General features: G+C 64.5%; 57 protein-coding genes (2 of these 57 running past the window's edge). 29 read left to right on the top strand and 28 right to left on the bottom strand.

Annotated features, from left to right (window positions below; translation table 11 throughout):
• From mutL to V4R08_RS08050, 8 genes are all read right to left on the bottom strand, one after another.
• On the bottom strand, nt 1-1243 hold the 5' portion of the coding sequence (mutL, locus tag V4R08_RS08085; protein ID WP_335578879.1) for a DNA mismatch repair endonuclease MutL. 569 nt of this gene lie to the left of the window's left edge; only the first 1243 of its 1812 coding nucleotides appear in the window; the start codon lies at nt 1241-1243; its stop codon lies off the left edge, out of view.
• A gap of 87 nt (nt 1244-1330) precedes the next feature.
• Entirely contained in the window at nt 1331-1750 is a 420-nt protein-coding gene (arfB, locus tag V4R08_RS08080) for an alternative ribosome rescue aminoacyl-tRNA hydrolase ArfB (protein ID WP_335578878.1), read from the bottom strand.
• A gap of 215 nt (nt 1751-1965) precedes the next feature.
• Nucleotides 1966-3363 carry a M16 family metallopeptidase gene (locus tag V4R08_RS08075; RefSeq protein WP_335578877.1) on the bottom strand — a complete coding sequence of 466 codons (1398 nt, stop codon included), beginning with the start codon at nt 3361-3363 and terminating at the stop codon, nt 1966-1968.
• Nucleotides 3360-4748 carry a M16 family metallopeptidase gene (locus V4R08_RS08070; RefSeq protein WP_335578876.1) on the bottom strand — a complete coding sequence of 463 codons (1389 nt, stop codon included), beginning with the start codon at nt 4746-4748 and terminating at the stop codon, nt 3360-3362. The genes V4R08_RS08075 and V4R08_RS08070 overlap by 4 nt, the downstream gene beginning before the upstream one ends.
• Before the next feature lie 193 nt (nt 4749-4941).
• A complete protein-coding gene (locus tag V4R08_RS08065; protein ID WP_335578875.1) occupies nt 4942-5661 on the bottom strand; it encodes a hypothetical protein in 720 nt (239 codons plus the stop codon).
• A 66-nt stretch (nt 5662-5727) separates the two neighbouring features.
• Nucleotides 5728-6237 carry a signal peptidase II gene (gene lspA, locus V4R08_RS08060; protein WP_335578874.1) on the bottom strand — a complete coding sequence of 170 codons (510 nt, stop codon included), beginning with the start codon at nt 6235-6237 and terminating at the stop codon, nt 5728-5730.
• Between the two features lie 175 nt (nt 6238-6412).
• On the bottom strand, nt 6413-9412 hold the full coding sequence (gene ileS / locus V4R08_RS08055) for an isoleucine--tRNA ligase (RefSeq protein ID WP_335578873.1): 3000 nt from the start codon (nt 9410-9412) through the stop codon (nt 6413-6415).
• Between the two features lie 91 nt (nt 9413-9503).
• Nucleotides 9504-10487, bottom strand: coding sequence for a bifunctional riboflavin kinase/FAD synthetase (locus V4R08_RS08050; RefSeq protein ID WP_335578872.1), 984 nt, complete (start codon nt 10485-10487; stop codon nt 9504-9506).
• Nucleotides 10488-10732: 245 nt separating this feature from the next.
• Here V4R08_RS08050 and V4R08_RS08045 point away from each other — a divergent pair, with 245 nt between their 5' ends.
• Nucleotides 10733-11128 carry a response regulator gene (locus V4R08_RS08045; RefSeq protein WP_011511552.1) on the top strand — a complete coding sequence of 132 codons (396 nt, stop codon included), beginning with the start codon at nt 10733-10735 and terminating at the stop codon, nt 11126-11128.
• A gap of 56 nt (nt 11129-11184) precedes the next feature.
• Here the strand turns inward: V4R08_RS08045 and V4R08_RS08040 are convergent, their stop codons facing one another.
• From V4R08_RS08040 to aptA, 3 genes are all read right to left on the bottom strand, one after another.
• On the bottom strand, nt 11185-12039 hold the full coding sequence (locus V4R08_RS08040; RefSeq protein ID WP_335578871.1) for a TIGR01459 family HAD-type hydrolase: 855 nt from the start codon (nt 12037-12039) through the stop codon (nt 11185-11187).
• Between the two features lie 15 nt (nt 12040-12054).
• Nucleotides 12055-13521 carry an EAL domain-containing protein gene (locus V4R08_RS08035; protein WP_335578870.1) on the bottom strand — a complete coding sequence of 489 codons (1467 nt, stop codon included), beginning with the start codon at nt 13519-13521 and terminating at the stop codon, nt 12055-12057.
• A 118-nt stretch (nt 13522-13639) separates the two neighbouring features.
• The gene (aptA, locus tag V4R08_RS08030) at nt 13640-14977 is read right to left on the bottom strand and encodes an omega-aminotransferase AptA (RefSeq protein WP_335578869.1); all 1338 of its coding nucleotides are present in this window, start codon (nt 14975-14977) and stop codon (nt 13640-13642) included.
• Nucleotides 14978-15251: 274 nt separating this feature from the next.
• Here aptA and V4R08_RS08025 point away from each other — a divergent pair, with 274 nt between their 5' ends.
• The 3 genes from V4R08_RS08025 (at nt 15252) to hisS (ending at nt 19140) form a co-directional block, all read left to right on the top strand.
• On the top strand, nt 15252-15695 hold the full coding sequence (locus tag V4R08_RS08025; RefSeq protein ID WP_335578868.1) for a TadE/TadG family type IV pilus assembly protein: 444 nt from the start codon (nt 15252-15254) through the stop codon (nt 15693-15695).
• A 12-nt stretch (nt 15696-15707) separates the two neighbouring features.
• Nucleotides 15708-17372: a pilus assembly protein TadG-related protein gene (locus V4R08_RS08020; RefSeq protein WP_335578867.1), complete on the top strand. Its 1665-nt coding sequence runs from the start codon at nt 15708-15710 to the stop codon at nt 17370-17372.
• 277 nt (nt 17373-17649) lie between these two features.
• Nucleotides 17650-19140 carry a histidine--tRNA ligase gene (gene hisS / locus V4R08_RS08015; protein ID WP_335578866.1) on the top strand — a complete coding sequence of 497 codons (1491 nt, stop codon included), beginning with the start codon at nt 17650-17652 and terminating at the stop codon, nt 19138-19140.
• Nucleotides 19141-19212: 72 nt separating this feature from the next.
• Here the strand turns inward: hisS and V4R08_RS08010 are convergent, their stop codons facing one another.
• Together V4R08_RS08010 and V4R08_RS08005 are read right to left on the bottom strand one after the other, a co-directional pair.
• Nucleotides 19213-19743: a DUF3617 domain-containing protein gene (locus V4R08_RS08010; protein ID WP_335578865.1), complete on the bottom strand. Its 531-nt coding sequence runs from the start codon at nt 19741-19743 to the stop codon at nt 19213-19215.
• Between the two features lie 33 nt (nt 19744-19776).
• On the bottom strand, nt 19777-20067 hold the full coding sequence (locus V4R08_RS08005) for a hypothetical protein (RefSeq protein ID WP_335578864.1): 291 nt from the start codon (nt 20065-20067) through the stop codon (nt 19777-19779).
• A gap of 164 nt (nt 20068-20231) precedes the next feature.
• On the opposite strand from V4R08_RS08005, the gene V4R08_RS08000 reads away from it, so the two are divergent.
• The 3 genes from V4R08_RS08000 (at nt 20232) to V4R08_RS07990 (ending at nt 21945) form a co-directional block, all read left to right on the top strand.
• A complete protein-coding gene (locus tag V4R08_RS08000) occupies nt 20232-20687 on the top strand; it encodes a hypothetical protein (protein WP_335578863.1) in 456 nt (151 codons plus the stop codon).
• A gap of 108 nt (nt 20688-20795) precedes the next feature.
• Nucleotides 20796-21488 carry a ribonuclease T2 family protein gene (locus V4R08_RS07995; protein WP_335578862.1) on the top strand — a complete coding sequence of 231 codons (693 nt, stop codon included), beginning with the start codon at nt 20796-20798 and terminating at the stop codon, nt 21486-21488.
• A 46-nt stretch (nt 21489-21534) separates the two neighbouring features.
• Nucleotides 21535-21945 carry a hypothetical protein gene (locus V4R08_RS07990; RefSeq protein ID WP_335578861.1) on the top strand — a complete coding sequence of 137 codons (411 nt, stop codon included), beginning with the start codon at nt 21535-21537 and terminating at the stop codon, nt 21943-21945.
• A 247-nt stretch (nt 21946-22192) separates the two neighbouring features.
• On the opposite strand, the gene V4R08_RS07985 is transcribed toward V4R08_RS07990, so the two are convergent.
• Nucleotides 22193-22714 (bottom strand): DUF6101 family protein, encoded by a 522-nt coding sequence (locus V4R08_RS07985; RefSeq protein WP_335578860.1) that lies wholly within the window; start codon nt 22712-22714, stop codon nt 22193-22195.
• Between the two features lie 284 nt (nt 22715-22998).
• Between V4R08_RS07985 and V4R08_RS07980 the strand changes: the two genes are divergently transcribed.
• The 6 genes from V4R08_RS07980 to lpxK all read left to right on the top strand — a co-directional run bounded on the left by V4R08_RS07980 (nt 22999) and on the right by lpxK (nt 28536).
• Complete coding sequence (locus V4R08_RS07980; protein WP_335578859.1) at nt 22999-24390, top strand: TldD/PmbA family protein; 1392 nt, start codon at nt 22999-23001, stop codon at nt 24388-24390.
• Nucleotides 24377-25192 (top strand): 3'(2'),5'-bisphosphate nucleotidase CysQ, encoded by an 816-nt coding sequence (locus V4R08_RS07975; RefSeq protein WP_335578858.1) that lies wholly within the window; start codon nt 24377-24379, stop codon nt 25190-25192. Before V4R08_RS07980 ends, V4R08_RS07975 begins: the two co-directional genes overlap by 14 nt.
• A gap of 64 nt (nt 25193-25256) precedes the next feature.
• Nucleotides 25257-25508 (top strand): DUF4170 domain-containing protein, encoded by a 252-nt coding sequence (locus V4R08_RS07970; RefSeq protein WP_335578857.1) that lies wholly within the window; start codon nt 25257-25259, stop codon nt 25506-25508.
• Nucleotides 25505-26239, top strand: a complete 735-nt coding sequence (locus V4R08_RS07965; RefSeq protein ID WP_335578856.1) for a lysophospholipid acyltransferase family protein — start codon at nt 25505-25507, stop codon at nt 26237-26239. Before V4R08_RS07970 ends, V4R08_RS07965 begins: the two co-directional genes overlap by 4 nt.
• A complete protein-coding gene (locus V4R08_RS07960; protein ID WP_335578855.1) occupies nt 26232-27536 on the top strand; it encodes a 3-deoxy-D-manno-octulosonic acid transferase in 1305 nt (434 codons plus the stop codon). The genes V4R08_RS07965 and V4R08_RS07960 overlap by 8 nt, the downstream gene beginning before the upstream one ends.
• Nucleotides 27529-28536, top strand: coding sequence for a tetraacyldisaccharide 4'-kinase (gene lpxK, locus V4R08_RS07955; RefSeq protein WP_335578854.1), 1008 nt, complete (start codon nt 27529-27531; stop codon nt 28534-28536). Before V4R08_RS07960 ends, lpxK begins: the two co-directional genes overlap by 8 nt.
• Before the next feature lie 2 nt (nt 28537-28538).
• Here the strand turns inward: lpxK and V4R08_RS07950 are convergent, their stop codons facing one another.
• Nucleotides 28539-28766, bottom strand: a complete 228-nt coding sequence (locus V4R08_RS07950) for a DUF2093 domain-containing protein (RefSeq protein ID WP_335578853.1) — start codon at nt 28764-28766, stop codon at nt 28539-28541.
• A gap of 281 nt (nt 28767-29047) precedes the next feature.
• Between V4R08_RS07950 and V4R08_RS07945 the strand changes: the two genes are divergently transcribed.
• Nucleotides 29048-29866, top strand: a complete 819-nt coding sequence (locus tag V4R08_RS07945) for a dienelactone hydrolase family protein (RefSeq protein ID WP_335578852.1) — start codon at nt 29048-29050, stop codon at nt 29864-29866.
• 200 nt (nt 29867-30066) lie between these two features.
• On the top strand, nt 30067-31284 hold the full coding sequence (rocD, locus tag V4R08_RS07940) for an ornithine--oxo-acid transaminase (RefSeq protein WP_335578851.1): 1218 nt from the start codon (nt 30067-30069) through the stop codon (nt 31282-31284).
• 20 nt (nt 31285-31304) lie between these two features.
• Here rocD and amaB read toward each other — a convergent pair whose 3' ends face one another.
• Entirely contained in the window at nt 31305-32864 is a 1560-nt protein-coding gene (gene amaB, locus V4R08_RS07935; protein WP_442935638.1) for an L-piperidine-6-carboxylate dehydrogenase, read from the bottom strand.
• Nucleotides 32865-33022: 158 nt separating this feature from the next.
• Here amaB and pdhA point away from each other — a divergent pair, with 158 nt between their 5' ends.
• The 3 genes from pdhA to V4R08_RS07920 are packed head-to-tail and all read left to right on the top strand — an operon-like array spanning nt 33023 to nt 36215.
• Nucleotides 33023-34114, top strand: a complete 1092-nt coding sequence (gene pdhA, locus V4R08_RS07930) for a pyruvate dehydrogenase (acetyl-transferring) E1 component subunit alpha (protein WP_335578849.1) — start codon at nt 33023-33025, stop codon at nt 34112-34114.
• The gene (locus tag V4R08_RS07925) at nt 34114-35094 is read left to right on the top strand and encodes an alpha-ketoacid dehydrogenase subunit beta (RefSeq protein WP_335578848.1); all 981 of its coding nucleotides are present in this window, start codon (nt 34114-34116) and stop codon (nt 35092-35094) included. Before pdhA ends, V4R08_RS07925 begins: the two co-directional genes overlap by 1 nt.
• A 20-nt stretch (nt 35095-35114) precedes the next feature.
• Nucleotides 35115-36215, top strand: a complete 1101-nt coding sequence (locus tag V4R08_RS07920; protein ID WP_335578847.1) for a dihydrolipoamide acetyltransferase family protein — start codon at nt 35115-35117, stop codon at nt 36213-36215.
• Nucleotides 36216-36228: 13 nt separating this feature from the next.
• Here V4R08_RS07920 and proC read toward each other — a convergent pair whose 3' ends face one another.
• Nucleotides 36229-37059, bottom strand: coding sequence for a pyrroline-5-carboxylate reductase (gene proC, locus V4R08_RS07915; RefSeq protein WP_335578846.1), 831 nt, complete (start codon nt 37057-37059; stop codon nt 36229-36231).
• Between the two features lie 167 nt (nt 37060-37226).
• Complete coding sequence (locus V4R08_RS07910) at nt 37227-37727, bottom strand: type III secretion system chaperone family protein (protein WP_335578845.1); 501 nt, start codon at nt 37725-37727, stop codon at nt 37227-37229.
• Between the two features lie 732 nt (nt 37728-38459).
• Between V4R08_RS07910 and V4R08_RS07905 the strand changes: the two genes are divergently transcribed.
• The 3 genes from V4R08_RS07905 to ychF all read left to right on the top strand — a co-directional run bounded on the left by V4R08_RS07905 (nt 38460) and on the right by ychF (nt 41035).
• Nucleotides 38460-39167 (top strand): 50S ribosomal protein L25/general stress protein Ctc, encoded by a 708-nt coding sequence (locus V4R08_RS07905; RefSeq protein WP_335578844.1) that lies wholly within the window; start codon nt 38460-38462, stop codon nt 39165-39167.
• A gap of 15 nt (nt 39168-39182) precedes the next feature.
• Complete coding sequence (pth, locus tag V4R08_RS07900; RefSeq protein ID WP_335578843.1) at nt 39183-39794, top strand: aminoacyl-tRNA hydrolase; 612 nt, start codon at nt 39183-39185, stop codon at nt 39792-39794.
• Between the two features lie 143 nt (nt 39795-39937).
• Nucleotides 39938-41035, top strand: coding sequence for a redox-regulated ATPase YchF (gene ychF / locus V4R08_RS07895; protein ID WP_335578842.1), 1098 nt, complete (start codon nt 39938-39940; stop codon nt 41033-41035).
• 49 nt (nt 41036-41084) lie between these two features.
• On the opposite strand, the gene V4R08_RS07890 is transcribed toward ychF, so the two are convergent.
• Nucleotides 41085-41378 carry a DUF4282 domain-containing protein gene (locus tag V4R08_RS07890; protein WP_335578841.1) on the bottom strand — a complete coding sequence of 98 codons (294 nt, stop codon included), beginning with the start codon at nt 41376-41378 and terminating at the stop codon, nt 41085-41087.
• 160 nt (nt 41379-41538) lie between these two features.
• Between V4R08_RS07890 and V4R08_RS07885 the strand changes: the two genes are divergently transcribed.
• The 3 genes from V4R08_RS07885 (at nt 41539) to V4R08_RS07875 (ending at nt 42760) form a co-directional block, all read left to right on the top strand.
• Nucleotides 41539-42000 (top strand): MaoC family dehydratase, encoded by a 462-nt coding sequence (locus V4R08_RS07885; RefSeq protein ID WP_335578840.1) that lies wholly within the window; start codon nt 41539-41541, stop codon nt 41998-42000.
• A 3-nt stretch (nt 42001-42003) separates the two neighbouring features.
• Nucleotides 42004-42486 (top strand): MaoC family dehydratase, encoded by a 483-nt coding sequence (locus V4R08_RS07880; RefSeq protein WP_335578839.1) that lies wholly within the window; start codon nt 42004-42006, stop codon nt 42484-42486.
• Between the two features lie 121 nt (nt 42487-42607).
• Nucleotides 42608-42760 carry a hypothetical protein gene (locus V4R08_RS07875; protein WP_335578838.1) on the top strand — a complete coding sequence of 51 codons (153 nt, stop codon included), beginning with the start codon at nt 42608-42610 and terminating at the stop codon, nt 42758-42760.
• 23 nt (nt 42761-42783) lie between these two features.
• Here V4R08_RS07875 and V4R08_RS07870 read toward each other — a convergent pair whose 3' ends face one another.
• Nucleotides 42784-43041: an accessory factor UbiK family protein gene (locus V4R08_RS07870; RefSeq protein ID WP_335578837.1), complete on the bottom strand. Its 258-nt coding sequence runs from the start codon at nt 43039-43041 to the stop codon at nt 42784-42786.
• Between the two features lie 210 nt (nt 43042-43251).
• On the opposite strand from V4R08_RS07870, the gene lgt reads away from it, so the two are divergent.
• From lgt to V4R08_RS07845, 5 genes are all read left to right on the top strand, one after another.
• On the top strand, nt 43252-44127 hold the full coding sequence (lgt, locus tag V4R08_RS07865) for a prolipoprotein diacylglyceryl transferase (RefSeq protein ID WP_335578836.1): 876 nt from the start codon (nt 43252-43254) through the stop codon (nt 44125-44127).
• Nucleotides 44120-45247 (top strand): class I SAM-dependent methyltransferase, encoded by a 1128-nt coding sequence (locus tag V4R08_RS07860; protein ID WP_335578835.1) that lies wholly within the window; start codon nt 44120-44122, stop codon nt 45245-45247. The genes lgt and V4R08_RS07860 overlap by 8 nt, the downstream gene beginning before the upstream one ends.
• Nucleotides 45244-46014, top strand: a complete 771-nt coding sequence (pgeF, locus tag V4R08_RS07855; protein ID WP_335578834.1) for a peptidoglycan editing factor PgeF — start codon at nt 45244-45246, stop codon at nt 46012-46014. Before V4R08_RS07860 ends, pgeF begins: the two co-directional genes overlap by 4 nt.
• Before the next feature lie 132 nt (nt 46015-46146).
• Complete coding sequence (locus V4R08_RS07850; protein WP_335578833.1) at nt 46147-46740, top strand: hypothetical protein; 594 nt, start codon at nt 46147-46149, stop codon at nt 46738-46740.
• Nucleotides 46741-46903: 163 nt separating this feature from the next.
• Nucleotides 46904-47857: a ribose-phosphate pyrophosphokinase gene (locus tag V4R08_RS07845; protein WP_335578832.1), complete on the top strand. Its 954-nt coding sequence runs from the start codon at nt 46904-46906 to the stop codon at nt 47855-47857.
• Nucleotides 47858-47969: 112 nt separating this feature from the next.
• Here the strand turns inward: V4R08_RS07845 and V4R08_RS07840 are convergent, their stop codons facing one another.
• The 8 genes from V4R08_RS07840 to V4R08_RS07805 form a co-directional block, all read right to left on the bottom strand.
• Nucleotides 47970-48392, bottom strand: a complete 423-nt coding sequence (locus V4R08_RS07840) for a hypothetical protein (protein ID WP_335578831.1) — start codon at nt 48390-48392, stop codon at nt 47970-47972.
• A gap of 165 nt (nt 48393-48557) precedes the next feature.
• On the bottom strand, nt 48558-49397 hold the full coding sequence (locus V4R08_RS07835) for a hypothetical protein (protein ID WP_335578830.1): 840 nt from the start codon (nt 49395-49397) through the stop codon (nt 48558-48560).
• Nucleotides 49398-49550: 153 nt separating this feature from the next.
• Nucleotides 49551-49889, bottom strand: coding sequence for a hypothetical protein (locus V4R08_RS07830; RefSeq protein ID WP_335578829.1), 339 nt, complete (start codon nt 49887-49889; stop codon nt 49551-49553).
• A gap of 214 nt (nt 49890-50103) precedes the next feature.
• On the bottom strand, nt 50104-51336 hold the full coding sequence (locus V4R08_RS07825) for an HlyD family secretion protein (RefSeq protein WP_335578828.1): 1233 nt from the start codon (nt 51334-51336) through the stop codon (nt 50104-50106).
• Nucleotides 51329-51844 carry a hypothetical protein gene (locus V4R08_RS07820; protein ID WP_335578827.1) on the bottom strand — a complete coding sequence of 172 codons (516 nt, stop codon included), beginning with the start codon at nt 51842-51844 and terminating at the stop codon, nt 51329-51331. Before V4R08_RS07820 ends, V4R08_RS07825 begins: the two co-directional genes overlap by 8 nt.
• 194 nt (nt 51845-52038) lie before the next feature.
• Entirely contained in the window at nt 52039-55110 is a 3072-nt protein-coding gene (uvrB, locus tag V4R08_RS07815) for an excinuclease ABC subunit UvrB (protein ID WP_335578826.1), read from the bottom strand.
• A gap of 70 nt (nt 55111-55180) precedes the next feature.
• Nucleotides 55181-55405: a hypothetical protein gene (locus V4R08_RS07810; protein ID WP_442935637.1), complete on the bottom strand. Its 225-nt coding sequence runs from the start codon at nt 55403-55405 to the stop codon at nt 55181-55183.
• Nucleotides 55406-55482: 77 nt separating this feature from the next.
• Nucleotides 55483-55952, bottom strand: the 3' portion of a protein-coding gene (locus V4R08_RS07805) for a PAS-domain containing protein (protein ID WP_335578825.1). It continues 331 nt past the right edge of the window; the window shows 470 of its 801 coding nt (coding positions 332-801); its start codon lies off the right edge, out of view; it ends in the stop codon at nt 55483-55485.

Here is a 55952-nt window from a genome sequence, read left to right as displayed (position 1 = left end):
CGAGCGGCCGGTCGATCAGATCGGTCACGGGATTGGGATCGGATCGCACATCCGCGCTGGGCGCGCCGACGTCGAACGCGGTTTGTCCGGACTCGGCGAATACGGTCGCGGCGCCGCCGCCGGACCATGGCCGCGCGCCGACAGGCGAGGCGGGCGATTGCCGCCAGTCCCAGTTGGCCGGGCGCGGGGTTACCGCGGGACGGAATGCCGTGAGCACCGCGCCGTCGCTGTTTGCCGCCGTGCGCTTGCCCTCGCGCGCCAGACCTTCCTTCAGCGCGTGCACGATCAGCGCCCGCACCAGCCCGGCGTTACGGAAGCGCACTTCCGTCTTGGCGGGGTGCACGTTGGCATCGACCTCCTGCGGAGCCGTTGTGACAAACAACGCCACCACCGGATGACGGTCGCGCGGCAGATAATCGGAATAGGCCGCGCGCACCGCGCCGAGAATAAGCTTGTCGCGCACCGGGCGGCCGTTGACGAACAGGTACTGACCGAGCGCGTTGGCACGGGTCAGCGACGGCGCGGCGGCAAAGCCCTCCACGATCACGCCGTCGCGTTCGGCGCGCACCGCGATGGCGCTGCCGCGAAAGTCCGCGCCGAGAATATCGCCGAGCCGCGTCAATCGTCCCGCAGCGCCGGGCAGGGCGGCCGTCCACGTCACGGGCGCGCGTTCTTCACCGGCGAGCGTGAAAGCGATATCGGGTCGCGCCATCGCCAGCCGCCGCACCACCTCGCGGATCGCCTCGGCCTCGGTGCGGTCGGTCTTGAGAAATTTCAGGCGCGCGGGCGTCGCATAAAAGAGATCGCTGACCTCGACGCGCGTGCCTTGCGTTAATGCCGCCGGCACGATCGCGGACTTCTGTCCGCCCTCGACGTTGAGCGACCACGCATGCGGCTCGCCAACGTGGCGCGTGGTGATGCCAAGTTTAGCCACCGCGCCGATCGACGGCAGCGCTTCGCCGCGAAAGCCAAGCGTGCGGATGCGCAGCAAATCCTCGTCGTCGAGTTTCGAGGTGGCGTGGCGATCCACCGCGAGCGCGAGGTCGTCCTTTGTCATGCCGCCGCCGTCGTCGGTGATGCCGATCCGCCGCCGTCCCCCGCCGTCGGTGAAGATGTCGATGCGGCCCGCGCCGGCATCGATGGCATTCTCCACCAGTTCCTTGACGACGCTCGCCGGACGCTCGACCACTTCGCCGGCGGCGATGCGGTTGACGACGGTCTCGGGAAGCTGGCGGACGGGCATGCGCGTTTGGCCGTTATTCGAGTCGATTCGAGCCTTGGCGCAGTCTATTTGGCGTGGTGGCAAAACGGTATCCGCTTTTGCTGAATTCTAGTCCTCGAATCCGGTCGATCCGCGCTTTGCCTTGACGTTGGCGCGGCGCTTCTTGGTCTCAAGGCGGCGCTGTTTCGAGCCGAACGTTGGTTTCGTCGCGCGGCGTGGCGTTGGCCGGATCGCGGCCTCGCGCAGCAATTCGATCAGGCGGTCGGTGGCGTCGGCGCGGTTGCGCTCCTGGGTGCGGAAGCGCTGGGCATGGATCACGATCACGCCGTCCTTGGTCAGGCGCTGCCCGGCGAGCCGGGCGAGCCGCGCCGCGACGTCAGGGGCGAGCGTCAGGCGGCGGGTGTCGAAGCGCAATTGCGCCGCGGTCGAGAGCTTGTTGACGTTCTGGCCGCCCGGTCCGGAGGCGCGAATGAAGCTGATCTCGATGTCGTCTTCGTCGATCACGATATCGCGCGTAATCCGCACCATGGCAGTCACCGGGGGTTCGCCTGTCCCGCAGCGGGAATCAGGCCACGCACCATAACCGGTTCGCGCGATTGTGCCTGCCCCCCGCCGTCAGAGCGCTTTCGGGTGAAGCATGCCCTCGGGCTTGACCCTGGGGTCGAGACCGGTTCGCGTGAAGAAAACGCGTCAAATCAAAATCACAGAGGCCCGCTTCTGATTCCATCAGAAGCGGAAAGGTTCTAATGCGCGGCGGGTTGAGGAGGCACGGGCGGGGCCGCCGCTGGCTGGACCGCCGCCGGTTGCGCTGCCGCCTGCGGCGTGCGTCCCACGATCACGGTCAGAAGCCCCTGTCCCCACAGCCGCTTCGCGACCTGCCTGGCTTGGTCGAGGGTGACGGCATCGACAATGGAATTGCGTTTCTCGATGTAGTCGATGGGTAGATCGTCGGTCTGATACTGCAACAGGCCGGTGGCGAGCTTCGAGGAGGTGTCGAGTTCCAGCATCTGCGATCCCTTCAGGTAGGACTTGGCGTCATCAAGCTCCTTCTGGGTCGGACCGCTTTCGGCAAAGCGCTGGATTTCCTTATTGATGGCATCGATGCTCTCGCTGACCCGGTCGGCGCGGGTTCCGGTGGTGCCGGCAAACAGCGCCGAGTGATCCATCCACAACAGCGATTCCGAGATGGAATAGGCGAGGCCGCGCTTTTCGCGAACATCCCTATAGAGCCGGGACGACAGCGAGCCGCCGCCGAGAATGTGATTGTCGATGTAGGCCGCCATGAAATCCGGATCGTGACGCTTGATGCCGGGGCCGCCGAACATGACCACGGTTTGCGGCACGTCGAGCGGAACCAACACGCGTTTCGGCGGCTTCGTAGCGACGACGTCGGCAACGGGTGTGAGGTCGCCCTTCGCGGGCAGGTCTCCAAAAGTCTGATCCAGCAGTTTTGCGAGAGCCGCCGGCTCGATGTCGCCCACGACCGCGATCTTCAACTTGTCCCGCGCCAGCACGTGGCGCACGTAAGTCCTGAGGTCGTCGGTCTTGATCGTCGGAATGCTTTCGAGCGTGCCGTGCGACGGGCGGCCGTAGGGATGATCGCCGAATGCGAGCTTGAGGAAATTGCGGCCGGCGAGCGCGTTGGGATTGGTCGAGTTGCGACGCAGGTTGGACATGATCTGCGAACGGATGCGCTCGACGTCGCTGCTGTCGAAGCGCGGCGCAGTCAGGGCGAGCCGCAGCAGGCCGAACGCTTCGTCGCTATGCTCCTTGAGCATCCGCAACGAGCCGCGAAGCCGGTCGCGTTGGATCGTAAAGCTCAGCTCGATGGCGCGGCGGTCGAGCCGCTCATGGAAGGTCCTGGAGTCGAGATCGGCGGCGCCTTCGTCGAGCAGGCTGGCGACCATGTAGCCGACGCCCGGCTTGTCGGCCGGGTCCTGTGCCGCGCCGCCCGCGAACGCATATTCCATCGCCACCAGCGGCACTGTCGCATCCTGAACGAACCAGGCCTCGATCCCTCCCGGCGTCACCAGATGCTGGATTTTTGTCGCCGCGAACGACGGAACAGCAGTGAGGGAGGTCAAAGCGAAGCATACGGCGGCGAGCAGGCGGCGCGCCGCGCCGGTCCGGGTGCATCTCACGACCGCTTCTCCCCGTGCGCCGGCGTAGTGTCCTTGATCAGATATCCCGTGACCGATCGCGTCTTGACCAGCCACTTTTGCGCGGCCTCGCGAACCTGCTCGGCGGTCACTGCGCGGATGCGGTCCGGCCAGCTTCTGATCTCGTCGACGCTCAATCCGACCGTCATGCCCGCGCCGTACCAGCGCGCCAGCGTCGTCTGACTATCCTGGGCGTAGATCGCCTGCGCAATCAACTGCGTCTTCACGCGTTCGAGGTCTTCCGCGGGGATCGGGTTTTTGGCGAGATTTGCGATCACAGCGTCGATGGCCTGCTCGATCTCGGGAAAACCGACGCCCGGCTTCGGCGCCACCGCGATCGAAAACTGGCTCGGATCGACCGCGGTGCCTTGATAGGTTGCGTTGGTGTTGACGGCGAGCGGCTTGTCGACGACCAGCGCACGATAGAGATAGGCGTTGCTGCCGTCGCCCATCAATTGCGCAAGCACATCCAGCGCGGCGCTTTCGCCGGCGGCGGCAGTGGTTGCGGAGGGTACGAGATAATAGCGCCGCAGCATCGGCTGCTCGACGCGGGGGTCCGCGAGCGTGACCGTCCGCGATGCGATCGGCCGCGGTTCCTGCGGACGGATGCGGACGGCCGGAATGGCGGGCTGCGGCGGCACCTGGCCGAAGGTTTTTTCGATCTCGGGACGTATCGTCTGCGCGTCGACGTCGCCTGCGATCACCAGCGTTGCATTGTTGGGCGCATAAAACCGTTTGTAGAAGGCAAGCGCATCCTCGCGGGTGAGCTTCTCGATCTCATGGTGCCAGCCGATCACCGGCCGGCCGTAGGGATGGTTGAGATACAGCGCGGCCATGATCTGTTCGGTCAGCCGGGCGTCGGGATTGTTGGCGACCCGCATGTTGTATTCCTCGAGCACCACGTCGCGCTCGGGCAGCACGTTTTCGTCCTTCAGCACCAGGCCGGTCATGCGGTCGGCCTCGAATGCCATCATCGTCGCGAGTTGATCGCGCGGCACGCGCTGGTAGTAGCCGGTGTAGTCGAAGTTGGTGAAGGCATTCTCCTCGCCGCCGACGCGCAGCACGGTCTGGGAAAACTCGCCGGCAGGATGCTTGGCGGTACCCTTGAACATCAGATGCTCAAGAAAATGCGCCAGTCCCGATTTGCCCGGCGTTTCGTCCGCCGAGCCGACCTTGTACCAGATCATCTGCGTGACCACGGGCGTCCGGTGATCGGGGATGATCACGACCGCGAGCCCGTTGGCCAGGGTAAACGTGGCGGGAGGCTGAGAGGTGACGGTCTGCGCCTGGGCTGCCGGGAAGGCAAGTAGGAGCGCAAGGCACAGGGCCAGCGCCGCGAGGGCGCTCAATCGTCGCACTGCTGTCATGGCGTGCACCGGCGGCAATTTGTCTGAGTCGTTACGGATTGCCGTCAGTCCTCTGCTGGAGCGAATTCAGTCATTCCGGGATGTCGTCGTCTGCTCCCTGACGAGCACCGAAGGCAACCCGCATCATATTGCGGATCCGGGCAAGAAAGATGGTGGCCGCCCGGTCGCGTGGTCCCGATGGCCGCCGCGACCGTTAGTTAGTACGCTCTTTACCGCTGTTGATATCGATATAGGTGTTGCCGAGGGCTTCCTTCGGTCCGGTGCCATAAGCGAAGTTCGGTGACGGGGTCTGATAGCCAGCCGGGGGTTGCGTCAGTGTTTCCCGTTCCGGCTCACCCGTGAACGGCGCGGTCTGGGTCTTGTTGCCGCCGAACAGATTGCCGAGTTTTCCGGTGAAGCCGAGTTGCGAGGGGCTGAGCGACGGATTATCGTTTTGCGGTTTGCCCGGCTCTTCCGTCTCGGCCCGTCGTGAGGTGGTGCCGGAACCGTGCACCGCGAGCTTGCTCGGCAAAATCGAGCGGCCGTTTTCCTCGGACGTCGGTTTCCTTTGCTTGCGGGCGGCGACCGCTTCCCTGTGGCGCTCAACGTCGGGATCCTTCGGCCAGTTCGGGTCCCTGATTTCGGCCGCGGCCGAGCCCGGCGGCGGCAACTCGATCTTGGGGGGAATCACCAGCGGCGACCGCTCGCGATACTCGATGCCCTTGCTTTCCATGTTGGTGGCGCCGATGCCGCTCATGAGGTTCTTGATGATTTTCTCCTCGAAGGAGGAGTCATCATCGTCGTCCTGGGCGCGAGCCGCGCCGGACGACAGCACGACGGCGATACCGGCGGCAACCGCGGCGAGGCGAGCGCCGCGCAGGAGCATTTCCGAAGCCTTGAGTACCTCCCAACCGTTCCGTCCGGTCTTGCGCATCGCGTTCATCCTGTTCATTTTTTCAAAGGATCGCGGCCGGAAAGCCGCACGCATTCCGAGCAGCCCCTATCGTCCGGGATCAGGGCGCTTTTGCGGCGGATGCCCGAGGAAGGAATCATACAACAGGGCTATCACCCCGGCAACGATCGCCACATCGGCAAGGTTGAACACGTACCAGCTATAGGTTTTGCCCGCGAACTGGGCGTGAAACAGCGCGAAATCCACCACCGCGCCATATGCGAAGCGGTCGATGGCGTTGCCGATAGCGCCGCCGATGATGAGGCCGAGGCCGATGGTCGCCATGCGGGTATGCGACCGCGCCATCCAGATCGCAAGCAGGACCACCGCGGCGGCCTTGATCGCGAGCAGAATCGTGGCGCCCGCCTGGCTGTCGGTCTGGAACCAGCCGTAGCTGATGCCGGTGTTCCAGGCCAGCACCAGGTCGAAAAACGGCGTAACCCTGACGGCGCCGCGATGACCGATGTCGAACACGAACAATAGCCAGAGCTTGGAGGCCTGGTCGGCAATCAGCGCCGCCAGTGCGGCCAATAGTCCAGAGCGCCAGAGAGGGGTCATGGCAGGATCTGGCGCTCGAGACGTTTTACCGGGCCTAATCGATAACGAGGCGTCGTCCCCGCGCAGGCGGGGATCCATACGCCGTGTCCTTTGAGTTTGGCCGAAGACTCGGTCATCGGATCCTTCAATTCTCGAACGCCAGGGGCTATGAGTCCCCGCCTGCGCGGGGACGACGTTAGATGGAAACTCCCAGCGCCTTCCATTCCCGCAGGGCCTGCGCGTCGCGCGGCGACACGTCGGGATACTCCTTGTCGCTGCCGACGGTCGGCAGGATCTTCCACGATCGGGCGCACTTGGTGCCCGCGGCTTTCTCGACCACCACGGCCACGCCTGGGACGTTCGGCAAACGGAACGCGTCGGCCGGCGCCTCGCCCTCGCGAACTTCGTAGTTCGAGGTGATGCAGACCTCGGCAAGATCGACGTCGAACAACGTTGCGAGCATCGCGCGGTCGGCGACATAGACGATCGGCGAGGCTTCGAGCGAGGAGCCGATCCGCTTGGCGGCGCGCTCGCGTTCCAGCGCGCCGGTGACGACGCTGCGCACGGCGCGGATGATCTCCCACTTCGCGGCCAAGGCGTCGTCGCGAAACATTTCGATACTCTCCGGAAACAGCGTCAGATGCACCGACGGCTCCGCATCCGGCCGGTATTGCCGCCATGCTTCTTCAGTGGTGAACGATAGTATCGGCGCCAGCCATTTCAGGACCGCATCGCACAGCAAATCGATCACGGTGAGCGCCGCCTTGCGCGCCGACGACGACGGCGGGTCGCAGTACAGCGTGTCTTTCCGGATATCGAAATAGAACGCCGAGAGCTCGGTGTTCATGAAGGCCGCGAGACTGGCGACCACGGTCTTGTAATCGAAATCCGCGTAGGCCTTGCGCACCACCACGCTCTGCACGGCCAACTGATGCAGCATCAGTTGCTCCAGTTCGGGCACGTCTTTGAACGCGACATCATCGTCGCGCTTGAAGTGATGCAGCGTGCCGAGCATCCAGCGGATGGTGTTGCGCAGCTTGCGATAGGTCTCGACGGTGTTCTTGAGGATTTCGGGGCCGATGCGCTGGTCGTCGGCATAGTCGGTCGCGCAGACCCACAGTCGCAGGATGTCGGCGCCGGAATCCTTGATGACCTTCTGCGGGTCGACCGTGTTGCCGAGCGATTTCGACATCTTGCGGCCGTTCTCGTCGAGGGTGAAGCCGTGCGTCAGCACCACGTCATAGGGCGCGCGGCCGCGGGTGCCGCAGCTTTCCAGCAGCGAGGAATGGAACCAGCCGCGATGCTGATCGCTTCCTTCCAGATACATCACGGTATCCCCGCCGCCATCGACCTTGCGCTTGATTCCTTTGAGTCCTGGGAAATGCACGGGGTCTTCCAGCACGAAGGCGTGCGTCGAGCCGGAGTCGAACCAGACGTCGAGGATGTCGTCGACCTTGCTCCAGTCCTCGCCGGCACGCGGCCCAAGAAAACGCTCGCGCGCGCCGTCGGTGTACCAGGCATCGGCGCCTTCCGTCTCGAAGGCGTCGGTGATCCGTTTGTTGACGGCGTCGTCGATCAGGATTTCGGCGGAGCCGTCGCCCTTTTCGCGCACGAACACCGCGATCGGCACGCCCCAGGCGCGCTGCCGCGAGATCACCCAGTCCGGGCGGTTGGCGATCATGCCGGTGATGCGCCTCTCGCCGGCCGGCGGCACCCACTGCGTCACCGAGATCGCCTGCAGCGCGCGGGCGCGGAGGGTGTCGCCGCTCTTGGCCTGACCGCGGTCGGCGATCTCCTTGTCCATCGCGATGAACCACTGCGGCGTGTTGCGGAAGATCACCGGCTTCTTCGAGCGCCACGAATGCGGATATTGATGTTTCAAACGGCCGCGCGCGAGCAGCATGTTGCGTTCGACCAGCGCCTCGATGACCGCCTGATTGGCGTCGCCCTTGTTGCCCTTGTCGTCGATGACGCGCTTGCCCTCGAAGCCGGGAGCCTGCACGGTCAGCGCGCCGTTCTCGTCGACGGTGTAGGGAATTGTGGAACTGATGCCGCGCGTTTCGAGATCGCGCGCGTGGTGAGTCCAGATGTCGAAATCCTCGCGGCCGTGGCTAGGCGCGGTGTGGACGAAGCCGGTGCCGGTATCGTCGGTGACGTGATCGCCTTCCAGCAGCGGCACGGTGAATTCGTAGCCACCAGACAGGCTTTTCAGTGGATGCGCGCACTCCACCGCATCAAGCGTGTCGGCGGGGATGTCGCGGACCTTCTCGTAAGCAGTCACGCGCGCTTGCTTGAACACCTCAGCGGCGAGGTTGTCCGCAAGGATCAGCAGATCGCCGGTTTTGGCCCAGTTGTCGGCGGGCGCATCGATGATCTTGTACAGGCCATAGGCGATCCTGTTCGAGAAGCTGATGGCGCGGTTGCCCGGCAGCGTCCAAGGCGTCGTGGTCCAGATCACCACGCTCGCCTGCGCCAGCGCGCCGTGTGCCGGCGATGTCACCGGAAACTTCACCCACACCGTGTCGCTGGTGTGGTCCTCATACTCGACCTCGGCCTCCGCCAGCGCGGTCTTCTCGACCACGCTCCACATCACCGGCTTGGAGCCGCGATACAGTGTACCGTTGGCGGCGAACTTCATCAACTCGCGCGCGATCTGCGCTTCGGCCGGAAAAGTCATGGTGGCGTAGGGATGATCCCAGTCGCCGATGATGCCGAGCCGCTTGAACTCCTCGCGCTGCACGTTGAGCCACTTCTCGGCATAGGCGCGGCACTCCTTGCGGAACGCCACCATCGCCGCTGGGTCCTTGAAGTTCGGCTTCGTCTTGCCCTTGGAGCGGTAGTTCTCTTCCTCGATCTTCCATTCGATCGGCAGGCCGTGGCAATCCCAGCCCGGTACGTAGTTGGAATCGTGCCCCAGCATCTGCTGGCTCCTGGTCACCACATCCTTGAGGATCTTGTTGAGCGCGTGGCCGATATGGATGCTGCCGTTGGCGTAAGGCGGGCCGTCGTGCAGCACGAACTTCGGCCGCCCCTTGGCGCGCTTGCGGAGCTGTCCGTAGAGATCGATGTCGGTCCAGCGCGCCAGAATTTCCGGCTCTCGCTGCGGCAGCCCGGCGCGCATCGGAAATTCCGTCTGCGGCAGATAGAGGGTCTTGGCGTAATCGGGGGCGTCGGTCGTCTGGGGCTTGTTGGTCATGGCGGGGTGAATAGCGTGTTTTGACGGGAAGGGGAAACCCGGTTTGAGCGTCTTTCCCTCTCTCGCAAGGGAGAGAGGGAAGAAGTGCAACTCACCCGATTTCTCCCAGCTTCGGGAATGCGCCGGGGGCGGCCGCGAGTTGGGTTCGAGCGCGGGCGCTGTCATCGTCCATCTGGCGAACCAGCGTCTCGACACCATCGAACTTCAGTTCGTCGCGGATGAAGCCGATGAAGGCCACGTCCAGCGTGGTCCCGTAGAGGTCGCCCTTGAAGTCGAACAGGAACACTTCGAGCAGCGGCGCGCCGTTGTCGAAGGTCGGACGGCGGCCGAAGCTCGCAACGCCGTCGAAGCGCCGGTGGTCCTTTCCCTGGCCGCGGCCGACCCGCACCGCATAGATGCCGTGCTTGAGCCCGCAATCCTTGTCGAGGCGGATATTGGCGGTGGGATAGCCGAGGTCGCGGCCGCGCTTCTCGCCGTGGATCACCTCGCCGGTCACGAACCACGGCCCGCCGAGCATGGCGGTGGCATCCGCGATCTGGCCCTCCGCCAGCGCCGTGCGGATCGCGCTGGAGGAGACCGGGCGCTCGTCGATATCGACATGCGGCTGCACGTCGACCTCGATACCGAGCAGCGGCGCCTCGCTCACCAAAAGGCTCGGCGAGCCGACCCGGCCCTTGCCGAAATGGAAATCGTAGCCGACGGCGATGCCGCTGACGTTGAGCCGGGCGATCAGATCATGGTGAATGAAATCCTGCGCCGTGGTGCCGGCGCGGGCAGTGTCGAAGGTCATGACCACGGCACCGGCGAGGCCCGTGCCGGCCAGCAGTCGTAGCTTGTTGGTCTCGTCGGTCAGGCGGAATTGCGGAGTGTTCGGGCTGAAGAACTTTCGCGGGTGCGGCTCGAAGGTGACCGCGAATGCCGGCTTGCCGCGGGCGCGGGACATATCGAGCGCGGCTGCGATCACCGCGCGGTGGCCGAGGTGAACGCCGTCAAAATTGCCCATCGCCACCACCGACCCCTTGGGGATCGCGGCGGCAGGGGTGGTGTCGCGGATGATGGTAAATCGGGAGGTCATCACGATTTCGTTGATGGGTGGGGTCCCGATTGAAGTCAAGCGCGGCCTGTCGAGCCTTTGCGGCGCAGGACGTCGGCGTCTGCTCCCGGGTTAACGCGCTGTTTAACGGCTGATGCTATTGGTAAAGGCAGACCCGAGAGGCGAACGACCGGTGGAATGCCGGCGGTTGCTTCGAGGACGGCCCGCTTCGGCGGGTTTTGGCCGATTTTCGGCACACATAGAATGTGGCGTGCAGGGGGCTCAAGATGGCGGTTGATTTGTCGATGTCGGTTCTGGTGGTGGACGACTACAACACGATGATCCGCATTATCCGGAATCTGCTCAAGCAGCTTGGGTTCGAGAACATCGACGATGCCAGCGACGGTTCGGCGGCGCTGAACAAGATGCGCACCAAAAAATACGGTCTCGTGATCTCCGACTGGAATATGGAGCCGATGACCGGCTACGACCTGCTCAAGGAAGTCCGCGCCGATCCCAATCTGGCGATGACGCGGTTCATCATGATTACGGCGGAGTCCAAGACCGAGAACGTCATCGCCGCTAAAAAGGCCGGGGTGAACAACTATATCGTCAAGCCGTTCAACGCGGCGACGCTGAAGACCAAGATCGAAGCGGTGTTCCCTGACAACGTTCCGGCATAAAACGGCGCTTCTTCACCTCGTCCCGCAAGCGCGGGGCGTGGAAAACACGTCGGTATTCACCACTTCAGCTCGCGCATCAGCGCCAGCGGCGGACGGCCGAACAGTTCCTTGACCGAGGCCGGATCGAGTTGGTCTATGCCCGCGAATTCCTCGGAATGGATGCCGCGCGTCAAAAACAGCAGGTCGATGCCGAAGGCGTGGGCGCCCATGAGGTCGGTGCGCACGGAATCGCCGATGGCCAGCACCCGGTTCAGCGGCGTGTCCTTGCCGCGCTGCTCCCGCGCCAGCGCCATGGCGCGCTCGTAGATCGGCCGGTGCGGCTTGCCGTAGAAGATCACCTCGCCGCCGAGTTCGCGATAGAGTTCGGCGATGGCGCCGGCGCAATAAAGCAGCCGGTCGCCGCTCTCGACGACGATATCGGGATTGGCGCAGATCAGTGGTAGCTTGCGCTCGCGCGCCTGCATCATCATGGCGCGATAGTCCTCGGCGGTTTCGGTCTCGTCGTCGAACGGACCGGTGCAGATGATGTAATCGGCGCGCTCGATCGGCGCGAATACCGGATCGAGGCCGCTGTGGATGGAGCCGTCGCGCTCGGGCCCGAGCCAGAAAATCGCCTTGGCCGGATGCGCGGCGACGTAGCTGCGCGTTAGATCGCCGGATGAAGCGATGCCGTCATAGCTGTCCTCGGGAACGCCGAACTTGCGCAACTGCCGCTGCACGGCGTCGGCCGGGCGCGGCGCATTGGTGATGAGGATGACGGTGCCGCCCCGAATGCGGAACGTTTTCAGCGCGGCGCAAGCCTCGGGAAACGACACGAGGCCGTTGTGGACGACGCCCCAGATGTCGCTGAGCACGACATCCCTCCCGGTCGCGAGGTCGCGCAGATGCTCGATGAAACGGAGGGCTGTCATCGCGGTCGGATGCTTTCAGGCGGTGCCGCCGGCACGGCGCACGAGGGCAGCGTTACCGGTCATGCGGGGCTGACGTTCGGGCTTGATTGCGCCAGCCTTCATCGGGTCGGCCCCGGTTGCATCGGTCCAGCCGGGTCCGGCCGCGCCATTGGCGCCGGGCTTCGCCTTGTCGGCGGTATCTCGTGCCGCATCCTGTCGCAACGGACGCGGCGCGGCGAACAGAAAACCCTGACCGAAGTGGACGTCGTAGTCGAGCAGGTCAACCACCGCTCGCTCGTCTTCGATCCGTTCCGCGATCAGGTCGATCCCGAAGCGTCCGAGCAGATCGGAGATGTCGGCCGGATGGATATCGGAGGTCGAGGTCTGCTTCTGGTCCAGCAGGAGCGAGGCGGGCACCTTGATGAAGCGGACGCCGCGGTCGGCCAATTCGCGCGGCTCGATCCGCAAATCCTTTACGTGATCGACGGAGAATCGGTAGCCGCGCTGCGCCAGCGCCGCGAGATGCTCGCTCTCTGTCGTACCGAGCGCGCGTAGCGTGCTGTGCTTGAATTCGAGAATCAGCGAGGGCGCCAGCGCATGATTGGCTTCGAGAAAATCGAGGCACTGCGCGAACGTCGCGGGATTACTGAGCGTCGCCGCGGCGACGTTGCAGAACACGCCGGCATCCTTGTTGCGTACCTGAAGCCTGCGCAGCGCCTGCACGCAGCGGAACATGACCACATTGTCGATGCGCCCCATCAGACCGGCCGCTTCGGCGGCGGGAATGAAATCGCCGGCCGTCAGGATTTCGCCGCGGGCATCACGCAGCCGCGTCACCGCTTCGTAGTAGCGCACCTTGCGCTGCGGCAACGTGACGATCGGCTGCAGGAAAATATCGATGCCGTTGGCGTCGACGGCGTTCTTGATCGTCGTCAGGATCTGCGCATCGCTGCGGGCCGGGGCAGGGCTCGCCGCGGCCGGCCGAGCGGCAGCGGGCGTGGCCGCAACCGGTATCGCGGGCGCGCGATCGATGGGCCTTGCGCTCTGCGCGGGTTCGGCCGTGGGCGCCACTGCTGCGGACGGCAACGCCGCCAGCATGTCGTCATGGGCGGCAACCGTGGCGGCGAGTTGCCTGACCAGCCCGCCGAGCTCGTTGATTTCGCCAAGCGCCGCCTGAAGTCCCGATTGAGTGCGGTCCGATGCAGCGGAATTTGCCGAGACGATCTTGCTTTCGGCCGCCGCGAGGCGGCGTCCGAAATCAGAGACCTGGCGGGCGAGGTCGGCGATGCCGCGCGACAGGTCGGCGATCCGGCCATCGGCGTCGCTGCGCTCGCGCATCCGCATCGACACTGCGTTGTAGAGAATGAGGCAGGTCAGGGTGGCCAGTGCCACGACGGCGGCTTCCGACGCGCGCAGGCCCGTCAGAGAATAGAGCACGAGGCCGAGCGAGCCGGAGACCAGCACCATGCAGAGGGCAACGAAAATCGTGGAAATTCGGATCATCTGGCGCGAACGTTTCCGGCGCGGAGCGGTCTCCGGCGCTTCCGGTCCGTCACACTATCATTATCGCTGATTCGGCGGGCAGTCTTCTACCGTTGTCCGCCGAAATCGGACCGGTGGTTCAGGCGACGGCGCGAATCACCCTGGCGACCTTGTCGATGATCTCGCCGACCTGATCCTCGCTGACGATCAGCGGCGGGGTCAGCGCCAGCGTGTCGCCGGCGATGCGCATCATCAGGTCGTGGTCGTGGAAACCGCTTTTCAGCGCCGCGAAGCCGCGGTCGCCCGGGCCGTTGTCGTTGGGTGCGAGGTCGATGCCTGCCGTGATCCCGACGGTACGGATATCCACCACATTAGGCTCGTTGCGCAGGCTCATCACCGCATCGGCGAATTTCGGCTCCAGGTTTTTGGCGCGCTCGAACAGCTTTTCGTCGCGGTAGATGTCGAGGGTGGCGAGGCCTGCGGCGCAGGCCAGCGGGTGCGCCGAATAGGTATAGCCGTGGAACAGCTCCACGGCGTTCGCCGGACCGGTCATGAAGGCCTCAAAGATGGTGTCGCGCACCAGCACGCCACCCATCGGAGCAGCGCCGTTGGTCACGCCCTTTGCGAAGGTGATCATGTCGGGCAGCACGCCGTAGCGTTCGGCGGCGAACGCGTAACCGAGGCGGCCGAAGCCGGTGATGACCTCGTCGAAGATGAGGAGGATGCCGTGCTTTTGGGTGATCTCGCGCAGCCGCTTGAGATAACCTTTCGGCGTGGGCAGCACGCCGGTCGATCCGGCCATCGGCTCCACGATCACGGCGGCGATGGTGTTGGCGCCGTGCAGGCTGACAAGACGCTCCAGCTCATCGGCAAGTTCGGCGCCCCATTCCGGCTCGCCCTTGCTGAACGCCTGCCTGTCGCGGTTGTAGGTGGATTGCATATGGTCGACGCCGGTGAGCAGCGTGCCGAACATCTTGCGGTTGCTGACGATGCCGCCGACCGAGGTACCGCCGAAGCCGACGCCGTGATAGCCGCGCTCGCGGCCGATCAGGCGGATGCGGCCGCCCTGGCCGTTGATCTGGTGATAGGCCAGCGCGATCTTCAGCGCGGTGTCCGCGGCCTCCGATCCCGAATTGCAGAAGAACACATGATCGAGCCCCTTCGGCGCAAGCTCCGCGATGCGGCTTGCCAGTTCGAACGCCTGCGGAATGCCGAACTGGAACGGCGGCGCGAAGTCCAGCGTCTCGGCCTGTCTGGCGATCGCGCTCGCGATCTGGTCGCGGCCGTGGCCGGCGTTGCAGCACCACATGCCGGCGGCGCCGTCGATGACCTTGCGGCCGTCGGTGGTGAAATAGTGCATGTCCTTGGCGCCCGCGAGCAGCCGCGGCGCGCTCTTGAAGGCGCGGTTGGCGGTGAACGGCATCCAGAACGCGGCGAGATCGTTCGGCACGTTGAGGGCGGAACTCTTGTCTAACATCGGGGGTCCCTCATTATTTTTTTCGATGTATCGCGGACGGGCGGCGCGAACGGGTCCACACAACCTAGAACCTTTTACACGCCTGCGGAATGCGGTTTGCACCGTTGATTGCGTTTACGTCCGCGGTTTGAACGAATTGTGTTGCAAGCACGGGTCGTACGCGCAACGGCGTCAGCAGCGACGGCGGCCCGCAAATGCAGCCGGAAATATATACCACCTTTGGTGTATATGAAATTTAATATGCACTTAATGGTTGTGTGGCTCAGTAAGTCGCATGACAGGCTTTGCACCACGTCCGCCTTTTATTGATCTTCGGCTGTTCGCGCGTTGCCGGCGCGGCGCGTCCGCGGTCGAGTTCGCGATGTTGCTGCCGTTGTTCCTGGTGCTGGTGTTCGGCATCGTCGTGTTCGGCGCCTACCTCACAATGGTGCACGGCGTGCAGCAACTTGCCGCAGAAGCGGCGCGCTCCTCGGTTGCGGGCCTGAGCGAGACCGAGCGCGTCAGTCTTGCCGAAAACTACGTCACCGCGAACGCCGGGTCGTATCCGCTGTTGCAGCCCAGCCATCTCACGGTGAGCGCGGCGACGTCAGGCAGCGACGTCTTCGTCGTCACAGTCAACTACGACGCCTCGGACAACTTCATTTATGCGCTGCCGTTCGTGCCGGCGCCGACCTCGAGCATCGCGCGCTCGGCGGCGATCCCGTTCGGCGGCTTTTGAGGGAGGCTTGCTGTGCGAAACCTGCTTCGGCGCTTCATCTCGGATACGCGCGGCAATTTCGTGATCATGGGGGCCGGGTCCATGGTGCTGGTGCTCGGCTGCGCCGCGCTCGGTGTCGATGTCGGCTCGATCTATGCCGACCGCCGCAAGTCGCAGAGCGCCGCCGACCTCGCGGCTATCGTGGCCGCCGGCAACATCAGTAACGCCACCGGCGCCGCAACCGCCACCGTGACGGCCAACGGCTATCCGGCGAGCGTGCTGGTTTCGGTCGAACCCGGCACCTACACCGCGAACGCCGCGCTGGCGCCGGAGGCGCGTTTCGTGACGCCCGCGACCGGCACAGCCAACGCGGCGCGGGTGACGCTGCGCACCGAGACGCCGCTCTATTTCGCGCGCATGTTCGCCGGGGGTCGCAGCCACTTCGACATCACCACCAGGGCAACGGCGGCGAGCACCGCCATCGCTTCGTTCGCGATCGGCTCGCGGCTACTGGCGCTCAACGGTGGCCTGCTCAATGCGATCCTCGGCCGCATGTTGGGAACGACATTGTCGCTGTCGGCGATGGACTATCAGGCGCTGATCGACGCCCATATCGATGCCTTCGATTTCCTGAACGCGCTGGCGACGCGGCTCGATCTGACCGGCGTCACCTACGACTCCGTGCTGTCGGGCAACGTGAAGGTCGCCGACATCGTCGCGGCGATGCTGAGCGCGCAGCAGGCGGCGAACGGTCTGAACGCTGCGACGACGGCGCTGTCGAACGTCTCGCTGGCGCTTGCCGGGCTGACCACCACCATCGTGCCGGGGGCGCTGATCGATGCCGGCCCCTATAAGGCGATGACGGTCGGCTCAAAACCGAAAACCGGCGTCAGCGTCGCGGTGTTCGATCTGCTCTCGGCGACGGGCGCGATCGCCAACGGCACCAACCAGATCGCGGCCTCGGTCGACCTCGGTCTGCCCGGTATCGCCAGCGTCTCCGTCAGGGCAACGGTCGGCGAGCATCCGCAAGGGACAAGCTGGATGACGGTCGGGACCGAAGGCGCGAGCGTGCACACCGCCCAGACCCGCGTGCTGCTGTCGATCAAGCTGCTCGGCAGCGGTTCGGTGTCGGCCGTCAATCTCCCGCTCTATGTCGAGGTCGCCTCGGGCACCGCGACGCTCGATGGCGTGAGTTGCGGCCGCCCCGACGTCACAACGTCCAGCGTCACGCTCGGCGTCACACCCGGCATCGTCGATGCCTGGATCGGCGATGTGTCGGCGACTGAGATGACCAACTTCACCAGCAAGCCCGATCCGGGCGCGGCGACGCTGGTCAATCTCGGCGCGGTCACGGTGACCGGCCGCGCCCATGCCGGCATGGGCAACACCACGCCGACCTCGGTTGCCTTCAGCTATGCCGATATCGCCGCGCAGACCAAGAAGACCGTGACCACCACCGATTTCACCTCGTCGCTGACCGCGAGCCTGCTCGGCGATCTCTCGCTCAAGGTGAAGGTGGGGCCGCTGGGCCTGCCGATCCCCGGCCTTGGACCGGTTGTGACCGGAATCATCGGCGGCGCCACGGCGTCGATCGATCAGGTGCTGGCGCAGGTTCTGGCGACGCTCGGCATCGGCATCGGGCAGGCGGATGTCTGGGTTTCGGGCGTCCGCTGCGACGGCGCGGTGCTGGTGAATTGAAAGGCGTATGCGTGTTTTTCCCTCTCCCCTTGCGGGAGAGGGTGTCCGAGCAAGGCGAGGGCGGGTGAGGGGCTTTTCGCAGAACCCCTCTCACCCGGCTCAATCTCGCTTCTCTCGATTTCGCCACCTCAAGAGCGAGCTTCGCTCGTCTCGGCTCCCGCAAGGGGAGAGGAAGAAAGCCCGCCTTGCCCGTCTGCGCCTCGGCTGATAACCCGTGTCGCTGTTCGTTGACAATTTGCACAAATGCTATTTGTCAACCCACCGCCGGTGTGAGGCCATGTCCGACAAGAAACCGAAAAAGCCGCAAAAACTCCGCGCCCGCCTGCCGCGCGGGTTGGAGGATCGCGGTCCCGCCGCCATCGCCGCCACGCGGCAGATGGTGGAAAAAATCCGCGCGGTCTATGAGCGCTACGGCTTCGAGCCCGTCGAAACGCCCGCTTTTGAATACACCGACGCGCTCGGCAAATTCCTGCCCGATCAGGATCGGCCCAACGAGGGCGTGTTCTCGTTCCAGGACGACGACGAGCAGTGGATTTCGTTGCGCTACGATCTGACCGCTCCGCTGGCGCGCTATGTGGCGGAAAATTTCCAGAACCTCGCGCTGCCCTATCGCAGCTATCGCGCCGGCTACGTGTTCCGCAACGAGAAGCCGGGGCCGGGGCGTTTTCGCCAGTTCATGCAGTTCGATGCTGACACGGTCGGCAGCGCCTCACCCGCCGCCGACGCCGAGATGTGCATGATGGCCGCCGACACCATGGAGAAGCTTGGCTTTGAGCGTGGCCAGTATGTGGTGAAGGTCAACAACCGCAAGGTGCTCGATGGCGTGATGGAGTCGATCGGTGTTATCGACGAAAAGCGAAAACTCACGGTGCTGCGCGCAATAGATAAACGAGACAAACTCGACGAAGAAGGTGTGAGGCAGTTGCTCGGGGAGGGTCGTTTGGATCCGAGCGGTGATTTCACGGCTGGTGCTTTGCTCGATTCCAAGCAAATCGACAGGATACTCAGTCTTTTCACACCAATCGACAGCAACAGATCAGAAGTGCTGCATACGCTTTGGGGCGCTGTCGCAGGTTCTGTTATTGGAACGCGGGGAGTTCAAGAGCTAGACGATATATCAGAGCTTGTTTCCTCCGCCGGTTACGAAGATCGCATCCGCATCGACCCCTCCGTCGTGCGCGGCCTCGAATATTACACCGGTCCCGTCTACGAAGTTGAACTGCTGCTCGAAACCAAGGACGAAAAGGGCCGCCCGGTGCGCTTCGGCTCGGTCGGCGGCGGCGGGCGTTATGACGGCCTCGTCTCCCGCTTCCGCGGAGAACCTGTCCCGGCGACGGGTTTCTCCATCGGCGTGTCGCGGTTGCAGGCCGCGCTCACCATGCTCGGCAAGCTCGACACCAAGCCGCAGGCGGGTCCTGTGGTCGTCACCGTGTTCGGCGGCGATATCGCGGGCTATCAGACAATGGTCGCCACTCTCCGCAATGCAGGCATCCGCGCCGAACTCTATCTCGGCAACCCCAAGCATTCGCTCGGCCAGCAGATGAAATACGCCGACAAGCGCCATTCGCCGTGCGCCATCATTCAGGGCAGCGACGAAAAAGCCAACGGCAAAGTCCAGATCAAGGACCTGATCGCGGGCGCCGGGCTGACGTCGATCGAGGACCGGGGCGAATATCTGAAGAAGCAGGCCGAGGCGCAGATCGAGGTCGGCGAAGGCGAGCTTGTCGCGGCGGTGCAAAAGTTGCTCGCGCGCCATGGCGTGAGGTAACCCCTCACCCGGTTTCTCGCTTCGCTCGAAACCACCCTCTCCCACAAGGGGAGAGGGAAGAGCGCGCTTGCGCTACTTCGGCACCATCGCCTTGAATTTTTCGAGGTCGCGCATGTTCATCTTGAAGCCGCCGGGCATCACGACATCGCCGGGCTTCTGACCCTCCTTGCAGGGGCCGGTCCATTTCGCCGCCATGGTGATCTTGCTGTCGCGGGTTCCGAGCCTGCCGCCCTCGCTGCGCGAGGTGACCTTCACCGTGTAGGCGGAGTTGAAATCGCCTGTGGTCTCGGCATGCGATGTCACGGTCGCGCCGGCCATGGTGCAGACCGAATCCATAACGTAGCCGGTTGCGGTTTTCTGGATGTCGGTTTTCGAGCAGTTCTGTTTGGCGGAGGGTGCGAATTCCGAGGTGAACTCGCGGTCCACGGCCTGGCTGGTGCATTGCTGGACCGTCACCCTCGGCATTCCGGCGCCCTCGTGGTCCATCGTGATGTCCCACAGTCCGGCCTTGCGCAGCGGCAATTGCACCTCCGCCAACGCCGGCGCGATGCACAGCAGGACCAGCGGCAGGAGGAGAATCGAGAAGCGAAGAGGCCGTCGCATCGCAGGCTCCGTCGGTTGGAACAGCGTTGCTGCTCAGTAGCGGGTCCGCAGCGGCGGCTGGTCGGGGCCATAGGGCACCCAGCGGCACGCGAACGAGATGTAGCCGCCCGGATAGGCCTGGACGCCGAGGAATTTCGCCACCTTGCCGTAGCGCGCGCAGTGGTCGACCGCGATGGTGCGGACATCGGCCTGATGCGCCACCGAATAGGAGATGATTCCGCCGGTGTCGTTGCCCTTGACCGGCGGCACCCAGTCGGCCTGCGCCGGTCCGCAAACCAGCACGCCGGTCATTGCCGCCAGCAAAGCCGCTCCGAGCAATTTCATTGTCATCTCCATCGTTGCGATTCAAACCTTAGAACGCCGCGCGGGCCATGAAAAGAACGGCAAGCCGGTCATTATGGAGTTAGGCGGTGGGTGTTGCTCTGCCGCACTTGACCTTGCGCTGGCTTCGCGGCACCGTCCATGCTCGGATCACCGGCGGATGCTCCATGCGCAACCTTATCACATCCTTGAAGAAAGCCGGCTTTGCCGCGGCACTCGGCGCGGCGTTGGGGCTATTCGCCGCCATGCCGGCGGCGCAGGCCGTCAATTTCCCTCTGTTCGGACCGGGCTATGAGGGACGGGTGGCGAGTTGCGAGGCCGGGCTGCCGACCATCACATCGGAATTCTGGGAGAAGGAAAGCACCTTCTGGAATTCCCCGCTGCGGATCACGGCCTATGGCAACGTCCATGAAACGGCGTTCCGGCCCCGGCAGTCCGACAACATCCCGCGCCGTTACTGCACCGCCGACGCGATGATCAGCGACGGCAAGGTCCGCACCGTGCATTATTCGATCATCGAGGATGGCGGGTTTGCCAGCATGGGGCAGGGCGTCGAGTGGTGCGTGATCGGCCTCGATCGCAACTGGGCCTACAACCCGGGTTGCCGCGCCGCGCAGCCTTGAGAGCTTTTTCCGGCCGCTTCGGTCCGCTATGTTATAGTTGGCTGATCTGTTGTTTTTGAAAGGGTCTTGCGCGGGGCCGGATTTCGGCCGGGCTGGGAGTTGGGCTTTATGAGGTGGGTGTCTCGCGCGGTGGCCGCGCCTGTTCTGTCGTGGCTGATCCTGCTCGCGGGGTGGTCGGGTGGCGCGGCGGCAAAGGACCATCGCCAGAACGCGCCGGGCGCATTCGATTTCTATGTGCTGTCGCTGTCATGGTCGCCGTCGTTCTGCGCGACTGCTGCGGAGCGCGGCAACACCAGCCGGTCGCAGCAGGCCCAGTGCGGCGGGCGGCCGTTCGCTTTCGTGGTGCACGGCCTTTGGCCGCAATACGAGCACGGCTTTCCGGATTATTGCGAGCGCCCCGCGCCGCGGCTCGATCGCCGTATCATGTCCTCGATGCTGGACCTGATGCCGGCCCCCGGTCTGATCTACAGCGAGTGGGACAAGCACGGCACCTGCTCGGGGCTCGGCGCGCAGGCCTATTTCGAGACGGTCCGCAAAGCGCGCGCCGCGGTGACGATTCCTGCGGAATTCCTCGATCTTACGGCGCCGAAGAGCATTGCGCCCGACGCCATCGAGGAGGCCTTCATCAAGGACAATCCGGGCCTCAGCCATTCCGCGATCGCGGTGATCTGCGACCGGACCAGGCTCAGCGAGGTGCGGATCTGCATGAACAAGGACCTGCAATTCCGCGCCTGCGAGGAAATCGACCGCCGCGCCTGCCGCAGGGACCAGGTGGTGCTGCCGCCGATGCGCGGCGAATAGCGCTCTGGGGCCTGTTGAGAATCAGGGTTCTCATGCAGCGAATTGGGTGATTCAAGGCTTTTTTGGAGGCTTTGAAGTCTCGTTTGTCGGTATCCGGCGAAGCACGGTATCAACCAACAATAATGGCGGCTCGAGCGGCACGGCCGCCATAACACCCCGCCCTCAGAATGATATGGGCTTCTGCGTTGGTGGCTGGCTTTTTAAAGTCTTTATCTTGGCGCTAAGCGCGGTGGAGCAGCTTGACCACTCGGCGCGGCCGGCGTTGCGGGCCTTGGCAGAAGCAAGGGGCTGGTTTGTTGCATGGGCGAAGTCGCGCTGGTGGAAGCTCCTTGATAAGCTTCAATGCATCGCCGCGTATCGTCCGGATTTTGCAGTTGCGTGCATTCATTCACGTTCTGCGTATCAGGCCAGCGCGATTGCGCATAACTGCTGCTGGCACTCATCCCCAATGCTGTGACAGCGAGAACAAGTACTTTCGGGCTAAAGTCGAAGATCACAACCGCCCCTACGTTCCATGGACATTGCTTCAGAGCGAATATACGTCCGAATCGTTGCAAGACAAGCCACCAAGCGGGAGGCTTTCTGATTTTAGTTCCATGCTGACCTGCCATAAATATAGCTTATGATCGTTCCGGCTCTCAGGATTGAGGAAGAGCTCGGCAATGACGGACAGTCGAGATGTTTCCTTCCAGGCGTGAAACGCATTAGTTCCGTGCGATGATTTCGCGTTCGTCCCGATAGACGGCCGCAGGGCTGAGCAAATAGCCGCTGCGGCGGCGCACCAGGAAGGTCGGACGCCGTTCACGGATCGCATTGCTCCGCCGTCGACGCGGCGCCGGGTCGCGTTTGTCGTCGGCGAGTTGCGGAAGCGCGAGGATCTCGCTCCAGGCTTGCCACGCGGCGGCACGCTCAGTAGCGTCCTCGGTCACGAGAAGGGGAATGGCGAGCGATGGATCGCGGTGAAGCAGAACGAGCGCTCGCCCTTCGGCAGTGTCGCGCACCGTAACGCCGATGAATTCTTTGACGCGCACATTGATCGTCATCTGCATGCCGTGCACGACGCGGTGCAGCGTCACGCGTTCGCGATGAAGTTCGATCTGCCGGACGCCGCCGTCGGCGCGGCTGTCGCGTGCGGCGAAACTGACGGGCAGTGAGAGAGGGTCGAGCCGCAAGCCACGGCTCGACCCGGCGGGATTGATCCCGCTTGTTGCTGTTTGACGCCTCACGGCTTCGGTCTCCCCGCCGGGATTATGTTCCCGGTCGATGGGTGAGAGCTTGCCAGAGCGCGATCCGGATTCGCTTAACAAGGCTGGTTAATCGAAGGTACGCTGCCTGTCGTTCGCGCACATGATTGACAGACCCTTGGCCGACATGATTGACGGGACCTTGCCGGCGCGCGGAAAATCCTCGACACCCGCTTCATTGAATGCTTGAAGTCCGCATAAAATAAGCACATCTCATGACGGGCTGCTCGCGCGCAGGCCTTGCTCGAATCTCCGGGATTTTGTTCGTGATCTCTTCACCAAATTCGTCATCGTCGAAATCCGCCGCTTCCGAACTCTTCGATCAATCCGCGCTCACTCAACTTGCCGAGCGGCTGGTCGAGGCCGCGAAGCGCGCAGGCGCCGACGCTGCGGACGCGGTCGCGGTGCGTGGCGTCTCGCAAGGCGTCGAGGTTCGCGACGGCCGCGTCGAGGAATCGGAGCGATCGGAGAGCGATGACGTCGGGCTGCGTGTGCTGGTGGGACGGCGGCAGGCCACCGTCTCGACCAACGATGTCGGCGGCGACAACGTTGCGAAGCTCGTCGAACGCGCGGTCGCGATGGCGCGCGTTGCGCCCGATGACCAATATGTCGGGCTGGCCGATCCGGCATTGCTGGCGCGGAATTTCCCCGATCTGGATTTGCTCGACCGGGTGACGCCGTCGACGGAAGAACTCGAGCGCCGCGCGGTCGAGGCCGAGGCGGCGGGTCTTGCGGTCAAGGGCGTTACCAAATCCGGTGGTGCGTCGGCGTCCGCCGGCATCGGCGGCATGGTGCTGGTGACAAGCACCGGTTTCTGCGGATCCTATCTGCGCTCGAGTCAGGGCATCTCGATGATGGCGATCGTCGGCGACGGCACCGGCATGGAACGCGATTACGACTACACCTCCGCGCTTCATGCCTCCGATCTCATGTCTCCGGCTAGCATCGGCCGCAGCGCCGGCGAGCGCACCGTGGCGCGCGCCAACCCGCGCAAGGTTTCCACCTGCAAGGTGCCGGTCGTGTTCGACCCTCGCGTCGCGGGTTCGCTGGTGGGTCATGTCGTCGGCGCGGCCAATGGCGCTTCAGTCGCGCGCAAGACCAGTTTCCTGAAAGACCGGCTCGGCCAGCAGTTGTTCGCGAAGGGAATCCGGATCGTCGACGATCCGCTGCGCCTGCGCGGGCTGCGCTCGCAATCCTTCGACGCCGAAGGTGTCGCGACCAAGAAGCTCGCGGTGATCGACGACGGCGTCCTGACGTCGTGGCTGCTGGATTCGGCGACCGCGCGCGAACTCGGTCTGACGACGACCGGTCACGCCCACCGCGGCGTCTCGTCGTCGCCGTCGCCGGGATCGTACAACCTGCATCTCGAAGCGGGACAGATGACGCCTACCGAGCTGATCGCCGACATCAAGCAGGGCTTCTACGTCACCGACCTGATCGGATCCGGCGTCAACGGCGTGACCGGCGACTACAGCCGCGGCGCCTCCGGATTCTGGATCGAGAACGGCGAGATCACCTATCCGGTCAGCGAGATCACCATCGCCGGACATCTGATCGAGATGTTCAAGTCGCTGACGCCCGCCAACGACCTCGCATTCCGCTACGCGACCAACGCGCCGACCGTGCGCATCGAAGGGCTGACGGTTGGCGGGCGCTAACACCGACGGCCGCGACGACCTTCTGGCGCGGAACCGCGCTTTATTGATCGAGACGGTGCGCGAGGCGGGCGGTCTGGCGCGCGCGATGTTTCGCACCGAATTGCGGACCTGGACCAAGGGGACGTCATCGCCGGTGTCGGAGGCGGACATCGCCGTCAACGATCTCATTGCAAGCAAACTGCGCGCGGCGACGCCGGATTACGGCTGGCTGTCCGAGGAAAGCCCCGACGATCCCTCGCGGCTTGGCAAACAGCGGGTCTGGATCGTCGATCCGATCGACGGCACGCGCGGCTATCTCGCCGGCCGCCACGACTGGTGCGTCAGCGTCGCGCTGGTCGAGGGCGCCTCGCCGCTGCTGGCGGCGGTGTTCGCGCCGGCCACGGACGAGTTCTTCCTTGCCGCGCGCGGGCAGGGCGCGTCGTGCAACGGCGTTCCGGTGCGGACGACGCCCGGCGACGCTCTGGTCTTTTCCAGGATAGCGGGACCGAAGCCGCTTGTGGAAAAGCTGGACCGGCCGCGAGGCGATGTCGTGCTTCACCCGCGGATCAGCTCTCTGGCGCTGCGGCTGTGCCGCGTCGCGGACGGCCGCATCGATGCGGCCTTCGCCGGCGGCCAGAGCTGCGACTGGGATCTCGCCGCCGCTGATTTGATCGTGCACGAGGCGAATGGTAGAATGACGTCGCTCGGGGGCGAGCCGATCCTCTATAACCGTGCCGAGGTGACGCACGGTGCGCTGGTCGCGGCGGGCGGCCTTCGCCACGCGCGCATTCTCACGCATTTTCAAGGACATCCGTTGTCGTAAGAGCCGATGGTGGACTTTGGTGGGAATTGCCTGATGGCCGGCGACATAGTAGGACAACGCGTAAATGCCGCCAGACAGTCCGCCCCAGCAATTGCTCCATCTCGTGATCGGGGGCGAACTGACCGATCTTGCGCATACGACCTTCAAGGACCTCGACGAGGTCGAGATCGTCGGCCTGTATCCGAACTACGCATCGGCCTATGCCGCCTGGCAGGCGAAGGCGCAGCAAACGGTCGATAACGCTCACATGCGGTATTTCATCGTGCACCTCCATCGGCTGCTCGACCCCGGTCAAGATACGAAGCCAGCCCGTTGAGAAAACCGCTTCGCAATCTGCTGCGCGCCCGCTGGTTTCAGCAGTTCGCAGGCCTCCTGGCCGCGGGCTTTCTGCGGCTGGTTTGGCTGACTAACAGGTTCAGCTATGATCCGGAGGATGTCTACGACATTGTCGAGCCCGAGATGCCGGTGATTCTCGCGTTCTGGCACGGACAGCATTTCATGACGCCGTTCATCAAGAGGGCGCACCATCGCGGCAAGGTCCTGATCTCGCGCCATCGCGACGGGGAGTTCAATGCGCTCGCGGCGGAGCGGCTCGGAATCGAAACCGTTCGCGGCTCCGGCGACCACGGCTCTGCGTTTAATCGCAAGGGCGGCGTCGGCGCCTTCAAGGAAATGGTTCGCGCGCTCGAAGAGAACTACAACATGGCCCTGACCGCCGATGTGCCGAAGCGCTCGCGCGTCGCCGGCCTCGGCATCATCATGCTGGCGCGCGAATCCGGGCGGACCATCATGCCGTTTGCGATGGCGACCAGCCGTTTCATCCGCCTCGACAACTGGGATCACACCACCATCAACCTGCCGTTCGGACGCGGCGCTCTGGTCGGCGGCGAGCCGATCTCGGTTCCGCCCGACGCCGACGCGCAGACGATGGAGGCGCTGAGGACGCGGCTCGAGGCGACATTGAACGACGCCACGCGCCGCGCTTACGCCAGGGTCGGCCGGCCCGAACCCGAGGCGGGTCCCGAATACGAGGCTGGTCATGCCTAGCCCGATGCCGGCGACGCTGCGCCTCTACCGCAGACTGTCCGCCGCCGCCGCCCCGTTGACGCCGGCCCTTTTGAAGCGGCGGCTGAAGCAGGGCAAGGAAGATCCTGCGCGCATCGACGAGCGGCGGGGCATCGCCCGGCAGCTTCGCCCCGCAGGCCCGCTGGTCTGGATTCACGGCGCGAGCGTCGGCGAAGTGCTGGCCGCGGGCGCGCTGATCGAACGGCTGCGGGCGCTGAATATCCGCATTCTACTCACGTCGGGCACCGTGACCTCGGCGGCCGTTGTCGCGAAGCGATTTCCGCCGGATATCATTCACCAGTATGTCCCCTACGATTCGCCGCGCTTCGTGGCGCGCTTTCTCGATCACTGGCAGCCAGGTCTTGCGCTCTTCATCGAATCGGATCTGTGGCCCAATCTGATTCTGGCTGGCGGCGCGCGCCGTCTGCCGATGGTGCTGATCAACGGGCGGATGTCGCATCGCTCGTTCCCGCGCTGGCGCAGGATGTCGGGAACGATCGCGGCGCTTTTGGGTCGGTTCGATATCTGTCTCGCCCAGTCCGAAATCGACGCGGAGCGCTTCACGATGCTCGGCAGCCGTAACGTCATCGTCACCGGCAACCTCAAGCTCGACGTGCAGGCTCCGCCGGCCGACGAGGCCAGGCTGGAACGACTGCTGTTCGTCACCCGCGGCCGCCCGGTGGTGGTGGCGGCGTCGACCCATCCGGGCGAGGAAGAGATCCTGCTCAACGCGCACCGGACGCTGGCGCTTCACTTCCCGTCGCTGCTGACCGTGATCGTTCCACGCCACCCCGGTCGGGGCGAAGCGATCTCCCGTATGATCGCGGCGTCCGGCGCGCAAGCCGCGCGGCGCTCGCTGGAGGAATTGCCGACGGCGAGGACGGATATCTATATCGCCGACACCATGGGCGAACTGGGACTGTTCTACCGCCTGGCGCCGATCGTTTTCATGGGCGGTTCGCTGGTGCCGCACGGCGGCCAGAATCCGATCGAGGCGGTCAAGCTCAATGCCTCCATCGTGCACGGGCCGCATGTCTTCAACTTCACCGACGTCTATGACGCGCTCGACCGCGCGGGCGGTGCGCGCCGGGCCGGCGACGGTGAAGCTCTGACGAAGCAACTCGGCCATCTGCTGAACGATTCCGCCGCCCGCGACGCCTCGGCGACGGCAGCGGCGCAGGTGGTGGATCGGCTCGGCGGTGCGCTGGATCGCACGCTGGCCGCGCTCCAGCCGTATCTGCTGCAGTTGCGGCTGGAACGAGGAGCGGCCGATGCGTGAGCCGGCCTTCTGGCACCGGCCGCCATCGCTGCTCTCGCGGTTGCTTATGCCCGTTGGCGCGCTTTACGGCGCGGTCGCTACGCGGCGGTTGATGCGACCGGGTGCGCGCGCTGGGGTGCCGGTCATCTGCGTCGGAAACTACCATGTCGGCGGCGCCGGCAAGACGCCCACCGTGATAGCGCTGGCCGGCATCCTCCGCTCGCTCGGCGAAACGCCGATCGTGCTCAGTCGCGGCTATGGCGGGCGGCTGCACGGTCCGGTGCGCGTCGATCCGCATCGCCATACGGCCGCCGATGTCGGCGACGAACCGTTGATGATGGCGTGGACGGTTCCCGTGATCGTGTCACGGCAACGGGCGGCGGGCATCGCACCGGCGCGCGCGCTGGGGGCGAGCCTGATCCTGATGGACGACGGCTTTCAGAATCCGGCACTCGTGAAGGATATCTCGCTGATCGTGATCGACCGCGATCGCGGCCTCGGCAACAAGCGGGTTTTTCCGGCCGGACCGCTGCGGGCGCCGTTGCCGCCGCAACTCGCCCGCACCGATGCGCTCGTGATCGTCGGCTTTGGCACCGCCGCGGACGACGTTGCTGCAAGCATCGCCGCGCAGGGAAGTCTTGTGCTGCGGGCGCAGCTTAAGCCCGACGAGGCGTCGGTTGCGGCGTTGCGCGGCAGACGTGTCTATGCCTTTGCCGGCATCGGCGATCCCGCGCGGTTCTTCCGCAGTCTGCGCACCTGCGGCATCAATGTGGTCGCTGAGCGGGCATTTCCGGACCATCATCCGTTTTCGCACCGCGACGTCGCGGACCTGCAAACCGCCGCCGAGCGGGACGGTCTGACGCTGGTGACGACGGAAAAAGATCTGGCGCGACTGCGCAACAGCGAAAACCTCAAAGCGTTCGCGCAGGCCGTCGTTGCCTTCGCAGTCACGCTTGCGTTCGATGATGAAGCGGTGCTGCGGTCGTTCCTGACCGACCGGATCGGCCGTGCGCGGCAATAGTGTTACGACGAAGCCTTGAGCGCGCCGGGGTAATGGCGCTGCAAGACTGCGCTCGGGAGAGCGTAAGCCTCCTGCAAGTCGACGCTCCAGTATTTCAGCTCGTCGAGCGGAATGCGGGCGTCGGTGACGGCGCAACGGACATAGGTTCCCGGCGAATTCACCCGGAAATCGCCATCGAGATACTGCACACGCGCTTCGCCCTGGCCGGACTGGCCAAATTTATTCAGCACCGCTGCTCTCCCGCATCTTCCGGCCGCAAACAGGCCATCGACTAGAACCTCGTTTCTGATGGAATCAGAAGCCAGGCTCTATGATTTTGAATTGACGCGTTTTCTTCACGCGAACCGGTAACCCACTTCGCTCGAAAACGCTCTAGGTTATCATCTCTACAGATAGGTTCGCAGGGGGCTGTGTTAAACCCACCGATTTGTGATGAATTGCTTTCCGGCCCCATGATAGGTCTGAATTCAGGTCTCCTTTTTGCAGCATACCAGACCATCCGGCAAGATACATGCGCCTGCTGTCAGCACTTGTTTCGGTCGTGATCCTTGCGTCGACGGTCACGACATTCGCGGCGTCCGGCAAACCGCCGCCGCCCGAGCGAGTCGACATTCCGCAGGCCAGCGGGGTGCTGCATGGCCTGCTGTACAAACCCGACGGCGACGGCCCGTTCGCAACGGTCATCGCCTTGCACGGTTGCAGCGGCCTGGAGCACGGCGGGCAGATCCAGCCGCGCTATCGCGACTGGGCCGAGCGGCTGTTGAAGACCGGCAACGCCGTGCTGTTTCCGGACAGTTATGGCTCTCGCAACGTCGGTCAGCAATGCCAGCCCAAGCAGCGCAAGGTCTTCGCGCGCCGCGAGCGCGTCGCGGATATCCGCGCCGCGCAACAGTGGCTGATCGATCAGCCCTGGGTTCTGCATGACCACATCGGCCTGCTCGGATGGGACAACGGCGCCAGCGCCGTATTGTGGGCGGTTCGTCCGCAAATCGCATTGGCCGATTGGCATGACGATTTCCGCTCGGCCGTGGCGCTCTACCCGAACTGCCGGAGAGCGTCGCGCCTCGGCTGGAGCGCGCGCGTTCCGACGTTGGTGCTGGTTGGCGCTGACGACGATCTCAGTTCGCCGTCCGCCTGCCGGCAGATGGTCGACAATGCGCGCGGGCGCAGCGCGCTCGCCCGCATCATCGTCTACCCCAACGCTCATCATGGTTTCGACCGGGCGAACGTGCCGCTCCATCTGGTTGCCCGGAGACACGGCCATATCGGCACCGATCCCGGGGGACGTGTGGACTCGCAAAAGCACGCCGTGGCCTGGCTCGCGAGATAAACCGGCTCGCGCGCCAAAAGACGCCGCTGTGCGCCGGTTGAAACCGAACGCCGGCAGCCGTTTTGTCGCATGATTCAAGACAGCCCTAGCTTTCCCGCTTTGCGGCCCCACATTGAAAACAGGCCCGACTGCAACCGCCCTTAGTAGGAGCGGCGGATGCTTTACGGTCTCGGAACAAGTTCGAGTTGAGGGAGCGAGACATGGACAGCTCTGTTCAGCTGGAAATGCGCTTCGGTGCCTCCAACTATGCACCGATGCCGGTCACCATCGTGCGCGGCAACGGCGTCTACCTGTGGGATGAAGGCGGGCGGCGCTACATCGATATGATGGGCGCCTATTCGGCGGCGAGCTTCGGGCATTGTCATCCGCGGCTGGTGCAGGCGCTCACCGATCAGGCACGACAACTGGACACGATCTCCCGTGCCTATTTCAACGATCGTCTCGGGACCTTTCTCGGCCGTGCCTGCACCCTGACCGGAATGGATCTTGCGCTGCCGATGAACAGCGGCGCGGAGGCGGTGGAGACGGCGCTGAAGGCCGCGCGCAAATGGGCCTATACGGTCAAAGGGGTGCCGGCCGACCGTGCCGAGATCATCGTGTGCGACGGCAATTTTCATGGCCGCACCATCGCCATCGTCGGCTTCTCGTCTGTGCCGCAATATCGCGCCGGCTTCGGGCCGTTTCCACCCGGTTTCAGATTGGTGCCGTTTGGCGACGCGGCGGCGCTTCGGGCGGCAATTACGCCGAATACCGCAGCTTTTCTGGTCGAGCCTATCCAGGGCGAAGGCGGCATCAATGTGCCGCCGCCGGGCTATCTTGCCGAGGTCGCGCGCATCTGCCGGGAACACAACGTCCTGCTGATCTGCGACGAGATTCAATCCGGGCTCGGCCGCACCGGACGGCTGCTGGCTTGCCAGCATGACGGCGTAAAGCCGGATGCGGTGACGCTGGGCAAGGCGTTGGGCGGCGGACTTCTGCCGGTGTCGCTGTTTCTGGCGCGCCGCGAGGTGATGCAGGTGTTCACGCCCGGCGACCATGGCAGCACCTTCGGCGGTAATCCGATTGCCGCCGCGGTCGGGTTGGCCGCGCTTGATACGTTGATCGAGGAGAAGCTGGTCGAGCGATCCGCCCGCCTTGGCACGCATCTGCTCGCACGGCTTCGCGCGATCAGGAATCCGATCATCCGAGAGGTGCGCGGGCGCGGGCTGTTCGCGGGCGTCGAACTGGATCGCGATTGCGCCAACGCCGCTACGGTGGCGACGCGGCTGTTGCAGGCCGGCGTGCTGACCAAGGACACTCACCGCAACACCGTCCGCTTCGCGCCACCGCTGATTATCGAGGAATCAGAGATCGATTGGGCGGTGGACCATGTTGCCAAAGTGTTGGACGAATTCGCCCGCGCGGAAGCTCATCATTGATTGGGTTGCAAAGCGCCGCCTCAATCGATGTCGAAACGAACGCCCTGGGCGAGCGGGAGATGGTCGCCGTAGTTCACGGTGCTGGTGAGACGCCGCATATACGCTTTCCAGGCGTCGGAACCGGCCTCGCGGCCGCCGCCGGTTTCTTTTTCGCCGCCGAATGCACCGCCGATCTCGGCGCCGGAAGGGCCGATATTGACATTGGCGATGCCGCAGTCGGAGCCCGCAGCCGCAAGGAACTTCTCCGTCTCGCGCATGTCGGTCGAGAAGATCGAGGACGACAGGCCGTGAGCGACCGCGTTGTGCTGCTCGATCGCCGCGTCGAGGTCGGTGTATGTCATGACATATAGAATCGGCGCGAAGGTCTCGCGCAGCATCGGCCCGGTCTGTGCCGCCATCTCTACCAGCGCCGGCCGAACGTAATACGCATCCGGAAATCGTTTCTCCTCGACACGCTCGCCGCCGTGGACCCGCGCGCCGTGCGCCCGTGCCTGCTCAAGCGCGCGCTGCATATTCCGGAATGCGGCTTCGTCGATCAGCGGACCGACCAGCACCTCGTCGCTCATAAGCGGATCGCCGATCCGAACCGAGGCGTAGACCTGTTTCAGCTTCGCCACGAACTCATTGTGGATGCTGTCATGGACGAACAGCCGGCGCAGCGTGGTGCAGCGCTGGCCGGCGGTTCCGATGGCGGCGAAGGCGACGGCGCGCAGCGCCAGGTCGAGGTTTGCCGAGGGGCAGACGACCGAGGCGTTGTTGCCGCCGAGTTCGAGAATGCTGCGCGCGAACCGCCGCGCAAGCTGCGTCCCGACCTCGCGGCCCATCGCTGTCGATCCGGTCGCGGAGACCAGCGGCAGGCGTGGATCGCTGACCAGGCCTTCGCCGACATCGCGCCCGCCGATCAGCACCGTGGATAGGCCGTCCGGGATGTTGCCGGCCTTGGCGGCGGCGCGTTCGAACAGCGCCTGCACCGCCAGCGCCGTCAGCGGGGTTTTCTCCGACGGCTTCCAGATCACCGGATTGCCGCAGACCAGCGCCAGCGCCGCGTTCCACGACCACACCGCGACAGGGAAATTGAACGAGGTGATGACGCCGACCGGGCCGAGCGGATGCCATTGCTCCATCATGCGGTGATTGGGCCGTTCGCTGGCGATGGTAAGGCCGTAAAGCTGGCGCGACAGGCCGACCGCGAAATCGCAGATGTCGATCATTTCCTGCACCTCGCCGCAGCCTTCCGAGACGATCTTGCCGGCTTCAATGGTTACCAGGCGGCCCAGTGCGTCCTTGGCGGCGCGCAGTTCATGGCCAAGCAGGCGAACCAACTCGCCACGCTGCGGTGCTGGGATCTGACGCCAATGCCGGAACGCTGCTTCGGCCAGCGCAATGGTCTCGGCCGCGCGCTGCGGACTTGCGTCCTCGACATGAGCGATGATCTCGCCGGTCAGGGGCGAGCGCACGGCACGCGCGCCGCGCCGACGGTCGAGTGCGACACCAAGACAATCGAGCAGGGATGTAACCTCGCTGGCGAGCACGGCGGACTTTCTTCTTTGTCGTCGATCAACCGGTGGCAAACCGCGCATGTTGCGGTATTTAAAAGCAATTCTTCAAGCCGCTCGATCGTTCCGGCGACATGCTGCGGCGACACGGCGCGCTTTCACGAAACTGTGCCGTGGCGATGAACCAAAAGGCACACTATTTGGTTGAGTAGGGAGCGTCCACGGTCTCGGGAGACAACCGGATGACCAAGAACTGGCCGGACAATCAGCTTCCGGTAATTGCGCGCTTCGATGTTCGATACCGCAATTACCTCGCGCCGGATGGCGCGATCACCCGGCCGCCCCCCGCCTTTGCTTCCGACATCGATCTGCTGGTTTCGCTCTATCGCGCCATGGTGCTGGTGCGCGCCTTCGACCTGAAGGCGGTCGCGTTGCAGCGCACCGGGCGGCTCGGGACATACGCGGTGTCGCTCGGCCAGGAAGCGGTCGCGGTCGGTGTCGCCAGCGCAATGCGCGGCGAGGACGTGCTGCTGCCGTCTTATCGTGACAACGCGGCGCTGATCTGGCGCGGGGTCAAGCTCGAGGAAATCCTGCTGTTCTGGGGCGGCGACGAGCGCGGCAACCATTTCTCCGGACCGGTCCACGATTTTCCGGCCTGCATCCCGGTCGGCTCGCAGGCCCCCCATGCCGCTGGCGTTGCCTATGCGTTCAAGCTGCGCCGCGAACCGCGCGTCGCGGTGTGCCTGTTCGGCGACGGCGCGACCTCGAAGGGCGACGTGTACGAAGCGATGAATTTCGCCGGCGTGCACAAGCTGCCGGTGGTGTTCGTCGTCACCAACAACCAGTGGGCCATTTCCGTGCCGTTGCGCTTGCAGACGGCCTCCGAGACGTTGGCGCAAAAGGCAATCGCTGCCGGCTTCATCGGCGAGCAGGTGGACGGCAACGACGTGGTCGCGATGCACGCTGCCACGACTGAGGCCATCGCGGCGGCGCGCGACGGCCGCGGTCCACGTTTGATCGAGGCGGTGACCTATCGGCTCGGCGATCACACCACGGCCGACGACGCCGCACGCTATCGTCCGCCCGAGGAGGTGCAGGCGCGCTGGAAGAATGAGCCGATCGGGCGGTTGCGCGCTTATCTCGCCGGCTGCAACGCCTGGGACAAGACGAAAGAGGAGCAACTCGTCGCCGAATGCCAAACGCGGATCGCGGCGGCGGTCGAGCGTTATCTGGTGACCGGGCCGCGCGCGCCCGAGACCATGTTCGATCATCTCTACGCCACGCTGCCGCCGGTCTATGCCGCGCAGCGCCGCGACGTCGAGGAGAACCGCTGATGTCGCAAGTGACGCTGCTCGAAGCCCTCAACATGGCGCTGGCGCGCGCGATGACCGACGATGCCGGGGTGGTGGTGCTCGGCGAGGACGTCGGCGTCAACGGCGGCGTGTTCCGCGCCACCGTTGGTTTGCAGCAACGCTTCGGGCCCGAGCGTGTGCTGGACACACCACTGGCCGAACTGCTGATCAGCGGGCTGTGTGTCGGCATGGCGAGCCAGGGTCTCAGGCCGGTCGGCGAAATCCAGTTCATGGGCTTTGTCTATCCCTGCATCGATCAACTGGTGAACCACGCCTCGCGGTTGCGTAACCGCACTCAGGGACGGCTCAGTTGCCCGATGGTCTTGCGCGTGCCGCATGGCGGCGGCATCCGCGCTCCCGAGCATCATTCCGAAAGCACCGAAGCGATGCTCGCGCATATTCCCGGCCTGCGCGTGGTGATTCCGTCGTCGCCCGAACATGCTTACGGGTTGCTGCTGGCCGCGATCCGCGATCCCGACCCCGTGGTTTTCCTGGAGCCGACCCGCATCTATCGCGCGGCCAAGGGCGAGGTCGATGACGACGGTGTGGCACTCCCTCTGGATGCCGCGTTCGTGCTGCGGGAGGGCCGCGATGTCACCCTGATAAGCTGGGGCGCGATGGTGCGCGAGACGTTGGCGGCGGCCGATGCGCTGGACACCGAGGGCATCAGCGCCGAGGTGATCGACCTCGCGACGCTGAAACCATTCGACGAAAATACCGTGCTCGCTTCGGTGGCGCACACCGGACGCTGCGTGATCGTGCATGAGGCCGCGCGCACCGGCGGCTTCGGCGGCGAGATCGCCGCGCTGATCGCCGAGCGCGGGTTGACGTCGCTACTGGCGCCGATCGCGCGCGTCACCGGCTACGATACGGTGATGCCGCTCCTGCGGCTCGAGCAGCATTACATCCCGTCGGTCGACCGCATCGTCGCCGCCGGGCGGGCGGCGTGCCGGTTCAATTGACGCGAGCGGAGCGACGGCGAATGCAGCAGTTCACATTGCCCGATCTGGGCGAGGGCCTCGAGGAGGCCGAAGTCGTCGCCTGGCACGTCAATGAGGGCGATCATATTGTGACCGACCAGCCGCTGCTGTCGGTCGAGACCGACAAGGCGGTGGTCGAAGTGCCGTCGCCGTGGAGTGGGCGCATCGCGCGGCTTTGCGCGGAGAAGGGCGACCTGGTGAAGGTCGGCGCGCCGCTGGTGGAATTCGCCGCCGACGTCGAGCAGGACACCGGCACGGTGGTCGGCCAGCTTGAGAGCGGCGAGGAACGCGACGCGAAGGCTCCAAAGCTCGCACCGGCGCGGCGAGGCACGGCACAGGCCGCGCCGGCGGTCCGTGCGCTCGCTCAAAAACTCGATGTCGATCTCAGCACGGTGCAGCCGACTGGCCCCGATAGCACCATCACGCGTGCGGATGTCGAACGCGCCGCTCGCAGCCTCGCCGAGGCCGGACCGGCGCAGGCGCTGCGCGGAATGCGGCGCGCGATGGCGCAGCGCATGACCGCGGCACATGCCGAGGTCGTTCCCGCCACCGTCACGGACGACGCCGACATCGAAGAGTGGCGCAAGGACGAGGACGCCACCGTTCGCCTGATGCGGGCCATCGCAGCGGCGTGCAAAGCCGAACCGGCGCTCAATGTATGGTACGATTCCCGCGCGGGCGAGCGCCGTCAGATCGCGCGCGTCGATATCGGAATCGCGGTCGACACCGAAGGTGGCCTGATCGTGCCGATCGTGCGCAACGTCGCCGCGCGCGATGCGCCTGACTTGCGCGCCGGGCTCGATCGGCTGCGCACCGATGCGGCCGCGCGACGGATACCGCCGGAGGAATTGCGCGGCGCCACCATCACGTTGTCGAACTTCGGCATGATCGGCGGCCGCTTCGCGAACCTCGTCGTGGTGCCGCCGCAGGTGGCCATTGTCGGCGCCGGACGCATCGTCCAGCGCGTGGTGGCGCATCACGGCCAGCCGGCGGTGCGCCGCGTATTGCCGTTGTCACTCTCGTTCGATCATCGCGTGGTGACAGGGGGCGAGGCCACACGCTTCCTGATGGCGCTGAAGGTGGATCTCGAGCGATCCGCATAGAGCATGGCTGAGATTACTTCGCCAGTTCCTTCGATCGCTTGGTCGCGGCGGCAACCGCGTGCGTCATCAGCTCTCTCAGGCCGGGCTCGCCCATCAGCACGCTGAGCGCTGCGGCCGTGGTGCCGCCGGGCGAAGTGACGTTCTGGCGCAGCGTCGCGGCGTCGAGATCGGACCGGTGCAGTAGCTCGCCCGAACCGGCGACGGTCTCGCGGGCCAGCCTGGCGGCGAGATCGGCAGGCAGGCCGGCGGCAACGCCGGCGCGCGCCAGCTCCTCGGCAAGCAGAAAGACGTAGGCCGGTCCCGATCCCGAGACCGCCGTGACCGCATCCATCAGCGCTTCGTCATCGATCCATTCCACCGCCCCGGTGGTGCGCAGCAGCGCGTCGGCCGTGGTGCGCTGCTCCTCGTTCACGCCTTTGGCGGCGACCGCCACGGTGATGCCGCGGCCGATCGCGGCCGGCGTATTGGGCATCGCGCGGACGATGTTGCCGCCGCAGACCGCGTCAAGCACGGCAATCGTCGTGCCTGCCATGATCGACACCACCAGGGTCGACGGCCCGATTAGTGGCCGCAACGCCGGGCCGGCGTCGCCGAATGTCTGCGGCTTGACCGCGAGGACGAGCGCCGCGACGGTGCCGGCCTCCTTTGCTGCGGGGTTCAGCCGGATGCCGCGCGCGGCGAGCGCGCAGATATCGTCGGAGGCGTGCGGCTCGATCACGGCAACGCGTTTCGGGTTCAGTCCCCGCGCGAGCCATCCGGTCAGCAACGCGCCGCCCATCTTCCCCGCACCGGCGAGAACGAGGGTACCCTGCAGATCAGCCAGCGTGTTGGTTGGTGACGTCATCAAAGAATCCAACGTCGTCCCCGCGAAGGCGGGGACCCATAATTACCGGTGTTTCTAAGTGATGCGACCGGTTGCAACAAGCACCTTGCAACAGCGTCAGCGGCGGAGAGTATGGGTCCCCGCCTTCGCGGGGACGACGTTGAGGGCGTCGAAACGCCTGCGTGAAACTACGCCTCGCCCTCGGTGTCGAACATCGCGGCGCTCATCGCCTCGGCCGCGGACTTTCCGGCCCAGACCACGAACTGCAACGCCGGGTAATAGCGCTCGCAGGCGTGGATGGCACCGGCCAGCATCACCTCGCACTGCGCGTTCGACGCGATCAGCCCCTCGGGAAGCACAAGCGCCTGCCGGTACATGATCATGCCGGTCTGGGTCCAGATGTCGAAATGGCCGATCCACAATTGCTCGTTGATCGCGGCGATGATGCGCTGGACCTCATTGCGACGAGCAGCGGGAATCTTCATGTCGAAGGCGCAGGCGAGATGCAGCGCATCGATCTCGCTCATCCAGGTGAAGGTAAGTTGATAATCGGTCCAGCTGCCTTTGGAGACGATGGTGATCTCATCTTCGCCCGAACGCTCGAACGCCCAGTCGTTGGCGGCGGCTATATCCTCGACCACCGTCAGCGGGTTGTTTTGGGACTCGATAGTGCCTTCGAGGAGCGACATGCCGTCTCGATCCTTGCTCATGCTTGTGTTGATACGCACGCATCGGACGGCACCTGTGCTGGCACGCCGCGGCGGACGTCGATCTCCAGACGATCCATCAGGCGCGCGGATCGGATGAGGATGATGTCCTGCGCGGATCAAGTGATGTGATTTGCGGAATCGGCGCAACGCCACCCGGAGTCCGTCCACAGGCAAAGCGCGCGTCGTCCACAACTGATCAAACGGCGATACGGTTCGCGCCGTGAACAAACCGGACTCGGATTCCCGTCGTGCGAGTCCTGTGCTCCGGATTCGCTTACCGCGAGTCCGGCATCATCCGACATAATGGAATCGGATTCCCAACGGCGGACGATTTCTGATTCAGACGTCCTGCCGGCGGTTGCGGGTGCGCGATCGGTGGCGAGCGGCTGAAGGTCTGCGTGCCGCATGGGCTGCGCCCTTCGCTCTCGACCGATCGATCAATCTCATCGCCTTCGAAACTGTTATCGAGAAGGTTTGAATTCTGCGCCGGACGGTGTCTCGTTTAGCGGCCTGCTTGTCCGTGGCGGCTGACAGCGGCTTCACGCGACAGCCTGTAAGCCAGAAAAACCCAGCCCAATTCCTTGTTATTTCGGGCGTTTACGGTTAGAACGCCGCCACGTCTCACGGCCCCCGCACCCCTGGAGGCTTGCCGTGACGTGCAACGGGCCGCGATTGCGGCCTTTAACTTTTTGAAAAGCAAGGACTAAATCGATGGCGACCGTCAGGGAATTGAAGGCGACCGCGCGTCCGAAGAGCGGCAAGGGGGCCGCCCGGGCAGAGCGTCGCGCCGGCCGAGTGCCCGGTGTGATCTATGGAAACAACCAGCCCCCGCAGCCGATTTCGATCGAAGAGCCAGAACTGCGTCAGCGCATTCTGGCAGGCCGTTTCCTGACCACGATCTTCGACATCGACCTCGAAGGCAAGAAGCATCGCGTGATTCCGCGCGACTTCCATCTCGATCCGGTTAAGGATTTTCCGATCCACGTGGACTTCATGCGGCTCGGCGAAGGCGCCACTCTCCGCGTCAGCATTCCCCTTCGTCTGCTGAAGGTGGATGTCGCGCCGGGCGTGAAGCGCGGCGGCACCGTCAACCTCGTGACCCACGCCATCGATGTCGAGTGCGCAGCCGAGGACATTCCGCAGTTCATCGAGGCCGACGTCGGCGGACTGGAAATGAGCGACTCGCTCCATTTGTCCGACGTCAAGCTGCCGCCCGGCGTGAAACCGCTGGCGCGAGAGGACGTCACGCTGGTGACCATCGTGCCGCCGTCAGGTTACGCGGAAGAAATCAAGGCGGCTGCCGCTGCCGCTGCGGCTGGCACCGCTGCTCCCACCGCTGGGGCGGCTCCCGCGGCTGCTGCCGGTGCGGCCGCCGCAGGCGCGAAGGCGCCCGCGGGCGGTGGCGACAAAAAGAAGTAAGCGACAACCCGCGCCATGCGCCTGTTGGTCGGACTGGGCAATCCCGGCACGAAGTATCAGGGCAACCGACACAACATCGGATTCATGGTCGTGGACGAGATCGCGCGGCGTCACGGTTTCGCACCGTGGCGTCGCCGCTTTCACGGCGAGGCCTCCGAAGGCACGCTCGATCAGGAGCGAGTCGTTCTGCTCAAGCCCGCGACCTACATGAACGAGTCCGGCAATGCGGTTCGTGACGCCGCGCAATTCTTCAAGCTGACGGAGGGTGACGTCGTGGTGTTTCACGACGAGATCGAGCTCCCGCCGGCCAAGGTCCGCGTCAAGGTCGGCGGCGGCATTGCCGGACACAACGGCTTGCGATCGATTTCGGCGCATATCGGCAACGAGTATCGCCGCGTCCGGCTCGGCGTCGGTCACCCCGGCGTCAAGGAACGGGTGCATGCGCACGTGCTGAACGACTTCGCCAAGAGCGAGCGGCCCTGGGTCGAGGCGCTGGTGGATGTCGTGGCGGAAAACGCAGCGCTGCTCGTGACAGCCAGGGATTCGGCGTTTCAGAACAAGGTGCATCTTGCGATGCAGGCGAAGGGATTCGTCGAGAAGGACAATGGTGCCGAAGGCGCCAAATAGAGGATGTGGCGTCATTGCGAGGCGCAAAGCGCCGAAGCAATCCAGTTTGGATACGTGCTGGGATTGCTTCGCTCCGCGCAAAATTGGCACAAGCCAATTTTGTCGCGCGCTCGCAATGACGATCAAGAGACGCTGAGGATGCAATGGGATTCAAATGCGGTATCGTCGGGTTGCCCAATGTCGGCAAGTCGACCCTGTTCAACGCACTGACGGAGACCGCGGCGGCGCAGGCGGCGAACTATCCGTTCTGTACCATCGAGCCCAATGTCGGCGCCGTGGCGGTGCCGGATCCGCGCCTCGACCAGCTCGCGGCGATCGCCAAATCGGCGCAGATCATTCCGACGCAACTGACGTTCGTGGACATCGCGGGTCTGGTGCGCGGCGCATCCAAAGGTGAGGGCCTCGGCAACCAGTTTCTCGCCAACATCCGCGAGGTTGATGCGGTCGCCCATGTGGTGCGCTGTTTTGAGGATTCCGACATCACCCATGTCGAAGGCAGGATCGCGCCGCTCGCGGACATCGAGACCATCGAGACCGAGCTAATGCTGGCCGATCTCGACAGTCTCGAGAAGCGCGTCGACAATCTTTCGAAGAAGGCCAAGGGCAACGACAAGGAGGCCAAGGAGCAGCTCGATCTGGTCGAGCGCGCGCTCAAGCTGTTGCGCGAGGGCAAGCCGACGCGCGGCATGGAGCGCAAGCCTGAGGAGGAACGCAATTTCCGCATGCTCGGACTGCTGACCTCAAAGCCGGTGCTCTACGTCTGCAACGTCGAGGAAGGCGCGGCGGCGGGCGGTAACGCCTTCTCGCAGGCGGTGTTCGACCATGCGGCCAAGGAAGGCGCGGTGGCGGTGGCGATTTCCGCGAAGATCGAATCCGAGATCGCGACGCTGTCGCGCGAGGAGCGCGCCGAATTTCTCGATACGCTGGGGCTGGAAGAGGCGGGTCTCGACCGGCTGATCCGCGCCGGCTACCTGTTGCTCGCCCTCATCACCTACTTCACGGTCGGTCCGAAGGAAGCGCGTGCCTGGACCATCACCCGCGGCACCAAGGCGCCGGCTGCGGCCGGCGTCATTCACACCGACTTTGAAAAAGGCTTCATCCGCGCCGAAACCATCGCCTATACCGACTATGCGGCGCTCGGTGGCGAAGCCGGCGCGCGCGATGCCGGCAAGCTGCGGCTGGAGGGGAAAGAGTATGTGGTCGCCGACGGCGACGTCATGCATTTCCGGTTCAATACGTAAAGCCATTCCGGCTTTGATGAGCTCAAAGCCGGGTCTTCGGATAGCCCGGCTACCGCCTCGCGCCCTGATCGCGGATCGCGCCGAGATGCTCGTTGATACGAAACACGATCAGGATGCATTCGGCTGCAATCCGCGAAAACACGATGCCGACCAGGACGCCGGCGACGCTCAGAAGAATCGTGATGAAGCCGCCGAATGGACTGACCGCCATCGTCGCCAGGCCCGAGAAGATGCCGGACAATCCGGACAGAACGATCAAAACGATGACCAGCCAGTAGAATACCTTGATGATCGTGGGCGTGATGAAGCGATCCCACTGAAACAGATCCCGGAATTCAAACATCTGCCGCTCCCCTCGCGCATCGCGCCGCCGTCATAAGCCGCACGGCACTTAACCCCACGGGTCGTCCCTCGCAAGATCGCAGCCGCGTCATGCCAGCGTACGGGTTGAGATTGCTGCAAATAGCGGCCACAATCGGGCCGTTCCTTCAACAGGTCTCACCATGACCCTGACATTTGAAGACTTTCCCGTGGGCCGTTTCGGCACATTTGGACCGCGGCATATCAGTCGTGACGAAATCATCGCATTCGCGGCGGAGTTCGATCCGCAGCCCATGCACCTCGACGAGGAAGTGGCCAACCACTCAATGCTGCGCGGGCTGTCGGGTTCGGGCTGGCATTTGTGTTCGCTGATGATGCGCATGATGTTCGACGGCTATATCGGACGGACCGCTTCGCTCGGTTCCCCCGGAGTCGATGAGGTCCGCTGGCTGTCGCCATTGCGCCCTGGCGACGAGCTGATGCTGGATGTCGACGTCGCTGCTGCGCGGGTGTCGCGCAGCCGCCCGGAGACCGGAATCGTGACCTTCGCGATACGCGTGCGCAACGCTTCGGGGCAGGTTTTGCTCGAGGCGGTGTCGCCGATCATCATCAAGCGCCGCGCGGTGTCGGCGGCGCGGAGCTGACCGATGGGCTATTTCGAGGATATGAAGGTCGGGCAGCGTCGCGATCTCGGTTCGTTTATCTTTACCGCCGATCTCATCAAGACGTTCGCGTCGCAATTCGACCCGCAGCCGTTTCATCTCGACGAGGAGGAAGGCCGAAAATCGCTGTTCGGCGGTCTGGCGGCCTCCGGCTGGCATATCGGTTCGGTTTGGATGAAGCTGATGGTGGCGGACAGTCAGCGCGAAGCGGCGGAGGCCGCCGCGCGCGGCGAAAAGCCCGCGATGTGGGGACCGTCGCCGGGGTTTCGCGAGCTGCGCTGGCTGAAACCGGTACTGGCGGGCGATGCCGTCAGCTATGCCAGCGAAGTCTGCTCGCTGAGACCCTCCCGCTCGCGACCGGAATGGGGTGTCATGCAAGTGCGCAACACCGGCACCAACCAGCGCGGCGAGCTGGTATTTACCTTTCTGGCGTCGGTTTTCGTGCCGCGCCGCGATCCGCAGGATTGACGATCTGTACGGTTGCTCTCGCGATTTCGTTCGGATTTTATGCGAGAAACCGGTGTTCCGTTAAGGAATTGTGAACCCTCAGCCGGTCTTGATCGAGTTACTTAAGGGGCAGGGGACGGCAATGGCGGATCGTACCGGATTGAAGATCGTCGGCTTTCTCTTCGCGACAGTGACGCTGGCCGTGACGGTGGCAACCTGGACGGTGGTGAAGGGTTATGCCGACGGCGTGTATTCGCTGGAGAATCCCGCGACCGCGGATATCGCGGTCCGCTGAAGCGGGCCTGAAAAGCGAGCCGCTCAGCCGGCGCCGCCGAGCCGGGCCTCGAGCGCCGCGACGCGTGCCTTCAGCGTCTCGTTATCCTCACGCGCGAGCCGCGCCATCTCCTTCACGGCCTCGAACTCCTCGCGCTTGACGATATCGAGATCGCGCATAATTTTCTCGGCCTGATTGCGGACCACCGCATCGACCTCGCGCTTGACCCCTTGCGCCGCGCCGGCCGCGTCGTTCATCAGCCGTCCCATTTCGTCGAAAAACCGGTTGCTGGTCTGGGTCATCTCACTCCCTCCCGGCTGGCGGCCAGATCGCCACCACGCCTTACGGTCAGACAATGGCGATCCGGGCACGGCAGTTCAAGCCCGCTTGATCGGCCGATCGCGCCCCAAGCCTTGTCAGTACCGGATTTCCTTGCAATCGTGACAGGATCATTCAAGACGTGGATGCCCGCGACAAGCGCGGGCATGACGCCCTGGGTGGAACGACAACCAATGTTTCTCCTCATCACCTATCCCGTCTTCGATCCGGTCGCCATCTCGCTCGGTCCGATCGCGATCCGCTGGTATGCGCTGGCCTATATCGGCGGCATCATGCTCGGCTGGCTCTATGCGCGGGCGCTGCTCAAGAGCGAGAAGCTCTGGGGCGGCCCGGCGCCGATCTCGGTGCTGCAGCTCGACGACTTCATCCTGTGGGTGACGATCGGCATCATCCTCGGCGGCCGCACCGGCTATGTGCTGTTCTACAACCTGGATTTCTTCATCCGCCACCCTGCCGAGATCTTCGAGGTCTGGAAGGGCGGCATGTCGTTCCATGGCGGCTTCATGGGCTGCGTCGTGGCGCTGATCCTGTTCTGCCGCAAGCATAGCCTGTCGATCCTGTCGCTTGGCGACGTTGCCACCGCGGTCGCGCCGATCGGCCTGTTCCTCGGCCGCATCGCCAACTTCATCAACAGCGAATTATGGGGCCGCCCGGCCGATCCGAGCCTGCCGTGGGCTATGGTGTTTCCCAACGGCGGCCCGCTGCCGCGCCATCCGAGCCAGCTCTACGAGGCCACGCTCGAGGGCCTCGTGCTGTTCACGATCCTGGCGCTGATGATCCGGGCCGGCGCGCTGAAGCGGCCGGGCCTGATCCTCGGCAGCTTCATCACGCTGTACGCGATGGCGCGCATTGTCGCCGAGTTCTTCCGCGAGCCCGATCCACAGCTCGGATTTCTGTGGGGCGGATTGACCATGGGAATGCTATTGTCGATACCGATGATGATTGCCGGACTTGCCATTATTTTCGTTGTCTGGTCGCGCGGCCTGCGGGCGTCAGACGCACAAACGATTTCGAACCCGGACGTTTCAACCAAGGCCGATCGTGACTGAAGCTTCTCCGCTGCTGCCCGATATCAAAAAGCTGATCAAGATATCCGGGCCGCTGCCGGTCTGGCGCTACATGCAGCTTTGCCTGACTCATCCCGAGCACGGCTACTATATCTCGCGCGACCCGCTCGGGCGCGAGGGCGACTTCATCACCTCGCCGGAAGTCAGCCAGATGTTCGGTGAACTGATCGGGCTTTGGGCGGCATCGGTGTGGCGCGCGATGGGCTCTCCGGCCATGCTGCGGCTGATCGAGCTCGGCCCCGGCCGCGGCACCATGATGGCGGATGCGCTGCGCGCGCTGCGCGTGCTGCCGCCGATGCATCAGGCACTCAGCGTGCATCTGGTCGAGATCAATCCGGTGTTGCGGGAGAAGCAGAAGGCGATACTGTCCGATGCGCGGAACATCCAGTGGCACGCGAGCCTCGACGAGGTGCCGCAGGGGCCGGCGATCATTCTCGCCAACGAATATTTCGACGTGCTTCCGGTCCATCAGATGGTCAAGCGCGACGGTGGCTGGCATGAGCGCGTCGTCGATATCGACGGCAGCGGCCAGCTCGTGTTCGGCACCACCGCGACGCCAACGCCGCGGTTCGACGCGCTGCTGCCGCCGCTGGTGCGCGCGGCGCCGGTCGGGGCCATTTTCGAGTGGCGGCCGGACGCCGAGATCATGTCCATCGCAACCCGCCTCCGCGATCAGGGCGGCGCCGCGCTGATCATCGATTACGGCCATGTGCGCAGCGATGCCGGCGACACCTTCCAGGCCATCGCAGGACACAGCTTCGCCGATCCGCTGAAATATCCCGGTCAGGCCGACGTCACCGCCCATGTCGATTTCCAGGCGCTCGCCCGCGCCGCCGAGGATGTCGGCGCCCGCGTGCACGGACCGGTGACGCAGGGAGAATTCCTGCAACGGCTCGGCATCGAGGCCCGCGCCGTCAACCTGATGGCGAAGGCAACCCCTGAAATATCCGAGAGCATCGCGATGGCGCTGAAACGTCTGACCGAAGGCGGTCGTGGCGGCATGGGATCGATGTTCAAGGCGATCGGCGTCTCCGATTCCAGCCTCACCGAGTTGGTGGGACTGAGCGATCGGAAGCGGCGCGGCGGGAGCAGGGCGCCATGACACTCGTATCCTCCCTGCTCTCGGCCATTCCCGGCCTGCGGCACGCCTTTTTCACCCGCGAGGGCGGCGTCTCGCAGGGCATCTATGCGAGCCTGAATGCGGGCATCGGCTCGCGGGACGATCCGGCGCATGTCGTCGAGAACCGGCGGCGCATGGCCGAGGTCATGGGCGTTGCGCCGGCGAATTTTCTCTCCCTCTACCAGATCCACTCGCCCGACGCCGTGATCGCCGACAGGAGCTGGGACGCCGCATCGCGGCCACGCGCCGACGCCGTCGTCACGAAAACGCCGGGGCTTGCGCTCGGCGTCACCGCGGCCGATTGCGGCCCCGTCCTGTTCGTCGATCCGCGGGCCCGCGTCATCGGCGCCGCACATGCCGGCTGGAAGGGCGCGCTGACCGGGGTGCTGGAAAAGAGCATCGATGCGATGGAAACGCTCGGCGGCCGGCGCGGCGACATCGCCGCCGCCATCGGTCCGCTGATCCGGCAGCAAAGCTATGAGGTCGGCGCCGAATTCGTCGCGCGATTCACCGAGGCCGATCCGGGCCATGCCCGGTTCTTCGTTCCGTCGGAGCGCGATGACCATGCCATGTTCGATCTCGGCGGCTTCATCCAGATGCGGCTGGAGCGCGCGGGCATACTGACGATCGACGACACCGGCATCGACACCTATTCCAGCGAGCACTTCTTCAGCTACCGCCGCTCGGTGCATCGCAAGGAGCCGGATTTCGGCCGCCACGTCCATGCCATCGTACTGGACAGCGAATAGCTCCGCACAAACCTTGAACGAATTGAGAACGGCCGTGATTGTCCGCAAAACCCTTGCGGCCCCGGTATCGCTTCGCGCTAGACGTTAACGCGGTTTAACGATATCGCTCGACGAAAGCAGGGACGTCAGCGAATGCCTCTCAAGACCCCCGGTGCCGGGCGGTTCGCGCGCGCCGTTGCGTTGCTGGCGATGCTGTGCTTGCTGGCCGGCTGCGCGGGCGGCAATGGCGGCGGACCGTTCGCGCAGGCCGGCAGTGGCGCGACCGTCGCGTTGGAATCCGTCGACGGACCGCCGCCACAGGTGTTCGACCGTCTCGTCAACATCCTCAATTCCGAATCGCAGCTCCGCAATCTGGCGATCGTGCCGCGCGAGGCCCAAGCCGCCTATCGCGTGCGCGGCTATCTCGCGGCCGAGGTCAGCCGGGGGCGCACCACCATCGCCTGGGTCTTCGACGTCTACGATCGCGATCAGCACCGCGCGCTGCGCCTGAGCGGCGAGGAGCCCGGCGGCAAGGCCGGACGCGATGCGTGGGCCGCCGCCGACGATCTGATGCTGCGCAAGATCGCGCAGGCCGGGTTAAGCGGATTGAGCAGCATGGTGAATGGCACGACTCCGCCCGAGGCGGAACCGGCGCCGCCGCCCAGCGGCCCCGCAATCGCCAGCGCCGCCGATTTTCCGCAGCCGTCCGGCGTGCCGGTAAGCGCGCTCGGTTTTGCCGCGCAATAAGCCATCATTTTACGCCGGAAACGCAGGATTTTACGCCGGAATCCGCGAGCCGCGTATTGCCAGACTTGGCTACTCCTTGATACACCGCCTCCGTCGGGATCGGAGAGGTTCTGGAGTCGGGATGTTGAACGTTGTATCCACCACATCGCGGGGAGACGCGTCGATGTCCGCCAAAAACGGCGCCGTCAAGCTGGTCGCAGGCAACTCCAATCCGGCGCTGGCGCGGGAAATCGGCGGGTGGCTGGGGCTTAACCTCACCAAAGCCAGCGTCCGTCGCTTCGCCGACAACGAAATCTTCGTCGAAGTCCTCGAGAACGTGCGCGGCTCGGACGTCTACGTGATCCAGTCGACCTCGTATCCGACCAATGACCATCTGATGGAGCTTTTGATCATCACCGACGCGCTGCGCCGCGCTTCGGCGCGCCGGATCACCGCGGTGATCCCCTATTTCGGCTACGCGCGGCAGGATCGCAAGGTCGGTTCGCGCTCGCCGATCTCGGCCAAGCTGGTCGCCAACCTGATCACGCGCGCGGGAACGGATCGCGTGCTGACGGTTGATCTGCACGCGGGGCAGATTCAGGGCTTCTTCGATATTCCGACCGACAACCTCTACGCGTCGCCGGTGATGGTCCGCGATATTAAGGAGCGGTTCGACCTCGGCAACCTGATGGTGGTGTCGCCCGACGTCGGCGGCGTGGTGCGCGCGCGCGGCCTTGCCAAGCGCATCAATGCTCCGCTGGCGATCATCGACAAGCGCCGCGAGCGCGCCGGCGAATCCGAGGTCATGAACGTGATCGGCGACGTCGCGGGCTATACCTGCATCCTGATAGACGACATCGTCGATTCCGGCGGCACGCTGGTCAATGCCGCCGACGCGCTGCTCGCCAACGGCGCCAGGGACGTCTATGCCTACATCACTCACGGCGTGCTGTCCGGCGGCGCCGCCGCGCGCATCGCCGGCTCAAAACTGAAGGAGCTGGTCGTTACCGACTCGATCCAGCCGACCGATGCCGTGAACAAGACCGGCAATATCCGCCTGCTGTCGATCGCCGGATTGATCGGCGAAGCGATCCGCCGCACTGCCGCCGAACAGTCGGTGTCGAGCCTGTTCGACTGAAGGTATTCCTCGCGGAAATGGTGCCTCATCATGGCGCTGCGAATGCCCTTTGATTTCCGAAGTTCGCATCAAGGCCTGCTGCGCAGACATGCGAACTTCGGAAATTGGGGCATTAATCCTTACGCAGGTTCTCGGCGGTATGCTTCCATTGCGCGACGTTGTCCGCGATCATCCGCGTCGACTTCATCGCGGCCTGACTCAACTGGGCATAGCCCGAGATTTCACGCTGGACGCGCTGTCCTTCCGCATGAAGGAGATCGCGGAGGCTCTCGAGTTCGGTGACGAGGCTCTCGATCTCGGCGAGCGACGTTCCGGCCACGCGCTGGATCAGCGAGTTGACGTTGTTCACCGTCGCTTCCGTGCTCGGCTCCAGCTTCGTCTCGGTTTTAGGAGCATCCGCGGCGGGCCGGCGCAGATAGGCGATATCGTTGCGCACGAAATCGCGGATACCCGCTTCGACCTCCGAGACGGCGGCGAGATTGGTATCGGCCTCGGGCGGGCTTGATTCGGCTTTTTCAGATGGAGTGGCGTTCATCGGCTTGTTCCCTGTTTCGCGTTGAGCGAGCGCGGATGTCCCCCCGCACGACGCCTTTTAAACCTTTTAGCGCCGCCATCTGGGCTTCCGATTTTGACAACATCGGGGCCGATCTGCGGCGAGCCACGTTCAATCCCCGAAATCAGACGCGCCGTCGTTGCTGGCTCACCAGTTGCGGTTGAATGCGGCGGTCAGGCTGGCGTTCAAGGGGCCCAGCGGCGTTTCGCTGATCGAACCGGTGACGCTGACGCCGTCGTACAGCTTCTGCTCGGCGCCGATCGTGCGAAGCCATTTGTCGTCCGCCGAGGACAGCGATCGCCCCGCGATCAGGCTGGTGCCGGTGTCGGCCATGCTGAGTTTGGCCGATTGGTCGGTCTCATAACTTCGCGCGGGGTGCCCGTTAATGCCGGGGATCGGCAGCGCGCTGTGCTGAACGACGTTATAACCGTTCTGAAGGGTGAGCCCATAACGGCCGTCGTCGAGGGGCAGCGATTTGCTGAGCGAGGTATCGAGCATGGTTTGGTCCTGGGCCGGGTCGATCCGTGCTGTGAGCGCGGTCTTGTCCCAGATCGAGCCAATGCCCGGCGCAGTGGCGGCCGCCCACGCCGTGCCGGAGGATTGCGGCGGGCGTCCGTCGATGGCGAGTTGCTTGTCGGTTGCGAGATCCGACGCCGTCAATGGCGACGGCTGATGCACGACGGTCATGTCGACACCGACTCGCGCGTCCCAGAGCGGTGACACCGAACGCTTGGCGGTAAGGGCCGCGGAGCCGTCCGCATTGTCATGCGACGACCAGGCGAGTCCGGCGTTCGATGCGGGTTGCGACGAACGCCGCGAACGGCGGACTTGCGGCGCCGCTTCCGTCGCAAGGCTGTAACCGTCGATGTCGAGCTGGCTCCAGTCGACCGCAGCGTCTCCGGACGGGTCGGCGGCGGAAGTGATCTGCTCCGCCGGGCTGTCGGGAGCGTCGGCAGCAGCCGACTGCGCCCACGAAGGTCCAGTCATCGTCCAGCCGGTGGCAGCCGCCAGAAGCAGCAAACCCGAATGTCGCATAATCCTCGAAGCCATGGTCCTGCCAGCCCGTCAATCCGAAGCCCCTGATTGCCGCCGCTCTTGTTCGAAATTATGGCGGCGTGCGCATCGAGCCGGCGTTAACCATCAGGGTTTTGCCGGCGTCGCCGATTTTGATGGCTTGCCGGACGTTTTCTTCCGCGCAGTGGCCTGTTCTGCCGCGAGCCCATCCGCCGCGCGCCGCATCGCGCGCGCGTAACTGTCGGCGGCGTTGTCGGCCGACATTCGCAGCCGCTTCACGGCCGCGCTGCCTTCCTCCAACGCGTGCTTCGCCATCTGCCGCAAGCGCTGCTTGCCGGCGGCATCCTTCGCTTTGGCGGCGAGCGCGAGGTAGCGGGCGCGCCGCGCCTTGACCGCCGCCGTCAGGCTTTTGTGCTGCCGCTTGGCAAGCTGCCGGATGATGACGTCGAGATCGGCGTCCGCCATGTTCATGCCCCCGGACGATATGAAGTGAATCGCTTCACGCTTAGAGCATGATCCCGAAAAGTGGAAACCGATTTTCGGGATCATGCTCTATCAAAAGGATAAGGCTGGAGTCTGGTCCAGCGCAGTTGAATCGGAATCTAGCAGGCGGCAAGATGGGTCGCAATCGTGGGCGTCGTCCTGACGCGCCGTTGCTCACGAGACCGAAAAAGCAGTCTCAATGCCCGCTCATGACCAGCGTCTTGACGGGGAGCACGAGGGCCTGGATGCGCAAAAGCATGGCATGCACGATCCCCACGGCGTCGATGGCATGGAACACGAAACGCTTGAATGTTCCGGTATCCTTCGAGGCGATCTGGTCGTGGTTGCTGGTATAGGCGTTGACGATGCAACTGCTTCCGGGCGTGATGCCCTCCAGGCCGCCTTTGTAGAGCGGCTCGAGGAAGACGAGAATCGAGCCCGGCCGCAGAGCCTGTCCCGCCTCGACGAGTTGCTCGCCGCCACGGAACTGACCCGCCGCGATGTAGTCCTGTACGCTCGTGATCACCATCGGAATAATGGTCCACGGTTTCGAAATGCACGTGGCCTCCGCCACCATTCCGACCTTCATCACCTGTGCTTCGATCTGGCCGAACCCCGCCGACAGGACCCGTTTACCCGCACCCTCCGGGATCAGGATTCCCGCCGGCCGCATGATCGGGCTGACGATATCGCCCGGCCGCAACGAGAACTGCTCGACGCGTCCGTCAACGCCGGCGCGAACGTAGGTCTTGTCGAGATCGACCTGCGCCTGTGCCTGCGCCGCCTCGGCGCTGGCCTTCTCCGCGGGAAGGAGCGATGTCACGCGGACCACCGCGGATTGTTTGGCCGCATTCGCCGCATCGACGGTGCCCTCCCGTCCTGCGAGCAGCACCTGGAGCTTCTCGATGTCGCGCTGCGGGACGATCCCCGGATTGCGCCTTTGCAGTTCGCGCTTCACGTTGAGATCGTCGGACGCCTGCTGATACGCGCTTTTGGCCTCCCGGATTTGGCCATCCGCCTTGATGATATCGACCTGCGCGGCGCCCAGCGCGGCATCCACCTCGGCGATCTTGCGCCGGGCGGTTTCCAGCGCCGCTTCCTGCTTCGTACTGTCGAGCTTGAAGATCACGTCGTTCTTCTTCACGGGCGCGCTGAAATTGACATGCACCTCCGACACCCGTCCGGTCGCCTCGGGGATGATCGGGACGGTCCTGAAGAACAAGGTCGCCGTCGTCGTCGAGGGATGGAAATAGAAGATCAGCGTGATCAGGGCGACCGTGAGCATCAAACAGGCGGTGATGCCCCACCTCAGTTCGAACCAGACGGAATAGAGCGTGATGTCGCGGCCAAGCCGCTTTCCCTGCGCGTAGCGGCGGTAAAGATAATCGGGGAATATCGTCAGCAGCGAGCAGAGCAGCAGTTCAAGCATGACCCTGCACCCCGCTCGTGCCGGCGTCATCCTTGTCGGAGTCCTTTTTGACGGACGCCTTCGCGACGGAAGCCTTCGGCATGTCTAGTTTGGCCATGTCCGGTGTATCGGCGGTGTCATCGGCCGCGATATCGTGCGGCGGTCGGGGCGTCTCCGCGCTTGGTTTGACGTCGGCGATTGTCGCCACGGAGCCGGCGATGCTGCGCAGCGGGGTGCTGAAGTCCGGCAGGTCGATCATCGCCAGCAGCAGTCCCGCCACCCAGAACAGATGGATGTGGGTGAAAAGCGCCAGCAAGCCAAGAACGGCGACGATCTCGAACTGTAGCTTCTGCGATTTGTGCGCCATCCGCTCCGGCATGGTATGCAGCCGCAGATAAACATTGCCGACCGCCAGAATAGCTCCGATCAGGATGGCGCCGACAGCCACCATCAAGACGTCCGTGTCACCGGGCGCTGTAATGAAGGACGGAAGATCGTGGGGCGCGTTTGGATGAAGCAACTCGCTCAAGCGGTCCTCCATTCCAGAAACAAACGAACGGAAAAGCAAACTTCAGCATACATCCGGTAATTGCCGGAGGGCTGCATCATTGCACAGGCTTGGGATTTGGCAAGAGCGATCAGCGACGCCAGCTTCGCAGCGTCGGAATTCCGCACACCGGGCGCAGGGTGACTTTTCCCGATCGTTTGGCCGACGGCGCTCGGTCATCTCTTTTTCCACCCGCCGCGATGCCCCGGCGCGCCGCCGGATGAACGCGGGGAAGGAGCGGACGTGGCACGTCCGGAGAATTCCGGACCCGACTGTCGCGAATTGGTCGGCTGAAAAATCTTGCTCTCGGTCCCCGGACCCATTTCGTCGAGCGTGGGCTTGCGCGGCTTCGGCCGCGCGCCGGTCGGCTTGACCTCGTGCCAGGTGGCGATGCCCATCTCATCGAGCGAGGGTTTGTGGACTTTCGAGGGCGACGAGCCGCCACGCTTGCTGAACTTGCCCGACGCCTTGCCTTGCGCTGCTTTATCCAAACGCGCCGGCAGGTTCGCTGCATCGCCATACTTCTTCTTGCCGGCGTAGCTGCCGGCCTTCGCCGCGACGCCGCGCTGCTTGATGGTGGGATCGTCGACCACCGCAAGCTCGGTGGCGCGCAGCCGCTTAACCTCGTCGCGCAGCCGCGCCGCTTCCTCGAAGTTCAGGTCGGCGGCGGCCTCGCGCATCCGCGTTTCCAGATCGGAGAGAACCGCCTCGAAGTTGTGGCCGATCGCGACCGCATCGTCCGACCAGGAATTCCCCTTGCCGCCATCGCCGATCTCCACCAGCACATGGTCACGCTCGTAGACGCTGTTGAGGATATCGCCGATGGACTTCTTGATACTCTCGGGCGTGATGCCGTTGGCGGTGTTGTACTCCACCTGCTTTTCGCGGCGGCGGTCGGTCTCGGCGATGGCGCGTTGCATCGATCCCGTGACCTGATCGGCATAGAGGATCACCCGGCCATCGACGTTGCGGGCGGCGCGGCCGATGGTCTGGATCAACGAGGTCTCGCTGCGCAGGAATCCTTCCTTGTCCGCGTCGAGGATGGCGACCAGCGCGCATTCGGGGATGTCGAGGCCCTCGCGCAGCAGGTTGATGCCAACCAGCGCGTCGAACGCACCCAACCTGAGATCGCGGATGATCTCGATGCGCTCGATGGTGTCGATGTCGCTGTGCATGTAGCGGACGCGGATGCCCTGCTCGTGCAGATATTCGGTGAGATCCTCCGCCATGCGCTTGGTCAGCACGGTGACGAGCGAGCGATAGCCCGCAGCGGCGGTGGCGCGCACCTCGCCGACGAGGTCGTCTACCTGGGTGCGCGCCGGGCGGATATCCACCGGCGGATCGATCAGGCCGGTCGGGCGGATCACCTGCTCGACGAACACGCCGCCGCTTTCGTTCAATTCCCACGCCGAGGGTGTTGCCGACACCGCGACCGATTGCGGGCGCATCATGTCCCATTCCTCGAAGCGCAGCGGACGGTTATCCATGCAGGAGGGCAGGCGGAAACCGTATTCGGCGAGCGTCGCCTTGCGGCGGAAGTCGCCGCGGAACATGCCGCCGATCTGCGGCACGCTGACGTGGCTCTCGTCGGCGAACACCAGCGCGTTGTCGGGCACGTATTCGAACAGCGTCGGCGGCGGCTCGCCGGGACGGCGGCCGGTGAGATAGCGCGAATAGTTCTCGATGCCGGCGCAGCTTCCGGTGGCCTCCATCATTTCCAGGTCGAAGGTGGTGCGTTGCTCCAGCCGTTGCGCTTCAAGGAGCCGCCCCTGCGCGTGCAATTCGTCGAGCCGCATCTTGAGTTCGGATTTGATCGACTTGATCGCCTGGATCAGCGTCGGACGCGGCGTCACATAGTGCGAGTTGGAATAGACCTTGATGAATTCAAGTTCGTCCTGCTTGTGGCCGGTGAGGGGATCGAACTCCTCGATGCTCTCCACCTCGTCGCCGAACAGATTGACGCGCCAGGCGCGGTCCTCGTAGTGCGCCGGAAAGATGTCGATGACGTCGCCGCGCACACGGAAGGTGCCGCGGGTGAAGTCGGCCGATGTGCGCTTGTATTGCAGCGCCACGAGGTCAGCGATGAGCTGGCGCTGGTCGATGCGCTCGCCGCGCTTCAGCGCGAACGTCATCGCGGTGTAGGTCTCGACCGAGCCGATACCGTAAATGCACGACACCGAGGCGACGATGATGACGTCGTCGCGCTCCAGCAGCGCGCGCGTCGCCGAATGACGCATCCGGTCGATCTGCTCATTGATCGAGGAATCTTTTTCGATGTACGTGTCGGTGCGCGGAACGTAGGCCTCGGGCTGATAATAATCGTAGTAGCTGACGAAATATTCCACAGCGTTGTCGGGGAAGAAGCTCTTGAACTCGCCATAGAGCTGCGCGGCCAGCGTCTTGTTCGGCGCGAGGATCAGGGCCGGGCGCTGCGTCGCCTCGATCACCTTGGCCATGGTGTAGGTCTTGCCCGAGCCAGTGACGCCGAGCAGCACCTGGGTGCGGTCGTTGCGGTCGATACCTTCGACCAGTTCCTTGATCGCGGTCGGCTGATCGCCCTTCGGCTCGTATTCGGACTTGATGACGAAGCGCACGCCGCCCTCGGATTTCTCCGGACGTGGCGGGCGGTGCGGCGTCCACACTTTCATCGCGCCGTCGTTGCCGCGAAATTCGGGACGGCCATCGCGCAGCAGCGCTTCCAGCGACTCCGCCGTCGCCTTGACGCCGAGGCCTTCCATCTTGTTGCGCGGCGGCCGCGCCAATGCCTCGTCGTCGTCCTCGGCGGTCGGCAGCCCGAGTTGCCGCGCCAGTTCCGGATCGAGCATCGGAACTGTGGCTGATGTGCCGTAGGTCGGCGTTGCGAATTCCGATTGCTGCGCTTCGTCGAAGCCTTTTTGCTTCACCTGCCCCCTTTGGGGGGGAGGGGTGGAAGCCGCGTCACGTTGGGTTATGGCATCCCGCCGCGCTGTTGCATCGCTCTTGCCGCGCGTGGAGGCGCGCGCGCGATGCGCAGCCGCCTCGCCGCCGGAGCGGCGGTCCCACGAATTATCCGGCGGCGGCTGCAAGCCTGTGCCTGAGCCCAGCCCGGCGTCGCCGCGGTTGATCGCGGGATTGAGCAGGTCGGCCAGCGCCGGCCCGATCGGCTGCACCTCGGGACGATGCGCTTTCGAATTCGGAACCTTGGATTTAGGCGCCCGGGATTTCGGCGTTTTGCCGGGTTGTTTCGGGGAATCGGGAGTCTTCGCCATGCCGGCAATATGGGGCTAGTCCGGCCCGTACGAAAGGGCGCGGTCGCACCGATGCGCTATGACGCAATGGTTATGCCTTCCGCGATGAGGAAGCAGCTCCCGCCGCCTTGCGCAGGCAATCCCGGCACAGGCAATCGCCGCCCTGGGTCGGCATCGGCAGCCGTGCCGTCTCCTCGGCGCACCAGCAGTTCCCCGACAGCTCACAGCCGAATTCCGTTCCGCACCCGGAACAGACGAGGCGGCGGACGGTCTGCCGTTCTGGCTGACGTGTCATGTCGATCAAGAGGCGTTTCATGTAGCGTTCATCGAGGGAGAACCATACTCCCGCAATCGATGAAGGTGAAATTGGATCGTCCGCGAATCCGCACGAGGTCATTCCGCTGCGCGCAGGCGATGGATCGGGGAGCGATGGCCACCGCCGCGCAGCGACAGGTAGTAGTCGGTGTCGGCCGGGTCGTCGGTGTGACGAACGAGATCGGTCACCGGAGTATAGCTCAGCATCCGGCCGCCGTCCGGGAGCGCCGTGCAACTGAAGCGCAGCACCTGACCGTCCCTGAGCTTGATGTTGATCGGGGTCTGGTCGCCAGCCTGCATGAGCTTGGTGCGTTCGGCAATGAAATGGCTGAGTTCGTCTGCCGGCAATTCGAACGCACCGGTGTCGCGGCCGTGATACATCAGCGCAATGAATGGCGGCTTGCTGTCGGCCTTCGCGTCCGGCAGCGAGAAGTAGGTGCGGAAGGCGCGGTTAATGAATTCGGCCCGGGTATCTGCGTCGAGCAACACCACGCCGATGTCGATCTGGTCGAGAGCGCCGGACAGCCGTGCCGCGGTCGCGTGCTGCT

Origin of the sequence: Nitrobacter sp. NHB1 (assembly GCF_036964665.1) — a bacterium.
Taxonomy (GTDB): Bacteria; Pseudomonadota; Alphaproteobacteria; order Rhizobiales; family Xanthobacteraceae; genus Nitrobacter.
This window is presented reverse-complemented; position numbering and strand designations above follow the sequence as displayed.

Bases quoted from the DNA above. Each gene is read 5' to 3' on its own strand.
- V4R08_RS07920 (WP_335578847.1), top strand. From the start codon at position 35,115: ATGCAGCAGTTCACATTGCCCGATCTGGGCGAGGGCCTCGAGGAGGCC.
- V4R08_RS07825 (WP_335578828.1), bottom strand. From the start codon at position 51,336: ATGCTTGAACTGCTGCTCTGCTCGCTGCTGACGATATTCCCCGATTAT.
- V4R08_RS08040 (WP_335578871.1), bottom strand. From the start codon at position 12,039: ATGACAGCCCTCCGTTTCATCGAGCATCTGCGCGACCTCGCGACCGGG.
- V4R08_RS07960 (WP_335578855.1), top strand. From the start codon at position 26,232: ATGCCTAGCCCGATGCCGGCGACGCTGCGCCTCTACCGCAGACTGTCC.
- V4R08_RS08010 (WP_335578865.1), bottom strand. From the start codon at position 19,743: ATGCGACGGCCTCTTCGCTTCTCGATTCTCCTCCTGCCGCTGGTCCTG.
- lpxK (WP_335578854.1), top strand. From the start codon at position 27,529: ATGCGTGAGCCGGCCTTCTGGCACCGGCCGCCATCGCTGCTCTCGCGG.
- V4R08_RS07840 (WP_335578831.1), bottom strand. From the start codon at position 48,392: ATGAACGCCACTCCATCTGAAAAAGCCGAATCAAGCCCGCCCGAGGCC.
- V4R08_RS07810 (WP_442935637.1), bottom strand. From the start codon at position 55,405: ATGAAACGCCTCTTGATCGACATGACACGTCAGCCAGAACGGCAGACC.
- ychF (WP_335578842.1), top strand. From the start codon at position 39,938: ATGGGATTCAAATGCGGTATCGTCGGGTTGCCCAATGTCGGCAAGTCG.
- V4R08_RS07830 (WP_335578829.1), bottom strand. From the start codon at position 49,889: ATGGCGGACGCCGATCTCGACGTCATCATCCGGCAGCTTGCCAAGCGG.
- ileS (WP_335578873.1), bottom strand. From the start codon at position 9,412: ATGACCAACAAGCCCCAGACGACCGACGCCCCCGATTACGCCAAGACC.
- lgt (WP_335578836.1), top strand. From the start codon at position 43,252: ATGTTTCTCCTCATCACCTATCCCGTCTTCGATCCGGTCGCCATCTCG.
- V4R08_RS08025 (WP_335578868.1), top strand. From the start codon at position 15,252: ATGACAGGCTTTGCACCACGTCCGCCTTTTATTGATCTTCGGCTGTTC.
- V4R08_RS07890 (WP_335578841.1), bottom strand. From the start codon at position 41,378: ATGTTTGAATTCCGGGATCTGTTTCAGTGGGATCGCTTCATCACGCCC.
- V4R08_RS07845 (WP_335578832.1), top strand. From the start codon at position 46,904: ATGTCCGCCAAAAACGGCGCCGTCAAGCTGGTCGCAGGCAACTCCAAT.
- pdhA (WP_335578849.1), top strand. From the start codon at position 33,023: ATGACCAAGAACTGGCCGGACAATCAGCTTCCGGTAATTGCGCGCTTC.
- V4R08_RS07870 (WP_335578837.1), bottom strand. From the start codon at position 43,041: ATGACCCAGACCAGCAACCGGTTTTTCGACGAAATGGGACGGCTGATG.
- V4R08_RS07945 (WP_335578852.1), top strand. From the start codon at position 29,048: ATGCGCCTGCTGTCAGCACTTGTTTCGGTCGTGATCCTTGCGTCGACG.
- V4R08_RS07875 (WP_335578838.1), top strand. From the start codon at position 42,608: ATGGCGGATCGTACCGGATTGAAGATCGTCGGCTTTCTCTTCGCGACA.
- V4R08_RS07910 (WP_335578845.1), bottom strand. From the start codon at position 37,727: ATGTCGCTCCTCGAAGGCACTATCGAGTCCCAAAACAACCCGCTGACG.
- V4R08_RS08005 (WP_335578864.1), bottom strand. From the start codon at position 20,067: ATGAAATTGCTCGGAGCGGCTTTGCTGGCGGCAATGACCGGCGTGCTG.
- V4R08_RS07925 (WP_335578848.1), top strand. From the start codon at position 34,114: ATGTCGCAAGTGACGCTGCTCGAAGCCCTCAACATGGCGCTGGCGCGC.
- V4R08_RS08045 (WP_011511552.1), top strand. From the start codon at position 10,733: ATGGCGGTTGATTTGTCGATGTCGGTTCTGGTGGTGGACGACTACAAC.
- pth (WP_335578843.1), top strand. From the start codon at position 39,183: ATGCGCCTGTTGGTCGGACTGGGCAATCCCGGCACGAAGTATCAGGGC.
- V4R08_RS07970 (WP_335578857.1), top strand. From the start codon at position 25,257: ATGCCGCCAGACAGTCCGCCCCAGCAATTGCTCCATCTCGTGATCGGG.
- amaB (WP_442935638.1), bottom strand. From the start codon at position 32,864: ATGCGCGGTTTGCCACCGGTTGATCGACGACAAAGAAGAAAGTCCGCC.
- arfB (WP_335578878.1), bottom strand. From the start codon at position 1,750: ATGGTGCGGATTACGCGCGATATCGTGATCGACGAAGACGACATCGAG.
- V4R08_RS08050 (WP_335578872.1), bottom strand. From the start codon at position 10,487: ATGACCTCCCGATTTACCATCATCCGCGACACCACCCCTGCCGCCGCG.
- proC (WP_335578846.1), bottom strand. From the start codon at position 37,059: ATGACGTCACCAACCAACACGCTGGCTGATCTGCAGGGTACCCTCGTT.
- V4R08_RS08070 (WP_335578876.1), bottom strand. From the start codon at position 4,748: ATGACAGCAGTGCGACGATTGAGCGCCCTCGCGGCGCTGGCCCTGTGC.
- V4R08_RS08065 (WP_335578875.1), bottom strand. From the start codon at position 5,661: ATGCGCAAGACCGGACGGAACGGTTGGGAGGTACTCAAGGCTTCGGAA.
- V4R08_RS07885 (WP_335578840.1), top strand. From the start codon at position 41,539: ATGACCCTGACATTTGAAGACTTTCCCGTGGGCCGTTTCGGCACATTT.
- V4R08_RS07995 (WP_335578862.1), top strand. From the start codon at position 20,796: ATGAGGTGGGTGTCTCGCGCGGTGGCCGCGCCTGTTCTGTCGTGGCTG.
- uvrB (WP_335578826.1), bottom strand. From the start codon at position 55,110: ATGGCGAAGACTCCCGATTCCCCGAAACAACCCGGCAAAACGCCGAAA.
- V4R08_RS08000 (WP_335578863.1), top strand. From the start codon at position 20,232: ATGCGCAACCTTATCACATCCTTGAAGAAAGCCGGCTTTGCCGCGGCA.
- rocD (WP_335578851.1), top strand. From the start codon at position 30,067: ATGGACAGCTCTGTTCAGCTGGAAATGCGCTTCGGTGCCTCCAACTAT.
- V4R08_RS07850 (WP_335578833.1), top strand. From the start codon at position 46,147: ATGCCTCTCAAGACCCCCGGTGCCGGGCGGTTCGCGCGCGCCGTTGCG.
- V4R08_RS07880 (WP_335578839.1), top strand. From the start codon at position 42,004: ATGGGCTATTTCGAGGATATGAAGGTCGGGCAGCGTCGCGATCTCGGT.
- lspA (WP_335578874.1), bottom strand. From the start codon at position 6,237: ATGACCCCTCTCTGGCGCTCTGGACTATTGGCCGCACTGGCGGCGCTG.
- V4R08_RS07905 (WP_335578844.1), top strand. From the start codon at position 38,460: ATGGCGACCGTCAGGGAATTGAAGGCGACCGCGCGTCCGAAGAGCGGC.
- V4R08_RS08035 (WP_335578870.1), bottom strand. From the start codon at position 13,521: ATGATCCGAATTTCCACGATTTTCGTTGCCCTCTGCATGGTGCTGGTC.
- hisS (WP_335578866.1), top strand. From the start codon at position 17,650: ATGTCCGACAAGAAACCGAAAAAGCCGCAAAAACTCCGCGCCCGCCTG.
- pgeF (WP_335578834.1), top strand. From the start codon at position 45,244: ATGACACTCGTATCCTCCCTGCTCTCGGCCATTCCCGGCCTGCGGCAC.
- aptA (WP_335578869.1), bottom strand. From the start codon at position 14,977: ATGTTAGACAAGAGTTCCGCCCTCAACGTGCCGAACGATCTCGCCGCG.
- V4R08_RS07835 (WP_335578830.1), bottom strand. From the start codon at position 49,397: ATGACTGGACCTTCGTGGGCGCAGTCGGCTGCTGCCGACGCTCCCGAC.